This is a genomic window from Rhodococcus sp. OK611 (assembly GCF_003050885.1).
Classification (GTDB): Bacteria; Actinomycetota; Actinomycetes; order Mycobacteriales; family Mycobacteriaceae; genus Rhodococcus_G; species Rhodococcus_G oryzae.
Window position 1 is genome coordinate 55402 of sequence record NZ_QAOZ01000018.1, and the last position, 56360, is coordinate 111761.

Below are 56360 nucleotides of genomic sequence, written 5' to 3' on the forward strand. Positions count from 1 at the left end.
GGCGGAGGTGAGAACCGTTCCGTCGTCATGACTGTCGAAGGTGGGGTGGCTGCCGAGGTCCATCAGCTGAGCTCCAGGGTTCCGGCCCGGTACAGCGTGACCACGCACGCGCCGCCGAGGCCGAGGTTGTGCTGCAGACCCACACGGGCACCGTCGACCTGACGGGCGTCCGCCTTGCCGCGCAGTTGCCAGGTCAGCTCGGCACACTGCGCAAGGCCGGTGGCGCCGAGCGGGTGGCCCTTCGAGATCAGGCCGCCGGAGGGGTTGACCACCCACTGACCGCCATAGGTCGTGGCACCGGACTCGACCAGCTTGCCGCCCTCGCCCGCCTCGCACAGGCCGAGGCCCTCGTACGTGATGATCTCGTTGATCGCGAAGCAGTCGTGCAGTTCGATCACGTCCACGTCCTCGATCGTGAGCCCGGACTCGGCGAACACCTGCGCGGCTGCCGCACGCGTCATCGGGGCACCGACCACGTCGATCATCGACTGGTCGGCGAAGGCCTCCGCGGTGTCCGTGGTGAGCGCCTGCGCGACGATCTCGATCGCCTGGTCCTCGAGTCCGTGCTCGCGGACGAAGCGCTCGCTGACGACGATCGCTGCGCCCGCACCGTCCGAGGTCGGCGAGCACTGCGAGCGGGTGAGCGGCGCGTGGATCATCTTGTCGTCCAACACCTGCTGCAGCGTGTACTCGTCACGGAACTGCGCGTACGGGTTGTTCACCGAGTGCTTGTGGTTCTTCACCGCGACGGATGCGATCTGCTCGGCGGTGGTGCCGTAGCGCTCCATGTGCTCGAGCGCGGCGTTGCCGAACAGCTGCGCCGTCATGGGGCCGCGACCCCAGTCGTGCTTCGCCTTCATGACCTTCAGGTGATCGTCGAGCGTGGAGACCTTGGGCATCTCCCCGGTGCCGGAGAGGGCGGTCTTGGTCATCTTCTCGAAGCCCACTGCCAGCGCGACGTCGACGATGCCGCCCTGCACCCACTCGCGGGCCATCATCAGCGCCGACGAACCGGTGGCGCAGTTGTTGTTGACGTTGACGATCGGGATGCCGGTCAGGCCCGTCTCGTAGAGCGCGCGCTGGCCTGCGGCCGACGGCTGGAACACGTAGCCAACCGCTGCGCGCTGCACCTGGTCGTACGAGATGCCTGCGTCCGCGAGCGCGGCGCCGACCGCCTCGGACACCATGTCCGGGTACTCCCAGTCGCGGCTCTCGATCTTCTCGAACTTGGTCATGCCGACGCCGACAACGAAGGTGCGATTCATAACAGTTGCTACTTTCCGGGCTGGGGGTCTCGGGGAGACCCGGGATGCGCTCGCCGATGGTGTTCAGCTGCACATTGGTGGTATCACCCGCAACGGACACGCACTGCGAGTTCACGAACATCAGGGAGGGTTACCGGCACCCGGGGGTGGCAGGACCACTTTTTGGAATGTATTCCATTTCCTCGGGCCTGGCAACGGCATGCCCGGCTACGGCCGCGACGTACGTTCCCACCCGCGCCGGACGGTCGCCAGTCGCCGCCACCCGAGGTCCTCGAGGTACTCCATCTGCTCGACGTCCCCCCGCCCGAGAGCGATGAAGAGGTTCGCGACGCCGCCAGTTCGGAGCCAGTCCGCGACGATCCCCATGAGCGCACCCCTTGCCCCGGGATCCGGGGGCAGCTTCAGGTCTGCCAGCTCCGCCCATCCGGCGAGCCGCAACAGTGTTCCGCCCCTGGTGCAGTCGTCGATCGTCTCGACGCGACCCTGCCCCGTCCCGCCGTCGCCGAGCGTGAATCGAACCCCGCGTTCCCCCACCGATCGCCGAATCTGTTCGGACGCAGAATCATCCGACACCGGGAGGGTCTCGATCCCGCCCGCGAGGAGTATCTCGACGGCGCCCTCGGCGGGCAGGAACCCCGCGCCGAGCAGCAACTCCTCGAGGTGCGGCCAGCAGTCCGGGATTCCGAAGGTGACGGGCGTCGGAAGGTCGCCGTCAGCGAATATTCGTCGTGCGCCCCATGACTCGAACACGCGCAGCGCGGCGCCCAACAGCTCGGCTGCGGCGTCGGCCTGATTCGGCCAGCAGACCATCCAGGCGACCTCGCCCGAGCCGCGGTGGTCGGGCGCCACGTGCGGGGAATCCCGATAGCACCGCAGGTGCGCCGCGCCGACCACCCGGGAGTCGACCACGGCCACCAGGGTTTCGCGGGTCCGCACCAAGGGGTCGGTCACGCATTGACCGGGATCGGCCTCGAGCTGGGAGATCAGGGTGTCGGTCGAGATGGCCCATCCCGGCACGACGGCCGAGATGTGGGCGTTCACCACGTCGGTGACCTGCCGGCGGTCGGAGCGGCGGAACGGACGTATGTGCGGCATGCGGAGTGGTCCGCTAGTGGACGGTGCCGGTGAGGTCCGCGAGCAGCAGGTCGCACGCGATCCGCAGGTCGGATTCGATCTCGGGGATCGACGCCCGTCCGTTGAGGCTGGACTGGATCAGCCCGAACCACAGGGACACGATCAACCGGATCACCGTGGTGTCGCGGACGGAGGGGTTCGCGATGCCCGCGGCGTCGAGCAGCTGCGCGTCGAAATGCTGGTCGATCTTGGCGACGTCGGGAATCGTGGCCGCGTTGGAGGTGGCCGCGGACTGGATCATCGCCGTCGCCAGCATGGGCCTGCGCAGCAGCGCCCTGGTCGCGCGCAGCAGGATCTCGTAGACCGCGTCCGCGGGCGAGCCGGTGCCCTTCGGGCGCTTGGTCAGGCCGACGCCCATCTGGTCGATCTGGTCGACCATCACCGCGACGAACAGGTGGGTCTTCGACGGGAAGTAGCGGTAGAGGGTGCCGATGGCCACGCCTGCCGACTTGGCGACCTCGTGCATCTGGACGCGCTCGAGCTCCTTCTCGGAGGCCAGCACGGCGGCCGCGTCCAGGATGCGGCCGTACCGCGCCCGCTGTTCGACCGAACTGGGCTCGGCCGCGTCGCGCGCCTCCGCAAGCCTGGGCATGTCTCCCCGCCTTCTGTCCGCATTCCGTCCCCGCAGGATAGATCCTGACATCAAGCGCGGACCACCGTCCGGGCGACTCCGCTCAGTGGGACAAGTAGGCGGCTGCGCCGCCTGTGCGCGGTTGACGAGGGCAGGGACTCGTCAACCGCGCACAGGCGCGGAGCGCCTCCTAGGGTGTGCCCATGCCGACACGCCGGGAGCCTGTGCAGTTCGATTCGCTCGATGACGCCACGGAATGGCTGCTGACCCGCACCGACGGCCCGCTGCACGTGGCGGGTCCGCTCGGGCTCGGCAAGCCGCACCGCCTGCTGAACGCACTGTACGAGCGGGTCGAAGCCGACCCGTCGCAACGCCTGCACCTCTACACCGCGCTTTCGCTGGACCCGCCCGCCGCGGGCGAGGGCCTGCAGGCACGCTTCCTCGGACCGTTCCTGCAGCGGCACTTCGGCGACGACTTCCCGCGGCTGGCGTACGTGCGGGCACTCAAGCGCAACGCGCTGCCTGCGCACATCGAGGTCGAGGAGTTCTACCTGCAATCGGGCGCGCTGCTGGCCTCGCCCCAGGCGCAGCAGCGCTACGCGAGCCTCAACTACACGCACGTCGCACGGGCACTCGCCGACCGCGGCGTGAACGCGGTGCTGCAGAAGGTCGCCCGCGAGCCGGGCGGGACCCGACTCTCGCTGTCCTGCAACACCGACCTGACCTTCGACACCCTCGACGAGATCGCGGCGCGCGGCCTGCCGCGGCCGGTGCTGATCGCCGAGGTGGACCCCGAACTGCCGTGGCTCGGCGGCACCGCGGCCGTCGATCCCGACTTCTTCGACGCAGTGCTGACCCCGCCGGGCCCGCACCCGAAGCTGTTCGGCCTGCCCCGCGAACCGGTCACCGACGCCGACTACGCGATCGGCTTCCACGCCAGCACCCTGGTGCTGGACGGCGGCACCCTGCAGATCGGCATCGGCGCCCTGGCCGATGCGCTGTGCCACGCGCTCGCGTTGCGGCACACCGACAATGCCACCTACCGGAGGGTGCTGCACGCCCTCGGGTCACCCCACGCGGACGACACCGCGCTGGCACCGTTCACCGACGGCCTGTACGGGTGCACCGAGATGATCAACGAGGGCTTCAAGCGACTGGTCGAGGTCGGTGTCGTCAAGCGCAGGGTGGTCGACGACGCCGAGGTGATGTCCCGCATCAACGCGGGCACCGCCACCGAGGACGACCACACGATCGTGGCGCGTGACGGCGAATTCCTCCACGGCGCTTTCTATCTCGGCTCACCGGAGTTCTACGGCTGGCTGCGCGATCTCCCGTACCCGGACCGCGACGGCATCGGCATGAAGCGCGTCAGCGAGGTCAACGAGCTGTACGGCGGCAACGAAACGCTCGAACGGCTGCAGCGCCGCCACGCGCGGTTCTTCAACACCTGCATGATGGCCACCGCGCTCGGAGCCGCCGTGTCCGACGCGCTGGACGACGGCCGGCTGGTATCGGGCGTCGGCGGCCAGTACAACTTCGTCGCGATGGCGCACGCGCTGCCGCAGGCGCACTCGGTACTGATGCTGCGCTCGACCCGAGGGGCGGGAGACAAGGCCGGCTCGAACGTGCTCTGGAACTACGGCCACACCACCGTCCCCCGGCACCTGCGCGACGTGTACGTCACCGAGTACGGGGTCGCCGACGTGCGTGGCCGCACCGACGAGGACTGCATCGCGGCGATGACCGCGATCACCGACACCCGGTTCCAGGCAGCGCTGATCGAGGCGGCCACCCGCGCAGGCAAACTGCCGCGGGACTTCGCCCTGCCCGCAGTCACCGCGGGGAACACCCCCGCGCGACTGCGATCCGCGCTGGCGCCCCTGCGCCGGGAGGGCACCCTGCCGGAGTACCCGCTCGGCAGCGACTTCACCCCCGTCGAGCAGCGCCTGGCGCGGGCCCTCGGCTGGCTCAAGGGCAGGACCGCCGACCGATCCGTACGGCTACGAACGGTGCTACGCGCATTGCCCGGCGGGGCCACGAACGACCACGAGGCGGCCGAGCGGATGTCGCTGCAGAACCCGAGCGGCCCGGGCGAGATCATCGAGTCGCGCCTGCTCGCATTGGCTTTGCGCGAGACACGGGGTTGACCGCACTCGTGATTCTCGCCCGGTCGTAGGGTTCCCAAACCGGCGTCGCCGGAGGATACTCGCCAGTAACAACTGGCACGTCCTTCCAGGAGGCGGATCATGGTTGCACCGGCCGAGGTCACCGAGGAACAGGCGAGAGCGGTCGCCGAGGAAGCCAGGGAGAGCGGGTGGGACAAGCCCTCGTTCGCGAAGGAGCTCTTCCTCGGGCGGCTGCGGCTCGACCTCGTGCACCCCTTCCCCCAGCCGCCGCCCGCGGAGGCCGCCAAGACCGACCGGTTCCTCGCCGAGCTCGAGAAGTACTGCGCCACCCTGGACGGGGCGGTGATCGAGCGCGAATCCCGGATCCCCGACGACTACGTCAAGGGATTCGCCGAGCTCGGCTGCTTCGGCCTCAAGGTCTCCGAGGAGTACGGCGGGCTCGGTCTGTCGCAGGTCGCCTACAACCGGGCCTTGATGCTCGTCGCGACGGTGCACCCGAGCATCGCAGCGCTCCTGTCGGCGCATCAGTCCATCGGCGTGCCCGAGCCGCTCAAGCTCGCGGGCACCCCGGAGCAGAAGCGGGAGTTCCTGCCCCGCTGCGCGAAGGGCGCGGTGTCCGCGTTCCTGCTGACCGAGCCCGACGTCGGATCGGACCCGGCCCGGATGGCCTCCACCGCGACCCCGACCGAGGACGGCTCCGCCTATCTCCTCGACGGCGTGAAGCTGTGGACCACCAACGGCGTGGTCGCCGAGCTGCTCGTGGTGATGGCGCGAGTGCCCCGCAGCGAGGGGCACCCCGGCGAGCCGGGCAGTGAGCACCGCGGCGGGATCACGGCGTTCGTGGTCGAAGCGGATTCACCCGGCATCACCGTCGAGCGACGCAACTCGTTCATGGGCCTGCGCGGGATCGAGAACGGTGTCACCCGTCTGCACCAGGTGCGGGTGCCGACCGCGAATCTGATCGGGCGCGAGGGCGACGGGCTCAAGATCGCGCTGACCACCCTCAATGCCGGTCGGCTCGCCCTCCCAGCGATGTGCGCGGGCGCGGGCAAGTGGTCGCTGCTCATCGCGCGCAAGTGGTCCGCGGAACGGGTGCAGTGGGGCAGGCAGGTCGGCAAGCACGGGGCGGTCGCCGCCAAGCTGTCGTTCATCGCCGCCACCACGTTCGCGCTGGAGGCGGTGCTGGAGCTGTCCGGACAGATGGCCGACGAGGGCCGCAACGACATCCGGATCGAGGCCGCGCTCGCCAAGCTGTGGTCGAGCGAGATGGCCTGCCTGATCGCCGACGACCTGATCCAGATCCGCGGTGGTCGTGGCTACGAGACCGCCGAGTCGCTGGCCGCGCGGGGTGAGCGGGCGGTGCCCGCCGAGCAGCAGCTTCGCGACCTGCGGATCAACCGGATCTTCGAGGGGTCCAGCGAGATCATGCGGCTGCTGGTGGCCCGCGAGGCCGTCGACGCCCACCTGGCCGCGGCGGGGGACCTCGCGGACCCCAAGGCGGACCTGCAGCACAAGGCCAAGGCTGCGCTCGGCGCCAGCGGCTTCTATGCCAAGTGGCTGCCGCACCTGGTCTCCGGCAAGGGCCAGCTCCCGACGTCGTACGGCGAATTCGGTGGGAACGCAACGCATCTGCGCTTCGTGGAGCGCAACGCACGCAAATTGGCCCGCTCCACCTTCTACGGCATGGCCCGCTGGCAGGCCGGGATGGAGAAGCACCAGGCGTTCCTCGGCCGGGTCGTGGACATCGGCGCCGAACTGTTCGCGATGTCGGCGAGCTGCGTGCGAGCCGAGATGCTGCGCGGGCAGGACCCCGGCCAGGGCGACGCCGCCTACGAGCTGGCAGACGCGTTCTGCCAGCAGTCCCGGATCCGGATCGATCGGCTGTTCGCGGCCCTGTGGGACAACAGCGACGAGGTGGACCACCGGCTCGCCGACGGCATCCTCGACGGCCGGTACACCTGGCTGGAGGCCGGGGTGCTCGACCCGAGCGAGGGCACCGGCCCCTGGATCTCGCAGTGGTCGCCGGGCGCGTCCACCGAGGAGAACGTCGCGCGCAGGTTCCTGCCGCCGACCCGAAGCGGTGGCTCTCCGACGACGAGCGGCTGAGAAGCCCGATCCTCTGGCCGGTGGCGGCCACACCCCGCGATCGGGGGTGCCGCCACCACCGTGTCAGCGAACCTTATCTACCCGAACCATATGGCCGGGTGATGATCTCGAGAAAGTGCCCGGCAGGGTCGAGGAAGTAGGTCCCACGACCGCCGTCATTCGTGTTGATTCCCGTGGCCGATTGCCGGGGATCGGCCCAGTGCTCCATTTTCCGCTCGAGGATTCGACCGTAGATGCTGTCGAAGTCGTCCTCCGAGACCAGGAACGCGTAGTGCTGTGGGGTCACGTCGAGGTGGGGCGGTGGTTCGGCGAAGTCCAGGGTGACTCCGTTGTCGAGCTGAACCGCGAGAAAGAAGCCGGCCGGAACCGGATCCGGGAGGCCGAACAGCGTGGTGAAGAAGTACGCCGAGAGCTGCTTGTCTTTCGCGGCGACGATGGTGTGGTTGAACGAGATGGTCAAGGAAACCCCTTGCGGTCCGACGCCTCCATGCCTGACGCAGTCCGTCATCGACACGCGACGCTGTATCCAGAAATACCTCGACCGCGGCGCCCGCGCAAGTCCGCCACCGCTGCCACACCGAATGCGTGGACGGTCTGCTACAGCGAGTGTTGCTCCGGTGTAGTCGGTTTCCGCGAGATGATCGCCACCACAACCACCAACACGACGATCGCGACGGCATAGCAACCCCAGAGCATCAGAAAGGGCCGCAGCCAGCCCTCATCGATCGTCTGACCGCGATCGCCGATGCAGTAGAGCGTGAAGTCCGTCGAGGTGCCATCCCCCGAGGCGTAGGTGTCCGAGACGATGACGGCCTCAGCGATGGGTTGTTCGCAGAACAACGGGGCCAGGTAGAGCGCCTGCCCCGGCCAGATCACCGAGGAGGTCAACGTGAGGAAGCCTGCGCCGAAGACGATCACCATTCCCCAGATCAACGCCCGCGCGACAACCGGTCGCCGCGCGCGCTCGGCGTTCACGCCGAGTTCCACGGGTTCGGTCACGGCGGATGTACCCCCGAGATCGCCCCGTCGGCATCGAACACGACAAGTGCCCGGGACCGCGGCGACTCGACCATGACCGTCGGCCGTATCGCCTCGGTTCTGTTGACCGAGATGCCGGTGACCTGGCCGTCGTCAAAGGCGGTGTCCGCAAGGGCGTCGTCGACCAGGCTCTCGACGCGGTCGAGCGCGGGAACCTCTCCGAGACTGAAGGATTGCGCGTCGAGATCGTCGTGGGCACTGACCGGTACCGGGGTCGGTTCACTCAGATATCGGCCGTCGAAGGTGAAACTGTCCAGCTGATCGGGACGCGCAGGGTTCCGTACGGTCACCTCGACCGTCTCGACCGGTCCGATGTTCACCGAGGTGACCTGCAACTCGGTGACGCCGTACTCGAGCGCGAGGGCGGCCATCGCGTCCCGGACCACGGCCGTGGTCATCCCGCCGCCGCGCGCTCGCATCGCCGCATCGAAGTCGGCCCGGTCCACGGCTCCGATACAGGCCGTGGCGCCGAAGGTCATCGCGATGGCCATAGCGGTCCACGCGGCCGATCGCCCCACCGAGGCCGCTGACGCCATGGCGAGAGGTTATCCCAGCGACACCCCCGCCGCAGCGGACGCTGTCAGCGGTAGTCGGGGTTCGCGAAGTCCGGCCGGCAACCGGCGTCCCACTCGGACCGCTGGTTCCCGTAGGCGGGGAACCCGCCGGCCTCCTTCAGCATCGCCGCCGCGTGCATCAGGTTGTAGGTCATGAAGGTGGTGTTGCGGTTGGTGAAGTCGTTCTCCGGCCCGCCAGACCCCTCGTCCAGGTAGGACGGACCCGGGCCCGCCTCGCCGATCCAGCCGGCGTCCGCCTGCGGCGGGATCACATAGCCCAGGTGCTGAAGGCTGTAGAGGATGTTCATCGCGCAGTGCTTGACGCCGTCCTCGTTGCCGGTGATCAGGCAGCCGCCGACCCGCCCGTAGAAGGCGTACTGCCCCCGGTCGTTGAGGATCGACGAGCAGCCGTACAGGCGCTCGATGACCTTCTTCATCACCGAGCTGTTGTCGCCGAGCCAGATCGGGCCCGCCAGCACCAGGATGTCCGCTGCGATGATCCGCCCGTACAGCTGCGGCCACTCGTCGCTCGGCCAGCCGTGTTCGGTCATGTCGGGGTACACGCCGGTGGCGATGTCGTGATCGACCGCGCGGATCTCGTCGACCGCGACGCCCGCGTCGCGCATCAGCCCGACGCTCCGGTCGATCAGCCCCTGAGTGTTACTGACCTCCGGCGACCGCTTCAGCGTGCAGTTGACGACGGCGGCCAGCAGGCCGTCGAACCTGGGCGCGATGCCCTGTGCCGATGGAATTGTCATCCCGGACTCCTCCGCGAGTGGCCCCCGGCAATCCACGATATGCGTCCGCCCGGCCCCCGGGGCGCCGAACGCTACGACTCGGGAGTGAACGCCGCGAGGGGCTCCGAGCCGGACCAGTCGTGACCCCAGTAGCTGTCCGCGGTGATCTCCTCCGCGGTGTAGTGGGTCTCGTCCACCAGCATGCCCTCGGTGCCGAACTCGAGGTCCCAGCCGCCGGGCGCGCGAACGTAGAAGGAGACCATCTTGTCGTTGGTGTGCCGACCGAGGGTGGACGAGATCGAGAACCCGAGCTTGCCGACCCGGTCCAGCGCCTGGCCCACCGCGTCGAGGGTGTCGACCTCCATCATCAGGTGCACCATCCCGGGGGCCTCCGACGGCGGCGCCGGACAGATCGCCAGGCTGTGGTGCCGCTGGTTGATGCCCAGGAACCGCACCCGCAGGGCCGGGCCGGGTGCGCCCGGCCCACCGAGGCGCATGGCACCGCGGGGCAGGAAGCCGAGGACCTCCGTATAGAAGTCGTAGGTCTCCTGGAAGTGCGGCGTCGGCAGCACGACGTGGCCGAGGCCCGCGGGCCCGGTCACGAACCGGCCGCCGTGCGGGGTAACCACCGGGCTGTGGTCGAGCACCGGACCGAAGAACACCTCGACGGTGGTTCCTGCCGGATCGGCAAAGGTGATCACGCGCTCCACGTCGCGCTGGTCCGCCTCCCCCTGCGACAGCTCGCGGACCTCCACGCCCGCCTTCTCCAACTCATCGTGCACGGCTCGCAGCGCGAACTGGTCACGCACCTCCCAGCCGACCGCGAGCACCTTGTCCACCTCGCCCGGCAACACCTGCAGCCGTGACCGGCGCTCGTCGATCCGCAGGTACAGCCCGTCCTCGTCGGGGCCGGAACCGACGGCCATGCCGAGGCCGTCGACCACGAGTCCGCGCCAACGATCGACGTCCTGCGTCTGCACCTTGAGATAGCCGAGCGAACGGATGTCAGACATGTTCTCCACCAATCCCTCTGCTGCGCGGGTGAGTGTGGTCTCGATCATCGTCCGATCGCCGCGATTGGGGAACACATGCCGCTGGGACTACTTGTCGGCCTCCGAGGCGATGCAGACCGAGTTCAGGACGTGGTGGTACGTCACCAGCCCATAGACGTTCGGCGCATTGATCAGAGGGAACGGCGAGGGAATCCACTCGAAGGGGTTGACGAGCGCGCCGACACCGCCGGAGGCACCGGTCCAGGCGGCAGACATCGCGTTCATGGATTCGTCGAAGACGAGTTCCATCACCTGGCTGGTCAGTGCGTACGAGAAGTAGGCGGCGGTCAGCGAATCCCCGACCGTGAGAGTGCCGAGCGGCACCAGCTTGCTGAAGTCCTTCCCGGCAAAGACATTGTGGCCCAACCCGATCAGTGCATCCGTCGCCGCGCCGCCGACCTTCGGGACCAATCCGAGGCCCATGGACAGGAACTTCTCGATCGACGAGAAGTCGTCCGGGTGCGCGGGGATGAGGCTCGCAGGCACCATCGCGTTGGCCATGATCCACTCCAGCCGCGAGCGCTGATCCTCGATCTGCGCACGACGGGCGGGATCGGCTTCGACGGAGGTCAGGTGGCTCGTGGTCCGCGACAGCACCCGAGACAGCGGCATGCCGGACACCGCCAGGCAGTCGGGACCGGCGATGTCCAGCTCGCTCGCCAGTGCCTCGACGAAGGCGGGGGCCCGGAACCCGTAGTCGAGTGCCGGGTCCGGCTCGCCTGCCCGGTCGGCGACGGCCTTGGTCGTCCAGACCACGCAGCTCGTCTCGAGCTGCTCGCGGGCCGCCTCGTAGATGGCGGTGAAGCCCTTGGTCCCCAGCTTCAGCGGGAGGCTGATGAGCGTCCCGGCGCTGACCGGCCCGACCGCGAACATCGACGGGATCATGCCGGCGACGATGTTCGCCGGGATGACGGCGGTGGTGTAGATGACGGCGTAGGCCGTCTCGATCGCCTGACCGAGGGTGAGGTTCTCGGCGCGGATGACCGCGCCTTCGCGCCCGGCCTTCACGTTCATGAGCTGCGTGACGATGTACTGGGTGATCGGATCGCCGTACTTGTTGATCCCCGCCTCGTCGTCGGTCGAGTAAACGGAAGCGGGATTCGACACGCTGAGGGTGCTGATGCCAACCGATTTGAGCCGCGCCTGCCCCTCCGCGCGGATGCCCTCGTAGTTGTCGAGGTACGGCTGGGGCAGGATCGGCTTCGACGCCTGCAGGACCGCGTCGAAGACCGCGCTCATCGTGGCCTGCTTGGATCCCACGCAGACCGGCTCGTCCTGGCGAACGGTCTCGGCGGCCTGCGCGGGCGAGGCGAGGGCGAGCTGCGAGAGCGGTCCACCGACCAGCGCCACCGCGACAACCCCCGCGGCCACCGCGGACCGAAACCCTCTATGACGTGAAACCCGGCTCATGCTCGTTCCCGACTGATCGAAGTGGAGGACTGCGGGCGATTGCGTCGGCAGCCTGCTGCCAGCGACGATGCCGCTCGGCCGGGGTAATCACACCCCTTCATGAACGATCGTTCAACTCAAGGACGGGGTGCTTCGCAACATTAACGAAGGGTTCACTCACCGGACATTCGACGCCGCCCCAAGCGATGCCGGACCCGCTAGCTCCAGCCGCGACCGAGCTCGGGTAACAGCGTTCGGGTGATCTCTCGGGCGGCCTCGGCCACCAGCGGCGCGACCCGCTCCAGCGGCGCCATGCGCGCATCCCCACACAGCGAGAGCCCGGCCACGGGGCCATCGTGACCGCGGATGCCGACGCCGACGCAGGCCATCCCCCGCGCGGACTCGCCTCGTTCGAACGCCAGCCCCCTGCGCTGCCTGATCCGGCTGAGCTCCTGATGCAGGACCCCGAGATCCGAGATGGTCTGGTCGGTGCACCCGGTCATCCCGCTTCCGAACAGCGCATCGACCCGTTCGGGTGCGAGCCAGGCGAGCATCGCCTTCCCGCCCGCGGTGGAGTGCGCAGGCACCCGTCCGCCCACCCGGGAGGGAACGGACGAGGCGAGCGGGCCGCCGATCTTGTCGAGGTACACGGCCTCGTGCCCGTCCAGGACAGACAGGTGCACCACCATCCTGGTCTGCAGGTGCAGCTCGTGCAGCAGCGGCGCTGCCGCCTCCCGGACCTCCGCCTGCCCGCCGTCCCCGCCGCCGATCGCGAGCGCGCGGCGACCCAACCGGTACCCGAACGACGCGTGCTCCACCCAGTTCAGCTTCACCAGCGAATCGAGAATCCGATGCACCGTCGATCGGGGCAGCCGAGCCCGGCTGGCCACCTCCGCCAACGTCAACCGCGCCGACCGCCCGTCGAACGCATCGAGGATCAGGGTCATGCGTTCGATCATCGAGGGCGGCGCCTCACCGGCGTCGTTGCGCACCGCGTACTCGGTGACGACCGTCATGGGGATTCTCCTCCGGCCCTGATCGGGGGGCCGCCCGATCGCCACAACTGAAATCAATTCTGACTCTAGCAACCGACCTCCATCGTGAGGAAGGATTCATCCATGACCGATACCGAAACCCTGCTCATCGCCCTCGCCGCCCGGGTCCAGCTCCTCGAGGACCAGCTCGACCTGATGCGCATCATCAGCGCGTACGGGCCCGCGGTGGACAGCGGCGAGAGCGCGGCCGTCGCCGGGATGTGGACCGAGGACGGCGTCTACGACGTGGACACCGGTTCCCTGCGAGGACACGTCGAGATCGAGGCCATGGTGTTGTCCAAGCCTCACCAGTCCTACATCCAGGCGGGCAGCGGCCACCTGATCGGCCCGCCGCACATCGAGATCGACGGCGACATCGCGGTCGCCACCTGCCACTCACAACTGGTCCTGCACGAGCCGGAAACCGGGACCTACCGGGTCGCCCGGATCACCGCGAACCGCTGGGAGTTCGCCCGCGTCGACGGGCAGTGGAAGGTCACGCTGCGCACCAGCCGGCTCCTCGACGGGCGGGCGGAGGCGCGGGAGATCCTGGCCGCGGGCGTCAAGAACTGAAATCCGCTCTACCCTCGTGTTCGCCGGACCGGCGACCGCGGGGCCTCGCGGCGGTACCGCGGACGTGGGGTCGGGCCTAGGCTGAACCCACTCCAGCAACGTTGCTCAGTGCGTCGTCACGCGATCGACCGACGGAGGCCCGACATGCCCGGATCCACACCCCCGTTCACCCCAAGGCGGGCGGCACATCGGCGGGCTGGACTCGCCGCGCTCGCCATCGCGGCCGGGCTCGCGGCCGCGTGTTCCTCCGACGACGGATCCGAGCATCACCCGTACACCACGGCCGTCGCGCCCGACTCCGGGGCGCCGGTGATCGCCATCGAGAACTCCACCTTCACACCCCCGCCGTCGGTCCGTCCTGGCGAGGAGATCGTGGTGAGGAACGGTGCCGGACCGGAGCACTCGGTCACCTCCGACACCGAGGGCTTGTTCGACGTCCACGTCGACGGCAACGAGTCCGCCACCTTCACGGCCCCCACCACCGCAGGCGGGTACACCTTCCACTGCGTCTATCACCCCGAGATGCACAGCATCCTGATCGTCGAGTGAAGGCGCTGCGCGCCCGTGCGCGGTTGAGGAGTCCTGGGACTCGTCAACCACGCACGGGCGGCGGAGCCGCCTAGATCATCGCGCGGTGGATCCCCTGCGGCTCGCCGCCGAGCTGGGTGAGCGCCGACGAATGGAAGATCGAGCCCGGCACGTGAATCGCGTGGGCGATGCCCGCGTGCGCGTCCCGGAAGAAGCGCTGCATCGGGAACTTGTAGTGCAGGGCGCCTCCGCCCGAGCGCGCGAAGATCTCGTCCACCGCGCGCACCGCGCGCCAGGCCGCCGCGGTCTGGGTGCGACGCCCGATGGCACGCGCCTCGAAGTCGACCTCCTTGCCCGCCTCGGTCATGTCCCAGAACCGGTCGACGGTCTCGAGCAGCGCGGCGCGCGACGCGGCGATCTCGGCCGCGGCCTCGCCGATCGCGTAGAGGACGTAGGGATCCTCCTTGATCCTGGTGCCGGTGATCGCGACGCGATCCTTCTGCGCGGCGATGTGGCAGGCCAGCGCGCCCTCGGCGATGCCGACGACCGCCGAGGTGATGCCGAGCGGGAACATGCAGGAGAACGGCATGTTGTACAGCGTCTCCGTGCGGCCCGCCTTCTTCACCGCGGTGCCGTCCATCACCTCCGAGGCCAGCATCGTGCGGTAGCTCGGGATGAACGCGTCCTTGACGATCAGGTCCTTGGACCCGGTGCCGCGGAGTCCTATGACATCCCACGAGTCGGCGACGATCTGGTAGTCCGACCGCGGCAGGATCACGTGCAGCGGGACCGGCGGCATCACCGGCGCGCCGTTCTCGTCGCCGAGCAGGGCGCCGAGGAAAGCCCACTGACAGTGATCGGTGCCCGAGGAGAACGACCAGCGACCGTTGAGGACGTAGCCCCCGTCGACCGCCTTGGCGACGCCCATCGGCGCGTACGGCGACGCCACCCAGGTGTCCTGATCCGCGCCCCAGATCTCTTCCTGCACCTTCGGGTCGGCGAACGCCAGCTCCCACGGATGGACGCCGACGATGCCGGTGACCCATCCGGCGGCGCCGTCCATCGCGGCGATGCTCATGACCGTCTCGGCGAACTCGCGCGGGTGGACCTCGAGCCCACCGTGCTGCTTCGGCTGCAGCATGCGGATCGCGCCCGATTCACGCAGCCGCTTCGCGGAGGTGTCGGTGAGCCGCATGAGCCGGTCGCCCTCCACACCCTCGGCGCGGATCTCCTCCGCGAACTGCTCGATGCGTTCCTGGACCTGACCCATTGATTGCCTCCCACTGCCGTGGCGTCGGTAGCGCGCCGTCGTCAATCGAACACCATCGTGCACCCGGCCGTGCCGGTTCGGCGAGACGAAACCGCCCCATGGGAAAGAATCTCCCCGCTCCGCGAACTCAGCGCCCGCGGTGATCGGTGATCGGGGTGCGCGGCCCGAACTTGGGCTTGACCGCCTGGCCGCTCACCTGGAGCAGCCGGACCACCCGATGCCGGTGTGGCCGCACCGATTCGAGGTACTCGACCATCCCCGCGTCGTCCAGCGGGCGCCCGAGCAGCGACCACCCGACGATCGCGGACAGATGGAAGTCCCCCACCGAGAGCGCGTCGGCGTCGCCGAGGGCCCGCTGGGCGACCTCCGCCGCCGTCCACTCCCCGATCCCCTGGACCACCCGGAGCCGGGCCGCGGCGTCCGGTGCCGACATCGCTGCGGTCTCCTCCAGCCGGTTCGCCACGGCCGCCGCCGTGACGATCGCGCGGGAGCGGCGCGGATCCACCCCAGCCCGATGGAACTCCCAGGACGGGATCCGGCGCCACACCTCGGCCGGGGGCGGCACCCGCATTCCCTCCGGCGCGGGGCCAGGCGCGGGCGCGCCGTAGTGGGCGACCAGCCGCCGCCAGGACGCGCGGGCCGCGACGGTGTGCACCCGCTGTTCCAGGATCGCGGGCACCAAGGCCTCGAAGACCCGGCCGGTTCGGGGGATCCGGAGCCCGGGGAAGCGCCGATGGGCCTCGGCCACCTTGGGGTGCTCGGGCGCGAAGTCGGCGGTGTCGTCCGACTCCCCCAGCAGGCCGGCCAGGGTGGTCTCGAACTCCGCCGCACCCGGGCCCCAGGCGCGGCACGACACCGACGTCGCGCCTGCCTGGATCAGCCGATAGGTCACCGCGCCGGTCGGCATCAGCGAGGTCCGCCAGAGCGCGCCGTCGGCGGTGGTCCGGTGACAGGGGTCGTACCGGCCGCGGCCGAGCGGGGCGAGAGTGCCGGCCAGCGCCAGCGGTCGAGCGCTGACCAGCGTCGTCTCCACCACATCGGGATGCGCGGCGGGGATGGTCATCCTCTGACCATAGGTCGCCGTCAGCCGGCTGACGCGCGTGACCTCACGACCCGAGCCCGCTAGCGGGAACCGAACACCTTCTCGTACTTGACCGTGTCGCCCGCGGTCTGGATCTTGACGGCCTTCCCGTCCCTGAACGTGAGGGCATCGGCGGCGTCCCAGCTCTCCCCGCCCGCGGTCACCTGGGTCAGCACCACGACCCTCTCGTCATCGCCGAAGAAGTGCTGGGGCTTGGTCGCCAGGGCCTTCTCGGCCAATTTCATCCACAGTCCGCCGACCTCGGCCTTGCCGTGGTAGGTGCCACTGACCGCGCTGTCACCGGGCACTATCCACTCGATGTCGTCCGCGAGGGCTTCCATCGCCGCCTCAGCGTCCCCGGCCGAAAAGGCCGCGTATCCCTTCTTCGTGATCTCGATGTTCTGTTCAGCTGACATGAGACACCTCCCGTGTCCTGTCGTCCTCATATGAGACCGACAGGTCCAGTCAAACAACGGGCATCCAGCATGTACATGTCATCCACCGATTGGTCGTATCCGTCAGCCGTCGCCTCGGTACGACGCAGCCGACCGACCGTGGCCCGCCTCGCGGGTGATGTGATCGACCAGCGGCTGCGTCCGGTATTTCACCGGCGTCGTCAGCGCGAGCGTGGTGGTGGTGTGCGCGACGCCGTCGAGGCCGAGGATGCTCTCGAGCACGTGCAGCAACTCCTCGTGCGAGGGCGCCGCGATCCGGATCAGCAGGTCTTCTCGACCCGTCGTGGTGTGCACCTCCAGCACCTCCGGGACCCCGCGCAGGTCCTCGATGACGTCCTTGATGCGGCCCTGTTCCAGCTCGGCACCGACGAAGGCCTGCACCGGCAGCCCGAGGGTGGGCAGGTCGACGTCCGGGCGGTACCCGGTGACCACTCCGGTCTCCTCAAGGCGCCGCATCCGAGAGGCGATGGTGTTCCTGGCGACGCCGAGGCGGGCGGCCAGCTCCATCACCCCGGCGCGCGGATCGTCGGTGAGCAGTTTGAGCAGCGACGCGTCGAGTCGATCGATGCTGATCACAATGTCGACCTCATTCCAGTGTTGTGGGTCACAACTGATCATATCTTTCAGCTCAATTAGCGGGTGTTGACGGTCACACCACCTGGGCAAATCATTGCTACACCTGATGCCCGATTTATGCGCGCAACGTGATCCGATGCGGCGAAGAAACGGTGGACCGCGATGACTGAACTGGCCGATCGTCCCGTCACCCCGACGGCGGCGCTGCCCGCTCCCTACGACCTCGACGACCGTTACCGGTCCGGGTCGGGCCCGGTGCTGCTGACCGGCGTCCAGGCGATTGCGCGCCAGTTCGTCGAGCAGCACGTCCACGACATCCGCGCGGGCCGACGGGTCGCGACCTTCGTCTCCGGCTACCAGGGCAGCCCGCTCGGCGGCGTCGACAAGATGCTGCACGGGATGCCTCAGGTGCTCGCCGAGCACGACATCACCTTTGTGCCCGGCTTCAACGAGGAGCTCGCCGCCACCGCCGTCTGGGGCAGCCAGGCTGACCTTCCCGCTGGGCAGGCGACGCACGACGGCGTCATCGGTGTCTGGTACGGCAAGGGCCCCGGCGTCGATCGCGCGACCGATGCCCTGCGGCACGCGAACATGTACGGGGTCAACCCCAAGGGCGGCGTGCTGCTGCTCGTCGGCGACGACCCCGCCTCCAAGTCGTCCACCGTCCCCGCGGTCAGCGAACGGACCCTCGCCGCGCTTGGGATTCCGGTGTTGTTCCCCCGCAACGCCGAAGAGATGATCACGATGGGCATGCACGGCGTCGCGCTGTCGCGCGCCTCCGGCTGCCTTGTCGCCCTCAAGGTCGTCGCGGACGTCGCGGACGGCGCCTGGACGGTCGACGGCCGGGTGTCGAACATCGACATCACCGTCCCCGAGATCGAATGGGACGGTAAGCCGTTCGTCTACAAGCAGCGCCCGATGGCGGTGCCGACGGACAGTGTCATCGCCGAGGCCGACCTGTACGGGCCCCGCTGGGAGGTGGTGCGCGCGTACGGCGAGGCCAACGATCTCGATGTGATCGAGGTCGACCCCACCGGCGCGACGATCGGCTTCGCGGCCACCGGCACCACCTTCGACTCGCTGCGCCAGGGCCTGCTCGACCTCGGCGTCGACGAGGCCGCGCTGCACCACGCCGGGATCCGGCTGCTGCGCATCGGCATGCCAACCCCGCTCGGCGCGAAGAAGGTCCGCGAGTTCGCCGCGGGACTCGAGCAGCTGATCGTGGTCGAGGACAAGACGGCCTTCATCGAGACGCAGATCCGCGAGATCCTCTACGGCAGCGAGCACACCCCGCAGATCCTCGGAAAGCGCGATGCCGCGGGCAGGCCGCTGATGCCCGTCGACGGCGAGCTGACCGCCGGTCGGCTGCTCGGCCCCCTCCGCCGGGTGCTCAAGAACCGGGTGGAACTGAAGAAGGCTCTGCCCCCGCAACTCTCGCTCGAGGTGCTCTCCGCCACCCGCACCCCCTACTTCTGCAGCGGGTGCCCACACAACCGATCCACGGCTCTGCCCGAGGGATCGATCGGCGGCGGCGGCATCGGCTGCCACACCATGGTCACCATCTCCAATCGCGAGGACAGCGCCGTCACCGGGCTGACCCAGATGGGCGGCGAGGGCAGCCAGTGGATCGGCCAGGCGCCGTTCACCGACGTCAAGCACCTGTTCCAGAACGTCGGCGACGGCACCTTCTTCCACTCCGGCCAGCTCGCCGTGCAGGCCTGCGTCGCGGCCGGGGTGAACATCACCTACAAGCTGCTCTACAACGACGTCGTCGCGATGACCGGCGCCCAGGACGCCGAGGGCGCGCTGTCCGTCGCGAAGCTCACCCACAAGCTCACCACCGAGGGCGTCAAGCGGATCATCATCTGTGCCGACGACCCCAAGCGGCACACCAAGAGACAGCTCGCCAAGGGCGTCAAGCTGTGGCACCGGGATCGCCTCGACGAGGCGCAGAAGGAGCTTCGCGAGGTCGAGGGCGTCACCGTGCTGATCTACGACCAGCATTGCGCCGCCGACGCACGCCGTCAGCGCAAGCGCGGCACCCTGCCGACCCGCAACACCCGCGTGATCATCAACGAGGCCGTCTGCGAGGGCTGCGGCGACTGCGGGACCAAGAGCAACTGCCTGTCCGTGCAGCCGGTGGACACCGAGTTCGGCCGTAAGACCCGAATCGACCAGACCTCGTGCAACACAGACTATTCCTGCCTGGACGGCGACTGCCCGTCGTTCGTCACGGTCGAGGTGGTGCCGGGCAAGAAGAAGTCCGCCCGGGTCGAGCGCCCCGTGCCGCCGCTCGTGGCCGAGCCGGATCTCGCCGAGCTGACCTCGACCCAGAACGTCTTCCTCGCCGGCATCGGCGGCACCGGCATCGTCACCGTCAACCAGGTGCTCGCCACCGCCGCCCTGCGCGCCGGCTACGAGGTGGAGTCCCTGGACCAGATCGGTCTCAGTCAGAAGGCCGGACCGGTGGTCTCGCACCTGCGATTCTCCCCGGGTGCGCTCGAGCCCTCGAACCGACTGACGCCGGGCAGCGCCGACTGCATCGTCGCCTTCGACCTCCTCACCGCCACCGACAACAAGAACCTGGGCTACGGCAGCGCGGACACCACGGTCGCGGTCGCGTCGACCAGCCAGACCCCCACCGGCGACATGGTCTACGACAAGTCCGTCCGGTACCCGGACGAGCAGGGTTTGCTCGACCGTCTCGGCTCGGCATCCAAGTCGCTCAGTGCTTTCGATGCGTTGGCTGCCGCGCAGGAGTTGTTCGGCAACACCGCCGCCGCGAACTTCCTGCTGATCGGCGCGGCCTTCCAGAGCGGTGGCCTGCGGCTGCCCGCCGAGGCCATCGAGGAGGCCATCGGCATCAACGGCATCGCGGTCTCCGCGAACATCGACGCCTTCCGCTGGGGTCGAGTCGCGCTCGCCGATCCGGATGCGTTCGCCGCGGTCACCTCGCGGGTCGCCCGCACCCCCGCCGTCGCACCGGCACACCTGCTCGCCGACTCCACCTTCGACGGTGAGGTCCGCAGGCTCGTGGAGCTTCGCGCAGGCGAGCTGGTCGAGTTCCAGAACGCGAAGGTCGCGCGCCGGTACATCGATGCGGTGCAGTCCATCTGGACCGCAGAGCGTACGGTCACCGACCGGACGGAGTTCAGCGAGGCCGTCGCCCGCGGACTGTTCAAGTTCACCGCGTACAAGGACGAGTACGAGGTCGCACGGATGCTTGTCGATCCCGCCTTCCTCGAGGACGTCGCGTCCCAGGTCCCCGGCGGCGAGAACCTCACCTACAAGCTGCACCCGCCCGCCCTGCGGGCACTGGGCCGCAAGAAGAAGATCGGTCTCCGCCCGAAGTCGCATGTGGCACTGAAGATGCTGGCCAAGGGCAAGGTGCTCCGCGGGACCAAGCTCGACCCGTTCGGCTACGCCCACGTCCGCAAGGTCGAGCGCGAACTGCTGACGCACTACACCGCAATGGTGCTGCGGCTCGCGGACGAACTGGACTCGGCCAACTATGACAGGGCCACCACGATCGCCGCACTGCCCGACGTCGTCCGCGGCTATGAGGACGTCAAGCTCGGCAACGTGGAGCTCTACTGGGAGCAGCTGCGAGAGCTGGGAATCGAGCGGTAAACAACGGAGTTCCGCTCCAACAGAGGGCATCCGGTGGTCGACTTCCCCGACCGACCACCGGATGCCCTCTTTTGCGGTCCGGGTAGCAATCGGTGCGAACAACAACGAAGATGGTCCGAGCTGCCGATCGACATGCAGCACGGAATGAAACTCTGCGATATGCTGACCCCGGGCAGCAGCCCTCCTGACAGGCCTGAGCCACGGCGTTGACGCCGGCCCTGCCTCCTCTCCACGCTCCGCGCGCAATTCTCGCGACGAGCGGATCGATTGCCCACCTTCTTCCCGGCCGTTTCCTGACACCGGACGCTTCGTGACTCTCCCGACACCAATCGGCGCTGCACCACCTTGTGTCATTCAGCCCGACCGACACCCACCGCGACCTCAACCCACAACTAGATGGAGTGAAAACTATGACCACCAACCAGATTACCGACGACACCGAGCGAGCGATCATCGAGAACATGCTCGACAGCAACCGCGAAGCACTCATCGAGACCGCACGCGGCCTGTCTGACGCCGATGCCCGCCGACGACTCGTCACGTCGCTGACGACGCCGATCTCATTGATCAAGCATGCCGCTGCCGCGGAACGGATCTGGTTCCAACGGTTCTGGGCGGGACTCGAAGAATCCGAATGCGATGGATACTCGCGCCGCGACGAGGGCACCTTTGCCGTCGCCGACGACGAGTCGCTGGCAGACGTCATCGCCGAGTTCGAGCGCGCAAGCCAACGATCACGTGCAATCGTGTCCCGCTTCGACCTCGACGACACCAAGGACAATCCCCGCGAGGGAAAGGTCAGCATGCGATGGACGCTGCTCGCAATGATCCAAGAGTTCGCCAGGCACGCAGGTCACGGCGACATCCTCCGCGAACAGATCGACAAGCCCGTACTGCGTCAGCCGAACTCGTGACATTCGGCAGGATCCTTCGCCGGCAATCCCTGGATTCCGTAGGCAACCTTCGCTAGACTCGTACATATGTTCGATAGCGGGTCGGCATCGGGACTACTCGACGGCGTGCCGGATCATGAGCAACCGGCAACGCTGCAGGAACACCACGCCCACATCGCCCGCGAACAGTTCCGCGAGATCCATGCCCTCACCGCCCTCTACCTCACCCGCTGCGAGGAAGACGCCCGCCGCGGCAAGAACGAGGCCCACCATGGCGAGTTCGCCCACGTCGAGATCGCCGCGATCCTGCACGTCACCGAAGGCGCCGCCGCCCGAATGATCGACCTCGGCTGCGAGCTTCGCTTGCGCCTGCACCGGGTCTCGGCCGCGTTCGCCGCGGGCACGATCGACCTCACCCAGACCCGCGCCATCGTCGACGCCCTGGCGAACGTCTCCGACGACAAACTCGACGACATCGAGAACCGACTGCTGTCCGACGGCGATCACCTGACCTCGACCAAGCTCAAGCAACGCGCACGGCGGTTGATCGCCCGATACGACCCCGACGGGGTCCACCGACGCCGCGAACGCGCCGAAGAGGATCGCGACGTCCGCACGCACGCCTCCGACGACGGCATGTCCACCTTGGAAGGACTGCTCCCCACCGTCGGTGCCCAACGCCTGTCCATGCGGCTACGCGAGATGTCGCTGCAGGTGTGCGCCGACGACCCCCGCACCCACGCCCAGCGCCGCGCCGACGCACTCATCTCCCTCACCGACGGCGCAGACCACCTGCCCTGCCACTGCCGACGCGAGCACTGCACCGCCACGAAGGTGACGGGACGACTAGGGACCGAGGACGTCACCACACGCGCACCACGGGAGAAGGCCACGATCATGGTCGGTGTCTCCGCCACCACCCTGCTCGGCCTCGACGACCTCCCGGGATACCTCCACGGCTACGGCGCCATCGACGCAGACCTCGCCCGCGACATCGCCGCCGACGGCACCTGGAAGCAGGTCCTGACGCTGGCCGACAAGGATCGCGCGCGCCTCATCGAGAATCTCCTCGATGAACTCCGTGCTGCCGCACCCGAACTGTTCGACGGCACAACAGAAACCGACGGACCATGCGTCTCCGGGCGCAGGGTCGCCACCGCCCCACACGGACCGATCCTCGGGGTCGGCAAAGCTCTCATGGCCGCAGGCATCACCCCGTCCAGCATCCGCAACCGGAGCAAGATCTCCCGCGAGGCCCGCACCTACCAACCCAGCAAACGCCTCGCCGAGATCATCCGCACCCGCGACGGCACCTGCCGCTTCCCGAACTGCACCGCCCGTGCGCAGGACTGCGACCTCGACCACACAATCCCCTTCGACCACACCAACCCGGCGAACGGCGGGCTGACCGTCGAACAAAACCTGGCCTGCCTCTGCCGAAAACACCACCGCCTCAAGACCGAGGGCTATTGGACCGTCACACAACTCGGATCCGGCCTACTCCGGTGGACCGACCCATACGGCTCCATCACCGTCACCGAACCGAACGGCCCCTTCACCGACCCGGACGACGAGCACAACCACGACCATCACGACACTGCGGACGACTTCACGCTCCGCGACCTCGCCTATAGCAACAGCGGCCGCACCGTCGAGAACGACCTCGCCTACTTACTCGACAGCCACGTGCCACCAGGCACACGGCACCCCGAACCCCGCAACCCGGCAGGACCGATCCTCGTCATCGACCTGGACGAACCACCGCCGTTCTGAACGCGAATCCCGTTGCACTACAGAGAATTCAGGCAGGTACCGCCAATATTGTTGTGCCCGTCGCGACGAGCTTGCTCGCTCCGTCGCGCTCCGCATACAACTCGGCCGTGGTGAACACCTGCCGCTTGCCTGCTTTCACCACCACAGCGCGCGCGACGAACTCGTCGCCGACGGCCGGGGACAGAAAGTTCACCGAACACTGCGCGGCGAGCACCTGCCCGACTACTGTCGCCGCCGCGAAACCACAAGCGGTGTCGATCATCCCGCGGTCTCGTTGACGCCGCGCAGCAGCGTCAACGAGTCGATCGATTCGGGGTCACCGTCGGCCATCAGTCGTTCCTTCCGATTCAGGGCTGGAACACGATCCGTCCCACGGTGGTGCCATCGCCGAGCCTGCCGATGCCGTCCGCCACCTCGGTGAGCGAGAGCCGCTCGCTGATCAGCGGCTTGATCACCCCCTCCTCGGCGAGCCGGGTCAGCTCGATGTGGCAGTCGTCGATCGCCTGCTGGTTGTACGCCTTGTACAGGCCCCAGTGCAGCCCGATGATCGAGTAGTTCTTGATCAGCGCATGATTGAGGGCCGGCTGTGGGATGGTGCCGCCCGCGAACCCGATCACGATGATCCGGCCCTCGAAGGCGATGCACTTCGTGGACTTCGTGTACGCATCGCCGCCGACCGGGTCGAACACCACGTCCGCGCCGCGGCCGCCGGTGAAGTCCTTGACCGCCGCCACGATGTCCTCGGTGTGTCGGTCGATCACCAGATCCGCCCCGAGTCGACGACAGTACTCGGCCTTGTCGGGCCCGCCGACCACACCGATCACCTTCGCGCCTGCGGCCTTCCCCAACTGCACGGCCGCACTTCCCACCCCGCCCGCGGCGGCGTGGACCAGCAGGGTCTCGCCCGGCAGCAGCTGGGTGCGGCGGTGCAGCGCGAACCAGCCCGTCTGGTAGCCGATGCTCAGCGCGGACGCCTCGGCATCATCCAGAGCGGCGGGTGCGGGGAAGGTGTTCGACTCCTCCATGACCGCCAGCTCCGCGAACCCGCCACCCGGCAGGCTCGGGTTGCCGATCACCCGGTCCCCGACCGCGAACCGGGTGACACCCTCACCCACCGCGACCACCTCACCGCACAACTCGACGCCGGGGGTGAACGGCAGCGGCGGCTTGATCTGGTACTCGCCGCGGCACAGCAGCACGTCGGGGAAGTTCGCGGGCGCAGCCAACACCCGGACCATGAGCTGGCCGGGGCCGGGCGCGAGGTCGGCGACCTCCTCGAGCCTCAGTACGTCGCGGGGTTCGCCGAGTTCGTTGACGCGCCAAGCCTTCATGATGCCTCTCCTGAGAACTACGTCGATGGATGGTGGGTGAGAATCGATCAGATCCCGGCGTCCGTCGCGACGTCGCGGGCCTTGCGGACGAGCGCTTCGATCTGTTCGGCGGTGGGTGTGCCCGCGGCCGCCCTGTTCTGTGGGTTCTCCATGGCCCGGCGCATGACACCCTCGGCGATGACGGCGATCTTCCACAGGCCCAGCACATGCCAGAACTTCAACGCCTCGGCGTCTCGGCCGGTCTCCTCCAGGTAGAGCCCGGCGAGCTCCGCTCGGGTGGGGAAACCCGTCACCGTGGATGCCGGGAAGTCGCCGATCGCGTCCTCCCCGGGCTCCGGCCAGTAGGCGAGCATGCTGCCCATGTCGGCAAGGGGCTCGCCGAGCGTGGACAGCTCCCAGTCCAGTGCCCCGATCACCTCGCCGGTCTCGTGCGAGACGATCACGTTGCGCAGGTGGAAGTCTCCGTGCACCAGCGCGACCTCGCGCTGTTCCGGGACTGCCGCGGCCAGCCGTCTGGTCAGGTCGTCGAGCTCGGGCAGTTCGCGGGTCTTGGTGACCTCCCACTGGCCGGCCCACCGCTTGAGCTGGCGCTGGGCGTACGGCTTGTGGCTGGCGAGGTCGGTCAGGCCGGTCGCCTCGAGGTCCACGGCGTGGATCTTGGCCAGGGCCCGCGGCAGCGAGACCCCGATGTCCCTGCGACGCTGCGGGGCAAGCGATTCCACGATCGGCATGGTGTCGACGACCTGGCCGTCGAGGAACTCCATCAACACCAGCGGCACCTCGGATATCGATGGGTCCTGGGCGACCCCGAAGATCCGGGGCGTGGGCACCTCGGTCTCGGCGAGCGCGGCCATGATCCGCGCCTCCCGTGCCACGTCGTGTGCCGAGGCGAGCAGGTGCCCCAGCGGCGGGCGCCGCAGGACCCACCTGCGGTCCTCGGCATCCCGGACCAGGAAGGTCAGGTTCGACTGGCCCAGCCCGATCCGGTCGAAGCGCAGCGGGGCGGTGAATCCCACCCCGAGCGAGCCGAACCACCGCGTCACCGCGGCCGGGTCGAGTCCGACGGTCTCGCCCACCTCAGGCCCCGGCGGGCCGGTTGGCCCGGTACTTGCGCAGTTCCTGCTTCGCGATGGCCCGCTTGTGCACCTCGTCGGGCCCGTCGGCGAGGCGCAGGGTCCGCAGGTGCGCGTACGCCATCGCCAGCGGGAAGTCGTCGGTGACGCCCGCCCCGCCGTGCACCTGGATGGCCCGGTCGACGATCTTCAGGGCCATCTGCGGGGCGGCGACCTTGATCGCGGCGATCTCGGTGCGCGCCTCCTTGTTGCCCACCGTGTCCATCAGGTACGCGGCCTTGAGCGTGAGCAGGCGGGTCATCTCGATCTCGATGCGCGCCTCCGCAATCCAGTCCTGGATGTTGGAGCGGTCCGCGATCGGACGGCCGAAGGTGACCCGGGACTGCGCGCGCTTGCACATCAGTTCCAGCGCCCGTTCGGCCATCCCGATCGCCCGCATGCAGTGATGGATGCGGCCGGGGCCGAGGCGGGCCTGGCTGATCGCGAAGCCCTCGCCCTCACCCTTGAGCACGTCCTTGACCGGGGCCCGCACGTTCTCGAAGGTGATCTCCGCGTGGCCCTCCCGATCGTGGTAGCCGAAAACCGGCAGGTTGCGCACGACGGTGACACCGGGTGCATCGATCGGCACCACGAGCATCGACTGCTGGCGGTGGATCTCGGCCGTCGGATCGGTCTTGCCCATCACGATCAGCACCCGGCAGTTCTGGTGCATTGCGTTGGAAGCGAACCACTTACGGCCATTGAGGACGAACTCGTCGCCGTCGCGCTCCATCCGCATCTCGACGTTGGTGGCATCGGAGCTGGCGACGTCGGGCTCGGTCATCGCGAAGGCGGAGCGGATCTTCCCGTCCAGCAGCGGCTTCAGATACTTCTCGCGGTGCTCATCGCTACCGAAGATCTCGAAGACCTCCATATTGCCGGTGTCGGGTGCGTTGCAGTTGCATGCCTCGGAGGCGAGGTGACTGCGACCCATGATCTCGGCCAGCGGCGCGTACTCCAGGTTTGTCAGGCCGGCCCCGGTCCCGGGATGCGGATGGAAGAGATTCCACAGTCCCCGCTTTCGCGCCTCGACCTTCAACTCCTCGATGATCGGCGGCTGGAAGTGGGGGTCTCCCACGGCCCGCATCTGCTCCTCGTAGACGGCTTCCGCCGGGTAGATATGCGAGTCCATGAACTCGAGCAGGTCGGCCCGGATCTTCTCGGCGCGGTCCGAGACATCGAACAGGGACATGTGAACTCCTGACAGGTGGGGAGGAAGGAATCGTGGAGGGGCGATCAGGCGCCCGGCAGCAGTCCGGCCTGGAAGCGCCGCATCCCACGCAACCACCGGTCGTAGTCGGCCCCCTTGCGGCGGTACATCTCGAGCACCTCCGCGTGCGGGAGGATCAGGAAGCGCTCCTCGTCCATCGCGGCGAGCACGTCGTCGGCGACCTGCGCCGGTTCGAGCACGTCGCCCGCGGAGGTCACGGCCCGCGTCGCCGCGACGCCTCGGGCGTCCCCGGATTCCTCCCCCTCGTAGAGCAGCTTCGTGTTCACGCCCATCGGGCACAGGCAGCTGACCCGGATCCCGCGATCGCCGTAGGTCACGTTGAGCCACTCCGCGAAGCCGACCGCGGCGTGCTTGGTCACCGAGTAGGTGGCGGAACCGATCTGGGTCAGCAGGCCTGCCGCCGACGCGGTGCTGACGAAGTAGCCCCCGCCCCGTTCGAGCCACTGCGGGACCAACAACTGCGCGGCCCGGATGTGGGCCCGCAAATTGACGTCGATCGACAGGTCCCAGTCACTCTCGGTCGCCTCCAGCCCAGGCGCGCCGCTGATCCCTGCGTTCGCGAAATACAGGTCCACCGGCCCGAATTCGGACTCGGCGAGCGAGATCAGTCGCTGGATGGCGGACGTGTCGGAGACGTCCGCGCCCGAGCCGACCGCGGAACCTGGGTGCTCGGCGTTGACACTCGCGGCGACGGCGAGCGCGGCGGCCTCGTCGAGGTCCGCGACGACGACCCTCGCACCCTCGGCGGCGAGCCGTGCGGCGAGCGCGCCACCGATACCGCCCCCGCCGCCCGTCACGATGGCGACCCTCTGCGCAACCTTCACAACGATTCCTCTTCCTCGCGGTGAGACCTGATCCGAGCGTTGTCGAACTGTATAGTTGAATTCGGACTCAGATTCAACTATGCGGCCCGTTTCACCCCTTGACCAGCAGAGAAGCGTGGTGCGGCGTCAGCCGCGGGGGGCGATGCGGAGCGCGTTCACCCACAGGCGGTTGGCGGTGTCGACTATGTCATCGAGGGACGCCACCTCGCCGCCGGTCACGAAATACCCGAACGCGAGGCGGCTGATCATGCCCGAGAGCGCCGACGACGCCAGCAACGGATCGAGATCCCGGTCCGCGAGTCCGCGTTGCTGCAGATTCGCGATGCTGCGGGCGTTGCGGCGGATGAACGCGTCGGCCCGCTGCTGCCGCAGCACCCGGAACTCTGGATCGATGCTGGCGACCTGTTCGAGCAGGCCCATCAGCTTCGCGTTGCGTTTGTAGGCCTCGAAGTACGCCCGATTGCTGGCCGCGATGATCGCGGCGGGATCGTCCTCGGCCGCCACGTGCGGCATGCCAGGGTGCATCATGTCCTCTTGCGCCAGCTCGAGAACCGCGGCGAAGATCTCTTCCTTGCTCGCAAAGTAGGTGTAGAACGTCCCGGCCGAGCACTTGGCCGCCTTGGTGATGTCTATCAGGCGGGTGTCGAGGTAGCCCGAGCGCTCGAACACCCTTCTTGCGGCCGCGATCAACGCCGCCCGGGTCCGCAGCCCGCGCTCGGTGACGGGTAGCTCACGAAGCAGACCCGACCGCGCCATCGACGGTGGCGCATCGTCGCGATCATCCCCGGAAACCGATCCTGACATGCCGTATTTATACGGCAACGCGGGTCGTCGCCGTGCGTGGCCTGCTCCCCTCCGGCGGCCCATACTGAGAGGAAGGCGTGATGCCACGCGGAGCATGGGAGCGACAGACATGACGAACTCGAGCGTCGACCCGGTCCGGCCGAGCACCCTCGCCCAGCTCACCGCGCTGATCGGGACCGTGCTCGGCCCCACCGACTGGCACGAGGTGACGCAGCAGCGAATCGACGCCTTCGCCGACGCCACCGGAGACCACCAGTGGATCCACGTCGACCCCGAGCGGGCCGCCGACGGCCCCTTCGGCACCACCATCGCGCACGGGAACTACAGCCTCTCGCTCGGCCCGTTCTTCACCGGGCAGCTGATCGCCTTCGACGGCTTCGCGCACGCGCTCAACTACGGCTACAACAAGGTCAGGTTCACCGCGCCGCTACCGGTCGGGTCCCGAATTCGCATGCGCGCCACCATCACCGCGGTACACGAGATCGCCGGGGGCGCGCAGGTCCTGAACAAGCTGACCTTCGAGCGGGAGGGCGCGGCAAAACCGGTCCTGGTCGTCGAGGCGGTGGGATTCCTCGCGGAGCGCAAGGAGAAGCCTGGCCCCGTGGTGGCGGACGCCCTAGGCTCGGAACGGTGACGACGACGTTCTCGGCCTACATCGCACGCGACCAGGACGGGGAGATCACGCTCGCCCCCGGCACCCTCGACACCGGTGCGCTGCCGCCCGGCGAGGTCACCATCAAGGTGCACTTCTCGAGCGTGAACTACAAGGATGCCCTCGCCGTGACGCCGCGGGGCGGGGTGGTGCGCGAGTACCCGATCGTCCCCGGCATCGACCTCGCAGGCGAGGTCGTCGCCTCCGACGACGACTCGTTCACACCCGGCGACCTGGTCCTCGCGCACGGATACGAGATCGGTACCGGGCGTCACGGTGGATATGCCGAGTTCGCCCGGGTCCCCGCCGACTGGGTGGTCCGGCTCTCGGACCTCTCCCCCCGCGATGCGGCGACCATCGGCACCGCGGGCTTCACCGCGGCGATGAGCGTGCAGGCCGTCCTCGACCGCGGCATCACCCCGGCCGACGGGCCCGTCCTGGTCACCGGCGCAAGCGGCGGCGTCGGCACCGTGAGCGTCGACCTGCTCGCCGCTGCCGGGTTCGAGGTGGTCGCGTCGACCGGCAAGCCCACGGCCGCGGACCTGCTGTCCTCGCTCGGCGCGGCGTCCGTCATCGGTCGGCTGCCCGAGGACCCGGACGCGAAGCCCCGCCCGCTCGGCAAGGCGGAATGGGCGGCCGCAGTCGACTGCGTTGGTGGCACGACGCTCGCGCACGTGCTCAGCACCGTCCGCTACGGCGGCGTGGTCGCGGCGAGCGGGCTGACCGGCGGATCTGCACTGCCGACCACCGTGCTGCCGTTCATCCTGCGCGGCGTCTCCCTGCTGGGCATCGACTCCGTGCAGCTGCCGATCGACAAGCGCCGTGCGCTGTGGGCTCGCCTCGCGAGCGATCTGCGTCCACGGCATCTGACCTCGATCGCGCACGAGGTGCCGATCCGGGACGTCTCCCAGGTGCTGGACCGGGTACGTGCCGGGACCTACACCGGCCGTGCCGTGGTCCGGGTCGACGGCGGATTCTGAGTGCCGAACCGGGCATGACAGGGTGGGTCACGTGATCGACGAACCCGAATCCCGGCAGGCCGACATCGACGCGGTGACCGCGTTCCGCGAGCAGTGGAACCTGCCCGGAATCGTCGACGTGCACACGCATTTCATGCCCAAGAACGTGATGGACAAGGTGTGGAGGTACTTCGACTCGGCCGGACCGTTGACCGGCATGGAATGGCCCATCGCCTACCGGCACGAGGAGGACGTCCGGCTCGACCGGCTGCGCTCCTACGGGGTCAGGGCGTTCACGTCGATGATCTATCCGCACAAGCCGCACATGGCGGCGTGGCTCAACGAATGGGCGGTCGAGTTCGCGGCCCGCAACCCCGACTGTCTGCACACCTCCACCTTCTATCCCGAGCCCGGTGCCGCCGAGTACGTCACCGCGGCGCTCGAGAACGGCACCCGGGTGTTCAAGTCGCACATCCAGGTTGGCGACTACGCCCCGAACGATCCGCTGCTCGATGGCGTGTGGGGCGTCCTCGAGGACGCAGGCACCCCCATCGTGATCCACTGCGGGTCAGGGCCCGCGCCCGGACGCTTCACGGGCCCTGGACCGATCGCGGAGCTGCTGACCCGATATCCCCGGCTGCGTCTGGTCATCGCGCACATGGGCATGCCCGAGTACGCGGAGTTCCTCGAACTCGCCGAGCGCCACGACCGGGTGCTGCTCGACACCACGATGGCGTTCACCGACTTCATCAACGATGCCGCGCCGCTGCTGCCTGCCGACCTTCCGCGACTGCTCGACCTGCAGGAGCGGATCCTGTTCGGCAGCGATTTCCCGAACATCCCCTACCCGTATGCCCATGCCCTGGAGGCGGTTTCTCGGCTCGACCTGGGTGCGGCGTGGGTCAGCGCCGTGTGCCACGGCAACGGTGCGCGGCTGTTCGACCTCTGATCAGAAGAGGGTGAGCGACTCGTCCGATTCGGAGACCTCGAACAGCGTCGGCTCCTTCTCGTTCGGGACGACGGTGTGCGCCGCCACCGACTTGGCTCGCGAGACCTTCTTCGCCGGCGACACCGGCGCGGAGTGCGTCGTGGCCTTCGCCCGCGGGGCGGGCGCAGGGGCGGAAGCGACGGTGGCCGCGACGGCACGAGCGGCCTCCCCGGCCAGCTTGTCCGCCTCCTCGTTGTAGTGGTTGCCGACGTGACCGCGGACCCAACGGAAGCGCACCGGGCCGGTCCGCTCGGCGATCGCCTCGTCGATGGAGCGCACGAGGTCCAGGTTCTTCACCGGTTCGCCGGAGGCGGTACGCCAGCCCTTGCGCTTCCAACCGGACACCCACTCCGAGGCACACTTGATCGCGTACTGGGAATCGGACTCGATCAGCATCGGCTCGTCACCCGGATGGGCCCGGATGGCCTCCAAAAGCGCACGCAGCTCGGCAATTTGGTTGGTGCCCGACCGTTCGCCGCCGGAGCGGCTCGGCCCCATGTGGTTGACCCACGCCCAGCCGATCGCGCCGCCGGGGTTGCGAAGGCAGGAGCCGTCCGTGCTGACGATGATCACGTCCGACACCTTACGGTGGCCCCCCGACATTGCGAAGGGCCCGCGCCGGGTCCGCGGCGGGCACCCGGCCCCTGGCCCGGCTACGCCCCGGTGAACCGCGGCGGCCTGCGCTCGAGCATCGCGGCCACCGCTTCCTGATGATCGTGCGTGTGGTGCGCCAGCGCCTGCATCGAGGCGGACAGCTCGAGCAGGCTCTCCAGGCTCTGGTGCTGCCCCTCGCGGAGCAGCTTCTTGGTCATCCGCAGGGCCTGCGGCGGGTTCGCCGCGACCCGTTCTGCCAGCGCACGGGCGGTCGACAGCAGCTCATGCGGCTCCACCACCCGGGAGACCAGGCCCCACTCGAGGGCGGTCGCGGCGTCGATCGCGTCGCCGGTGAAGGCCATCTCGGCGGCCCGCGCCTGCCCGACCGCGCGCGGCAGGAACCAGGCACCGCCGTCGCCCGGGATGATGCCGAGCTTGACGAAGCTCTCCGCGAAGGTGGCCGTGGTCGCCGCGATCCGCATGTCGCACATGAGTGCAAGGTCACAGCCCGCCCCGATGGCCGGGCCGTTCACCGCGGCGATCACCGGCGCCTCGCAGTGATAGAGCGCCCGGGGGATCCGCTGGATGCCGTGCCGGTAGCCGCCGCGCAGTTCCACGGGTGAGCCGCCGAACATGCCCTCGCGGTCGCGCATGTGCTTGACGTTGCCCCCAGAGGAGAACGACGGCCCGGCCGCGGTCAACACCACCGCGCGCACTGTCACGTCCCGATTGACGTCCGCGATCGCCGCCTCGAAGGCCTCGATCATGTCGGGCTCGGAGATGACGTTGCGGGTCTCCGGACGGTTCAGCGTCCACGTGACGATGTCCCCGTCCCGCGCCACCACGATTGCCTCGGTCACTGCGCACTCCTTCCGGTCGCGGCCAAGGGTAGGCGGTGCGCGACCGTGCGCGTGTCCTACCCCAGGTCGGGTGTGACCCGCGCGCCGTTGGCGAAGCCGCGATAGCCGTGCGCGTCCGCCACCGCGGTGGAGAGCACCTCGCCGTCGTGGGTACTCAGCCCGGCGGCCAGCGCCCGGTCGGCGGCGGTTGCCCGGCGCCAGCCCAGTTCCGCGATCTCGAGGACGTACGGGAGGGTGGCATTGGTCAGCCCGAAGGTGGAGGTACGGGGCACCGCGCCCGGCATGTTCGCGACGCAGTAGAAGACGGAGTTGTGTACCCGGTAGGTGGGGTCGGCGTGGGTGGTCGGACGCGAGTCCTCGAAGCACCCGCCCTGGTCGATCGCGACGTCGACCAGCACCGAACCCGGCTTCATCCGGGACACCAGTTCGTTGGACACCAGCTTCGGCGCCCTCGCCCCCGGCACCAGCACCGCGCCGATCACCAGGTCCGCGCCGAGCACCGCCTGCTCCACCTCGAAGGCGTTGGACACCACGGTCCGCAGCCGTCCGTTGTACCGGTCGTCGAGCTCGCGCAGCCGCGCGACGTTCAGGTCCAGGACGGTGACATCGGCGTGCATCCCGACGGCCATCGCCGCCGCGTTCTGGCCGGCCACCCCGCCACCCAGGATCACCACGTTGGCCGGGCGCACCCCGGGCACGCCGCCCATCAGGACGCCGCGGCCGCCGGAGCTGGCCATCAGGTGGTAGGCGCCTGCCTGGGGCGCGAGCCGCCCGGCGACCTCGCTCATCGGCGCGAGCAGGGGCAGGGAACCGTCGGGGGCCTGCACGGTCTCGTAGGCGATCGCGGTCGTCTTCGCCGCGATCAGCGCGTCCGTGCACTCCCTCGAGGCCGCCAGATGCAGGTAGGTGAACAGCACCAGGTCAGGACGCAACCGCGAATACTCTTCCGCGATGGGCTCTTTCACCTTCAAGAGCAGCTCCGCGGACGCCCAGACATCGTCGGCGTCGGCCAAGATCTGCGCGCCGGCCGCGCGGTAATCGGCGTCGGCGAAGGAAGAACCGGCACCGGCCTCCTGCTCGACGAACACCTGGTGGCCGCGGGAGACGAGTTCGTGGACGCCTGCGGGTGTGATGGCGACCCGGTACTCGTGGTTCTTGACCTCGCGGGGGATTCCGATCCTCATGACACTTCCTCGGGTTTCGGGGGCGGTTCGGTGTGGGTGAGCGTGATCGACGCTGGGTCAAGTATGAATTTTCCTCGATTCCATGCACAGATTTGTGCTGATAATTCTTTAGAATCGGCACATGGTTGCGGAATCTTCGACTCAAGGCACCTCACGGGGTGCCCGCCCGAACGATGTTCGGGCGGTCAGGCTCGACGAGATCGATCACGTCCTGCTCGCCCAGCTCACCCGCGATGCCCGCACCCCGAACAACGCGCTCGCCGACCTGGCCGGGATCGCGCCCTCCACCTGCCTGGCCCGGGTGCGCGCGCTGGTCGAGAAGGGCGTCATCCGGGGCTTCCACGCCGACATCGACCCGGCGGCCCTCGGACGGGACCTCGAGGCGATGATCTCCGTCCGGCTGCGCGCCGACGCACGCCCACACATGGCGCAGTTCGCGGAACGGATGTCCGCGACGCCCGAGGTGCTCGACGTCTACTTCATCGCGGGAGCCGACGACTACCTGCTCCACGTCGCGATGCGCGACACCGGCGCGTTGCGCGACTTCGTGCTCGACCACCTGTCCGCGCGCCCGGAGGTCGCGGCGACCGAGACGATCCTGATCTTCGAGCACATCCGGCCCAGGTCGGGCCGGTAGCTCATGGCAGCAGTCTGTCCAGGAAGCCGTTGCTGAAGATCCGGTGCGGGTCATGCGCGTTGTATGCGGCGCGTGCCGTGTCCCAGTTGTCGCCGGAGGGCACCCCGTCCCGGTAGGTGTCGGGGATGACGGAGTCGATGGACGGCCCGTCGGAGTGCCCGGCCCGGTCGGTGAACGCCCAGCCCTTGGCCCATTCCGGCCGGAACGTGGCGTAGTCGCCGCTGTAGTTCTCCCTCATGAACAGTTCCATCTCGCGGAAGTACGCGGCCTGGCCCGGCGTGCCGGGCACGCCGACCACGTTCATCCAGATGGCGGTGTCCCACTCGGGGTGGTCGGGTCGGGGACGCAGCGCCGAGATGGTCGGCGCACCAGCGCTTTCCACCGTCACCTCGCCTTGGTCGTCGAGCCCACACAGTCGCACCTCGAAGGGCCCGTTGATCGGATACCGGCCTTCGGCCCGCAGTTCCTGCTGACGCCGGTGATGCCAGCCGGTGAACTCGTTGATCACCCGGGCGATGTTGGACCTGCGGGTGATCACCACACCGCCGCCCGCGTTCATCCGCAGGGTCGTCGCGCGGAGGTAGAACAGCACGTCCTTGGACCAGCCCCACAGGTCGGCGGTCCCGGTGGTGCCGAGACCGGACGCGATGGTCGCGAACTGCGCCTGCCCGAACAACGGTGTGGCGCTGCCGATCCCCCTGGTGATCAGCCCGAGTGGATCGGTGACCGCCTGTGGGAGGTTGTCCGAGTACCAGTAGTTGTAGGGCCCCGTGACCTCCCGGGACTGCGGCGGCTTGACCGGGGTTGGCGTCCACACCTTGAGCCACGGCGTCTCGGTGAAGGGGAACCAGATCGCCTCGACACGACCCGAGCGGGCCACGTAGCTCTCGAAGGTCCGGCCCGGTGACCCTGCCGGGGCGAACAGTTCGCGCCACGGGATGTCGGTGACGGACTCGCAGCGGAGCCGGTAATTGGGTCCGGCCTGCAGCGTCACCGAGGTGACGAAGGACCGGCCGAGGTGGGTGAGCAGCGGCCGGATGGCCGCGTCGGCCCTGCTGAACTCCCGCAGCTCGTACCGACCGGCAGCCTCGTCCCAGACCACCGCGGTCATCGCGGTCACCAGGTTGCTCAGCGACCCGAACGATGCCCCCGGGAGCGCGGATTCGCCGTCCGCGGGCAGCGTGGCCCCGTGCGCGTCGATCGCGAGCACCCCCGCGATGGTGAGCCCACCGATCGCGGGTGCGTTGGCCCAGCCGAGTCCGTGCGCCTGCAGCTCGGTGAGGATCGTCTCGACGGTGGCGCCCGCGCCCGCGGTGACCGTGGCACGACCCTCGGCGGCGCCGACGGCGTCGACCGCGATGGCGTTCAGTCTCGCCATGGTGTCCACCAGCAGCACCCGGTCGACGTTCTGGCCGGCCTCCAGGGTCAGCGGGCTCCACCCGTGCATGGTCCCTCGCGGCCGCAGTCGGTAGCCGTTGGCGTGTGCCCAGTTCGCGAGCCGGACCACGTCCTGCGCGTCCCGGGGCGTACAGGTCCAGACCTGGTCGAAGCGGATCTCCTGTGCCCAGTTCTCGTAGCCCTGCTGAACGAGGGCGATGCCGTCGGGGAAGTCGGGCGGTGTGGGCAGCGTCGCCCTGGCGTCGCCGAACGGGATCGCCTGCGCGGGCGTCCAGCCGAGTCCGGCGAGGGCGGCTGACCCCGCCACGGCGGTCAAGAAGCCTCTGCGCGAGACGCCCCCCGTCTGTTGATCCGAACGACCTGCGGTCATCGACTCTGTCCCCTCTCTCTGTGGTGGCGCGGTCGGCGCGCCGGAGCGAGGACCAAGTTAGAACATGTTCCCGTCACTGTGTCGGGAAACGTGAATCGGTCCGGGGAATCCCGGATCCCCCGACCCACCCCGTGGTCTACTTGAACCCGTTGGAGACCTGCGATGACGGGCATTCTCGAGGAGAACCGATGGCCGAACTCGACATCAGCGACGAGCCTTCGACGGTGACGCCCCGGAAGCCCCGGCGCGGCTGGCCGGTGTTCACCGTCATCGCGATCGCGCTCATCGCCTTCCTGGCCGGCGGCGTCGGCGGCTCATTCCAGGGCAAGCTCGCCGAGGTCCAGAAGAACGACAACGCCAGCTATCTGTCCGCCTCCGCCGAATCGACCATCGTCGCCGACGAATCCGCGAAGTTCGTCACGGTCGAGACCATCCCGGGATTCGTCGTGTTCCACCGCGACGGGCCGTTGACCGAGCAGGACAAGGAGTCGATCGCCGACGCCGCGACGGCGGTGACGCAGGTTCCTGGTGTCGACAAGACTGGCATGGCCCCGGTCCAGTACTCCGAGGACGGCACCACCGCGGCCCTGTTCGTGCCGCTGGTGGCCAAGTCCGACGGCACGCAGGTCCAGGGCGATGTCCTCGCCGAGACCGAACAGCATGTGATGGACGCGGCCCGCTCGGCCGCCGCCGCCGAACTCGAGGTGCTGCCAGCGGGCCCAGGCGGGCTACTCGTGGCGTTCATCGACGCCTTCCAGGGACTCGACGGCGCGCTGCTCGGCGCGGCCCTCCTCGTGGTGATCCTGATCCTGCTGGTCGTCTACCGCTCCCCGGTCCTCTGGATCTTCCCGCTGCTGTCCGCGATGCTGGCGCTCGGCCTCTCCTCGATGGTCATCTACTTCCTCGCCAAGCAGGACATCCTGACGCTGACCGGCCAGAGCCAAGGCATCCTGATGGTCCTCGTGCTGGGCGCTGGTACCGACTACGCGCTGCTGCTGATCGCGCGGTACCGGGAAGAACTTCACGCGTACCCCAACCGGTTCGACGCGATGATCCGGGCCTGGCGCGAATCGGCTCCCGCGATCACCGCTTCCGCGGTGACCGTCATCCTCGGACTGCTGTGCCTGACCTTCTCCGAACTGAACTCGAACAAGAGCCTCGGTCCGGTCACCGCCATCGGCATCGCCTGCACCTACCTGGTGATGATGACGTTCCTCCCCGTGGCGCTGGCGACCGCCGGCCGGTGGGTGTTCTGGCCGCGCGTGCCGCACGTCGACCACGCCGCCGATCTCACCGCGCACGGCATGTGGGGCCGGATTTCCACCGCTGTCGGCAACCGGGCCCGGCCCGCGTGGATCGGCACCACCGTGCTGTTGATCGCGCTGTGCGCCATCGGGATCGGCAGCCTACAGACGGATGGGCTCACCTCAACCGAGAACTTCACCAACAACCCCGAGGCCGCCCAGGGTCAGGCGATCTACGATGCCAAGTTCCCTCAGGGCACCGGCGCGCCGGCCGTCATCATGACCGACGCCGACGCCGCCGAGCAGGTGATCGCCGTCGCGGGCGGGGTCGAAGGTGTCGCGACGGCCCCGGGTTCGGTGTGCCTGCAGATCGACTACGCCAAGGTTGCGGGGCTGAACCTGGGCACCGGCGCCCCCGCGGCCGCGCCGACCGGCTGCCCGCCGCCACAGCTGACCGTGCAGCCGATCGACGGCCGCACCGTTGTCACCGCCACGCTCGCGGACTCCTACGACTCACCGGAGGCGTTGGAGACCATCGAGCGGCTGCGCACCGCGGTGCACGCCGTCCCCGGCGCCGACGCCCTGGTGGGCGGGAACTCCGCGGCCACCCTGGACGTGCAGACCGCCTCGGTGCACGACAGGAACCTGATCATCCCGATCGTGCTCGTGGTGATCTTCCTGGTGCTCGCCATCCTGCTCCGGGCGCTGCTCGCGCCGCTGATCCTGATCGCCACCGTGGTGCTCTCGTTCGCAGCCACACTCGGCGTGTGCGGGTTCTTCTTCACCCACGTGTTCCATTTCGCAGGCGCCGACCAGGCCTTCCCGCTGTTCGCCTTCGTGTTCCTTGTCGCGCTCGGCATCGACTACAACATCTTCCTGATGACCAGGGTGCGGGAGGAGTCGCTCACCCATGGAACCCGCTCCGGGGTGCTACGCGGGCTGGCCGTCACCGGTGGCGTGATCACCTCCGCTGGTGTGGTTCTCGCCGCGACGTTCGCGGTGCTGGGTGTGCTGCCGCTGGTGTTCCTCGCGGAGATCGGGTTCGCGGTGGCCTTCGGCGTTCTGCTCGACACCATCATCGTGCGCAGCGTCCTGGTTCCCGCCCTCTCCTATGACATCGGCAAACGAATCTGGTGGCCGTCGGCGCTGGCGAAGGCCGAGGACTGAAACGCCGAGGACGTCCTAACCGACATCTTGCGGTATCGCGTGTTTGAATGGCGGTCGGAGAGTGCAGATTTCCGAAAGCCCCAACACGGATACGGGTCCTAGTCCAGACTGAACCCCGTTCGTCACCTCCTGCGGGGGAGGAGCCGTTCGTCCAAAAGGAGTGTCATGTCGTTTCGTTCGCCGTCTCTGCTCGCCCGCAGGATCCTCGCCGCCACCGCCATCGCCGCGGCGGCGGGCGCCGTCCTGCCCGCCACGGCGAATGCCGACGTGACACCGACCACGCTGGTGAACGGCGTGCTCTCGACCGTCGGCGGCTGCCAGACACCCTCTCGCGATGCGATCCTCGCCTGCACCCGGTTCGAGACCCTGACCACCCAGTTCCCGGTGGTCCTCGACCTGAATCCGTTCGGCACCAACATCGTGGCGCTCGGCGCGGGACTGTTCCCCAACGGCACGATGCGGCCGGTGCTCGAGTCCCGGATGCAGGCGACCCTGCAGGTCGCCCACCGCTACCCGCTGTCCCCGATCATCGTCAGCGGCGGCGTACCGCAGAACGGGATCACCGAGTCCCGCGCGATGCGCGACTGGCTGATCGGGCACGGCATCCCCGCATTCCGGATCACCGAGGAATACACCTCGCGCTCCACGGTCGAGAACGCGCGGAACACCAACGCGATCCTCGCTCAGCGCGGCGCCACCAGCGCCGTCGTGGTCACCTCGCCGGACCATCTGCAGCGCGCCATGGTCGACTTCCGAGTCGCAGTCGGCGGACGCATCCCGATCGCGGGCGTCGTCGCTCCCTGACCGTCAAACGAGTTTCCAGGATTCCGCACCGCGCCCTCGGCGCGGGTGGGAACCTGAATCGATGATCGCAATTGTCGATGGCGGACTGGGTGATCGGTGATGGCGCGGCCGGTACGGGTGGTGGTGCTGGGGGCCGGCTCGTGGGGAACCACTGTCGCCGGCCTCGCCGCGCGGAACACCCCGACGCTGCTGTGGGCCCGCGATCCGAACACCGCCGATGAGGTCAATTCCGAGCATCGCAATTCCCGCTACCTCGGCGACCGGGCCCTTTCGCCTGACCTGCGCGCGACCTCCGATATCGCCGAGGCCGCCGACGAGGCCGACGTCCTGGTGGTCGGGGTGCCCTCGCACGCGGTGCGCTCGACGCTGAGCGAGATCTCCAACGGGGTTCGCGCATGGGTGCCGGTGCTGTCGCTGGCCAAGGGGCTCGAGCCCGGGACCAGGCAGCGGCCCACCGAGGTGATCGCCGAGTGTCTGCCCGGTCATCCGGTCGGGCTGCTGGCCGGACCGAACATCGCAAGGGAGATCGTCGACGGCCTGGCCGCAGCCTCGGTGGTCGCGACCCAGGACGACCGGGTGGCCACCGCGCTGCAGCCGCTGTTCGCCTCGCCGGTGTTCCGCGTCTACCGCAACACCGACGTGCTCGGCTGCGAGCTCGGCGGCATCCTCAAGAACATCGTGGCGATCGCCGCGGGCATGGCCGACGGCCTCGGGGTCGGGGACAACACCCGGGCGATGGTGCTCGCCCGCGGGCTCGCCGAGATGACCCGGCTCGGCGAGGCGATGGGGGCCAACCCGCGCACGTTCGCCGGACTCACCGGCGTCGGCGACCTGATCGCGACCTGCATCAGCCCGGCCTCCCGCAACCGCCGCGTCGGCGAGGCGCTCGCCCGCGGGCTCACGATCGAGCAGACCCTCGCCGAGCTCGGTCAGGTCGCCGAGGGCGTCAAGACGGCCCCGACCGTGATGGAGCTGGCCCGCGACTACGACGTCGAGATGCCGATCGCCGCTGAGGTCGAGGCGGTGGTCGCAGGCCGCCGCACCCCCGCGGAGGCCTACCGCGGGTTGCGGCGGGTGACCCCCGGCGACGAGGACGACATGGCCTGAGCGGCAATGGCTCCGGATGGACCCATTGCCGACCGGCCGCGATCGGCTAGGAGCCGCTCGGTCCGAGCAGCCCGATCTTCACACCCATATCGGGCCATTCCTGGGCAGCCTGGCCACTGACCTCGATCGCGGTGCCGCTGTCGAAGACGTCGATGTCGAACGAGATGTCGGTGCGCACGCGGTAGGTCACCTCGAAGGTGACGGTCTTGTTGCCCGTCGCCGAGACGACCCAGCCGACATCCTTGGATACGGCGAGGCGCCCGTTGGCCTCGGCGGGGACGACACCCTCGGTCTTCATCTGGCCGTCCTGCCACGAGGTGACGGTGGCGCTCCCCGACACGTAGCTGAGGGCGAACGGGAAGATGTCGGCGATCTTGTTGATGAGCCGGTCCGGTCCGCCGGTGGCCGCGATGGTGGTCCGATAGGTGACCTGACCGGTGGTCGCGATCTTGTTGCTGCCGACGACGGCCTTGGTCACCGCGAGATTATCGGTGGTCACCGTGGCGGAGGCGGGCAGCTCCTGACCGTTCGAGCTGGAGCCCAGATCCAGCTGAGCCGGTCCCCCCGCCGTGGAGCCGAAGTCGAACAGGTTCGGTGCGGCCGAGGCGGCGCCCGCGCCGAGGGCCAGGGCGCCGCTTGCGAGGAGGGCGGAGGCGGCGACTGCGGATACGAGGCGGCTCATCGTGGGACGGGACATGCGGGATCTCCATTCGTCGGGGACAGACTCACGACACCTCGGTACCGCTGAGACCCAGGACCCGAACGTGCGTCGCGCCATCGTATGGACCGACACCCACGTTCGCGCAGGATTTCGAAAACTACTGTCGCACTTGATAAATCGTTAGACAAAACAAGGGCCGTCCGGAGTATCCGGACGGCCCTTTGCTCAGGCGCGTGCGACTAGCTGCCGACGACCCCGCGCAGCACATCCACGACGAAGCCCGTCGGGTTCTCGACGATCGCGGATCCCGCGGAGCCGCTGGTGCCGCCCTCGCCGTCGGACGATCCGAGCCCGAGCTCCGAAGAACCGGTGGCGACCGCCTCACCCGGGTTGAGAGCACGGATGGTGGCGCTCACACCCATCGGGTTGAAGGTCTGGGTGGTCGCGAAGCCCGACACGTCGAAGGACACGCCACTGTCGGGCGCGGTGCCGATCTGCGCATTCTCCGGCACCAGGTAGGTCACCTCGAAAGTGACGGTCTTGCTGTCGGTCTGGGAGATCGCCATCCCGGTGCTGGGCACCGAGACCGTGTTGTTGTTGACGTCGACCTCGGGCGTCACGTTTTCGGTCTTCACGCCGCCGACGAGGTGCCAGGCGGTGAGCTTCGCGCTCCCGTTGACGTACTTGAAGCCGGCCGGGTGGAAGTCGGTGACCCGGTTGATGAACCGATCGGGATGGGCGGTGGTAGCGATGGTGGTCCGGTAGGTCACCTTCTGCCCCGGCGCGACCGTGCCGTCACCGACGACGCTCTTGGTCACCTTGATGTTGCTCGTGGTCTTGGTGGCCGAGTAGGGCGCCTGGGCAGCCGCAGCGGTACCCGCGCCGATCGCGAGACCACCGGCGATCAGTGCCGTGGCGGCAACCACAGACGCGATGCGACGCATCATGGGACGGGACATTGAGATCCTCCGATCGAGTGAAACAGGGGACACGAGGGGCGACGCCGAAGGGCTGTCGCCCGGGCCCGGCACAGGGCCGGTTCGCGCGTAGATACTTATATGAACAAACGTCCAACTATTTAACTACATATGGACAAGCGTTCAATTTCGCGGGGCGATTCTCTGCCACAGTTGCGTCATCGCGGTTTCGCCTCTACATTCGGACCCCATGAAGCGCATCAAGCTCGTATTCCGCCCGTAGCGGGGTCTGATTCGGACCGACCCCTCGCTGCGGGTCGTCGAGCTATCTGTTGGTCCTTCCTCTCCATCCAGGAAGACCGCTTCAATGAACTCTCTTCAGGCATTCGCCTCGCACGCCGCCACCACCCCTGCGTCTGACCCGTTCGCGCTGCGTTTCGGTCTCCCGCTCCCCCGCGCCCTGCGCACCGAGGCCGCCGGCATGAGCTGGCGCACCTTCCTCGCCACCTACTCGCCGACCGGCGGTCCGATCCGCTTCGGCCGATGGTCCGCACATGCCCTCGGCGCCGGCCGCTCCGAGTTCCGGGCCACCCTCGCCCTCGGCGACACCATCCACCAGGCAGAGGCCACCGCGGCCGGGCCGATCGCGGCGCTCACCTCGATGCTCTACGACGCAGGCCTGCCGATGGAGATCCTGTCCTTCCACCAGCTGAAGGTCGGAGGCGGCCGCACCGCGACCTTCCTGCTGTGCGAGCACGACGGGCGCAGGCATTGGGCGGCAGGCCTCGCGGACACCGCGACGGAGTCGTCCGTCGAGACGATGATCGCGGCCGCGAACATCCTGCACGGCTAGCGGTTCAGGGCATCTCCACGGTCTGCGCGCGGGCGACCTCGCCGATCGCCCGCCGGATGTAGCCCGACCCCGGCGCGTCCGCGGCCGCGAGCAGGTCCGCGATCACCAGGGTCGCGTACCGGGGCAGGTCCGCGCGGGCGAGCGGGCGCGGGTCCTCGTCTGGGTCGGTCAGTCCCAGCGCACCGGTCAGCACCACGACGAGCACCGACACGTCCAGATCGGTCACCCACGACGCGGCGGACCGGGCGCAGCGCTCGAGCACGGCCTGCACGTCGTCACCGGTCAGACCGTCGGGATGCAACTCCTCGAGCAACTCGCGCACGATCGACGCGTGCACCACGGTGACCTGCTCCTGATCGAGGGCGGCGAGCCGGGCGGATGCCTCCGCGAACGGCTCGGGTTCGGCGGTGCGGGCCGCGGCGACGGCAACGTCGGTCGCATCGGCGATCTCACGGGCGGCGGACGGCCATTCGGTGGGCCACATCGGGTGGTTCTGCTCCTTCGAATTCGTTGTGGCGGCACCATGTTCCGGTACCGCCACACTCCTGGAGTCCAGAGTGATCCGACTCAGTTCAGCTCGGCGCGCATGAGGAAGACGTTGTAGTCGGACCACGTCGAGATGGTGAAGTACAGGTCGTCACCTGTCGACCAGGGGTGGATGAAGCCACCGTACAGCTCGGGGTACTCGGTGACGCTGACCAGCGGCGCCGGCTCCGACCACTCCCCCTGCGGCGAGTCGGATTCACGCAGCACGATCGCGGTCCTGGCGGTGTCCAGATAGACCATCTGCCAGACCCGCCGGACCTCGTCGTACCGGACCGACACCTCGGCCACCGGGCCGCGCACCACCGGCGTCGCGGCCGCCTGTCCACCGACCGGCGTCCAGACCCCGTTCTGCCAGTACTGGTACGCCGACGTGTTGAGCACCTCCCCGACCGGCACCCGGGCCAGCCCCAGGTCGCCGAGCCGGGTGTTGGGGGTGCCGAACATGTAGACGTACTCGCCCTGCGGGACCATCGCACTCACCTGGAAGTTGGAGAGCCCGAATATGTTGTCCCACCGCGCATACGGATCCTTGGCCCAGGTCTGGCCGTGGTCGTCGGAGTAGGCGATGCCGCCGTGATTGGTGAACCAGGTGCCGGGGATGCTGTTCCACGTGCGGATGGACATATAGCTCATGTACTGCCGCTCACCGATCGCGAAGCCCGAGGTGGGAATGGTGGTGATCTCCACGTTGTCCAGCTTCCTGCTGCTGAGCAGCTCCGCCGCGTGACAGCGATCGTCCTGCACCATGGAGTCGAAACTCATACCGTCAGAAAGGTTCTCGTCGCTGCTGAAGGCAAGCACATTGCTGCGCCAGTCGCCGCCCTGGCCGCCAGGCGGGTGGAAGCCCCGGCCGACGGTGTCGCCGAACGCGACGGCGACCTCGCCGGGCGCGCTCTCCCACATGATGCCCAGATCGGTTCCGTTCACCTGCCAGCGCTTGTCCGTGCGGTTGATCGAGCCGGCACCCGTCAACTTCGCGACCCGGGTGACCGCGCCGACCTCTGGGATGGGGCGCGGGGCCGCGTGCGTCGCCGCCTCCGTCGGCGGGAACACCGGAACCGGCGCGACCGCCTGCTGCCCTTGATCCGGCCCGGGGACCGGAATGCCCAGGTGAAAAGGCTGGAACTTGAAACCGATCTCGGGGATCCGCAGCGCCTTCAGCAGCGTGTCCGGGCCGGCGGGCGCCTCGTCGGTCAGGTCCGGGCAGGGATCCGCACAGGGGTCCGACGGCAGCGCCTGCGCGGGAATCCGGGTCGGGGTGGTCGTCGGCGCCGGAAACGGCACCGCGGTGACCACCGGCAACGGCACCGGGATCTCGAGCTTATCCGGCAGCAGCGCCGCCGTGGTGGTCACCAGGTCGGCGGCACAGGATCCGCTGCCCTTCGCCCCCGCTCGGTCCGAACCCAGCGGAGCCGCGACGGCATCCGGTTTCTCCGCATAGACCACCGCACAGGAACCGATCACCACGGCCGCGACCAGAACGGCAAGCCTGCGTGTCAAAGGCACCTCCGCGTTGAGCTCTGCTCGGGCCCGCAGACCCGCCACCCGGGCTGACCACGTTGTGGTCGGAATCTAACATCGACGTGCGGGAACTCCGTGTCTCCCGGGCCGGGTGTCGACGGAATAGGCCGCCACCCCTACGCTGGCTGGACCCGAATCGAGGTGAACGGTGTCACAGTCCAACCATTCGAGTCCCGTCGGTCCCTACGCGTCGGGACCGCCCCCGGCCGCGCTGTCGGTCCACATGCCCGACCTCAACAAGTTCGGCCCCGCCCAGCTGTGGCGCGCCCTTGTGGTCGGGGTGGTGATCATCGCCTGCGCGGGGTACGCGGTGCTCACCAAGCCGTTCCTGCGGCGCGGCGAGACCTGGGCCGACGCCGCGTCGGAGGGTGTGGTCAACGCCTTCGAGGCGCTGGGCCCGACCTTCGTCAAACTCGGGCAGCTGATGGCTTCCTCCTCCGGGGTGTTCCCTGCCCCACTCGCCAACGCCTGCCTGCGCTGTCTCGACGACGTGCCGCCGGTGTCCGCGCAGAAGGCGAGGGAGGTCATCGAGGGCGACCTCGGCGGGCGCGTCGACGAGATCTTCGCGAGCTTCGACGACGAGCCCCTGGCCGCGGCGTCCGTCGCGCAGGTGCATGCCTGTGTACTCCACGACGGCCGCGAGGCCGTGATCAAGGTGCAGAGGCCTGGCATCTATCACCGCATGCTCGTCGACCTGCGCACCGCGTACGGCGGCGCCAAACTGCTCGAGCGACTCTTCGAGTTCTTCCGGATCGCGAACGCGACCGCCATCATCAGGGACCTGCACGCCGCCACCATGACGGAACTCAACAGCGCCGTCGAGGCCGACCGGCAGACCCGGTTTCGTGACGCCATCTGGTCATTCGGCGACAACAAGGGAGTGACGGCGCCGGAGGTGTACTGGGACTACTGCGGCCCGCACGTGATCTGCATGGAACGGCTGCACGGCGTCCCCCTCGACCGGTTCGTCCCCGACGCCGATCACGACACCACGATGCTGATCCGGCGCGGCGTCAAGGCGTGGATCGAGTCGATCACCGTCCACGGCCCTTTCCACGGCGATGTGCACGCGGGGAACCTCTGGGCGCTCGACGACGGCCGCATCGCCTTCCTCGACTTCGGCATCGTCGGCGAGCTGCCCGAGGTCTGGCGGTCGATCCTGCGGGACATGTTCTACGCCAACCTCATCGACGGCGATTTCGCACGGGTGGCGCGCGGCATCCGCGACCTCGGCTACACCGCGGACATCGAGGCAGGCGACGCCGAGATCGGCATGCAGGTGGCCGCCGTCCTGGCCCCGGTGTTCACCAATGACCTGGCCGAACTGAACCTCGGCACGCTCATCATGGCGCTGGTCCAGCTCGGCAAGCAGTGGGGAGTCGCCAGCCCGGAGGAGCTGGTCCTGTTCGGCAAGCAGCTCGGCTACTTCGAGCGGTACGCCACCAGGCTCGCCCCCGGATGGGTGATCGGCAAGGACCCCTACCTGTTCCGGAACGTCTTCCCCGAGGCGGTGGCCGAGCGGGCCGCGGCACTGGGCGTCGAGCTGCCCGAGGAATGAGCCACCGGGCCGCGAGGAACCCGTCGCCGGCCCGTCAGACCCCACCGAGGCGCCGCCGGAGCGCGATCGCGTCGAACGGTGCGCGACCGCGCGCGTCGTTGTCGAGATAGACGTACACGTCGAGCCCGTCGGCGCACCAACCCCCGATCCGCGTCGCCCATGTGTCGAGGACGTGGTCGCCGTAGCCGCTCGCATAGAGCTCGGTGTCACCGTGCAGCCGTACATACATGAAATCGCTTGTGCACCTGTCGAATATCGGGTACCGGCCCGCTGAGTCCGCGACCACCAGGGCCACCCCGTTCTGCTCGATCAGCGCTACCGCCTCCGGGTCACCGAAGCTGCTGTGGCGCGCCTCGAGGGCATGCCGGACCGGCCTCGGCGCATCGGCGACGGTGAGCACACCCCCCTCGGGCACCTTGTCGTCGTGGCGCCCGGCGAGCTCCGCTGCCGCCATCGTGGTCCGCGGCAGCGCGGCGAGGAACGGGGCGAGGCGGTCGGCGTCGAATGCGAGCGTGGGCGGAAGCTGCCACAGGATCGGGCCGAGCTTGGCGTGCAGCGCGAGCGGGCCGGACGCGAAGAAGTTGGCCAATGCGGTGTCGACGTCGCGCAGGCGCTTCATGTGCGTGATGTAGCGGCCGCCCTTGACCGCGAACACGAATCCGTCGGGCGTCGCGTCCCGCCACCGGGCGAAGGAATCGGGCGTTTGCAGCGCGTAGAAGGATCCGTTGATCTCGATCGACGCCATTCGGGACGCGGCGTACGCCAGCTCCCGCCGGTGCTCCAGGCCGGCGGGATAGAAATCGCCGCGCCAGCCGGGATACGCCCATCCGGAGATCCCGATGCGGACTTCCGCCATGAGCCGAGCGTAGATCCGTCGTCGTTTCCGCGATACCGCACCGGTCCCCGGCCGGGAGGAGGACGATGGATACGCCCCAGAAACCGAGCCGAGGGACATCATCATGCCCAAGTACCTGTGGCAGGTCGGCTACACGCACGATGGCGCACAAGGCCTACTCACCGAAGGCGGATCGCGACGCCGCGACGCGATCGTGCAGGCGGTCGAGAGCGTCGGCGGGACCGTCGAGAGCTGCCACTTCGCGTTCGGCGGCCACGACCTCTACGTCATCGGCGAGGTGCCCGACGAGGTTGCCGCGGCGGCGCTGAGCATCCGCACCGCCGCGAGCGGCGCGGCCCGCACCGTGACCGTCGCCCTGCTCACCCCCGAGCAGATCGACGACGCGGCCAAGCGCCCCGCGACCTACCGACCCCCCGGGAGCTGACCTCCGTGCCGCGTGCCGTGTGGGCCTACATCCGGCGCGCACCGGGCACGTTCATCTGGCTGGCAATCCTGCTCGCGACGACCGTGGTGAGCCGCCACCTGGCGCCGGACCTCCTGACCGACGTGCTCGGCAATCGGTCGACCAACCTGCACCACCTGGCCGAGGACCCGATACGGGTGCTGATCACCAGCGCGTTCTGGCTCGCGGGCGGCGGCTGGATCACCTACTTCGTCGTCTACAACGTCTTCCATGTGCCGGCCGAACGCTGGCTCGGCACGCTTCGGTGGCTCGTCGTCGTGGTGATCGCGCACGTCGGCGCCACCTACATCAGCGAGGGCGTCCTGTACTGGGCGATCCAGCACGGTCGCGCCCCGGAGTCCGCGGTCGATACCCTCGACTACGGAGTCAGCTATGCCCTCGCGGGCGTGGTCGCTGTACTGACGTATCGGATCGCCCCGCCATGGCGGTACGTCTACCTGGCCGGCGTGCTCGTCTTCTATGCGGTGCCGCTGCTCGGCGGCGTCACCTTCACCGACGTCGGCCACCTCACCGCCGCACTCCTCGGACTCGCTTGCTACCCCCTCGTACGGGCCCGCCAAGAGGTATGGGACCCGATCGCGACCGCGCGGGCGGTCGACCGGCGGATCCGCCGGCGAGGGTGACGCCCCCGCGTGGTCGTCAGCTCACCGCGTCCAGTAGCACGCGTGCGGCATCGCGGGCCTGCCGGGCGGGCAGCGGTGAGCGGGCGATCGCGGCGGTCGCCATCGCGCCGTTCGCGAGGATCGCGAGCTGGTCGGCCAGCGGCGCCGGTAGGCCCGCGGCGGAGACCAGCTCGCGCAGGCACTCGAGCAGTGCGGCCTTGTTCGCCTTGGCGATGTCGGCGACGGCCTGGTTCCCCCCGCCCAGCTCGCCGAAGGTGTTGATGAAGGTGCAGCCCCGGAAGTCCTCCCGCCGAAACCAGTCGTCCAGGTAGTCGAAAACGCCGAGGACCCGGTCACGGGGATCGTCGATCGGCTCCAGGAACCGGGCCAGCTCCTCCCGCACGACGAGGTCGCGCCTGCGCAGCACCGCCTCGACCAGCCGGTCCTTCGCCGGATACAGCCGGTAGAGGCGCTTGAGGGAGACCCCGGACCTCGTGCGGATCTCGTCCATCCCGACGGCCTGCACGCCGCGCTCGTTGAACAGTGCCTCGGCTGCGTCGAGCAGCTGGGTGTCAGCGGTATCCGGATCCATCTCTCACCTCGACACTTGCGCGGAGAACCATCGTTCTCTACTGTACACGCCATGAGGGAGAACGCTCGTTCTCCCTAGAGAGTCAGGAGCCACCATGTCCAGCTTCGACACCCGCCACCGCACCGCGACCATCGACGGACTCGAGGTCTTCTATCGGGAGTCCGGCCACCCGGACAACCCGACCCTCGTTCTCCTGCACGGGTTTCCGAGCAGCTCACACATGTTCCGGAACCTGATCTCCGAACTCGCGGACGAGTTCCACGTTGTCGCGCCCGACCACATCGGCTTCGGGCGCTCCTCGATGCCCGCGGTCGACGAGTTCGACTACAGCTTCGACCGCCTCGCCGAGATCACCGATCAGCTGCTCGGCCGCCTCGGCATCGACCGCTTCGCGCTCTACATCCAGGACTACGGCGCACCGATCGGGCTGCGGATCGCCGCCAAGCACCCGGAGCGTGTCACCGCGCTGATCACTCAGAGCGGCAATGCCTACCGGGAGGGATTCACCCCGTTCTGGGACGTGCTGTTCGCGCACGCGCAGAACCGCGCGGAGCACGAGCCCGCGGTCCGCGAACTCCTCGAGCTCGACGCGACGCGATGGCAGTACACCCACGGCGTCCCCGCCGACCGGCTGGACCGGATCGCGCCCGAGACCTGGTTGACGGACCAGGCGGGCCTGGACCGGCCGGGCAACAAGGAGATTCAGCTCCAGTTGTTCTTGGACTACCAGTTCAACCTCGACGGGTACCCCGCCTTCCAGGAGTACTTCCGGACCCATCGGCCGCCCACGCTGGTCGCATGGGGCCGCGGCGACGAGATCTTCGGCCCCGCAGGCGCCGAGGCGTTCGCGACCGATCTCCCCGACGCGGAGATCCACCTGCTCGACGCGGGCCACTTCGCGCTGGAGACCCACGGACAGGAGATCGCCGAGCTGATCCGGGACTTCCTCCGTCGAAACCTCTGATCCCGCAACGCCTGCAAGAAGGAGCCCCATGTCCGTCCTCACCAACGCCTCCGCCACGATCGCCCGCCGCGGCACCACCGCCTCGGCCCTCAGCGCGGCCGCGGCGGCACTGACCATCATCGCGTCCCTGGCCACGGCCGAACACCTGCTCGGCCTCGCGGTCTTCGCGCTGCCGTTCGTGGCATCGGCAGCCCTGATCGCGCTCGCCCCCTCCGGACCGCCCGCGAGGCCGGGAGCGATCCTGCGGGCCTACCCGGCCGCTGCGGCGACGGCGCTCCCCACCACCGCGATCCTCGGACCGTCGGAGGCCGCCGTCGCGGCCTCGGTGGTCGCCGCGGTCGCGCTGATGGCCATCCTGCGCGCGCCGCACATCCCCGCGGCGCTGTGCGCGGGCAGCATCGGGCTCACCGGCCCCGGCCTGGGCTACCTCCCGCACACCCTGATACCCGCGGTGGCGATCGTGCTGGTGGCCGCCTGGGTCGCCGGGCGGCTCGTTCCTGGCTTCGAGTACCCGTTGCGCGGGTGATACTGGTCGACACACGATGGAGGTGAGGCCGTGAGCGTGGTGCGCAGGATCGTGGACCTCTCACACCCGATCGACACCGGCATGCCGGTGTACCCCGGCGACCCGGCAGCGAGGCTGACACCGCACTGCACCGTGGCCCGCGACGGCTACAACGTCCTGCGTGTGGAGATGGGATCGCAGTCCGGCACCCACGTGGACGCGCCGGTACACCTGCGGGACGGCGACACCCCGATCGACCGAATGGACCTGTCGCTCTTCGTCGGTCGCGGTGTCGTCTTCGACCTGCGCGGACTGGCCCCTCGGCAGCCGATCACCGCGGCGATGATCGCCGGGCCCGCCGAATCGGTGCGGACCGGCGACATCGCGCTCGTCCACACCGGGTGGGACCGGCACTACGGCACCGACGTCTACTACGACCACCCGTTCCTCGGCGCCGACGCCTGCGCGCTGCTGCTCGAGCGCGGGGTGCGGGCGTTCTGCCTCGACGCGCCGAGCGTCGACCCGTCCGGCGATGAGGACACGGACTATCCGGCGCACCACCTGATCGCGAAAGCGGGCGGCGTGATCGCCGAGAACCTCTGCAACCTCGAACTCGTCGACTTCCCGGACCCGCTGATCAGCATCCTGCCGCTGAAGCTGGCTGGCGGCGACGGTGCGCCGGTGCGGGCGGTCGCGATGGAGCTCGACCGGCCCTGACCATCACCGGCTGCGGCCGACCAGACCCACCGCCGCCGCCTCGATCTGCTCCTCGGAGACCAGCACCAGGCGCGCGGCCTCGCCGAGCGGGACGAAGCTGTCCTCGCTCGTGACCCGCGCGATCGCGCCCTCGAAACCCGAGTCGACGAGCGCCGCGATCACCCCCTCCGAGACACCGCCCGACCGGCGGGTCTCGTCGACCACCAGCACCCGCCCGGTGACCCGCGCCTCGCGGAGCAGGTCCGCCACGGGCAGCGGTGCCAGCCAGCGCAGGTCGAACACGCGCGCGTCGAGGCCGCGCGTGCGCAGCCGCCGGGCGACCCGCAGGCTCATCCGGAGTCCGTTGCCGAACGTCACGATGGTCAGGTCCGCTCCGTCCCCGTGGGTGCGTCCACTCCCGATCGGTACGTGCGCCGCAGCCCAACCGCCCGGCCCCTCGTACGGCGCCAGCCAGCCCTCGTCCCCGGGCTCGTGCAGGTCCCGCTCGTGGTACAGCGCGATCGGTTCGAGGAAAACGCACACCGCGCCTTCGGTTTTCGCGGCCGCGACACAGGTGCGGAGCATCGGGGCGGCGTCCTCGGGCCGGGCGGGGGAGGCCAGCACCAAGCCCGGGATGTCACGCAGCACGGCGACCGCGTCGTCGTTGTGGAAGTGACCCCCGAAGCCCTTCTGGTATCCGTAGCCTGCGACCCGCACCACCATCGGGTTTCGGTAGCGGCCGGACGAGAAGAAGCCCAATGTCGCTGCCTCGCCCCGGATCTGATCCTCCGCGTTGTGCAGATAGGCGAGATATTGGATCTCCGGGATGGGCAGCAGCCCGGAGACACCCGCGCCGAGCGCGAGCCCGAGCACGGTCTGTTCGTCGAGCGGGGTGTCGAATACCCGAGCCGTACCCGCCCGGTTCGCGAGCCCCCTTGTGACGCCGTAGACGCCACCCTTGCGGGCAACGTCCTCACCGAAGACCATCGCCTCTTGGTACGCAGCGAGGGTGTCGAGCAGGGCACGGTTGATCGACTGCGCCAGGGTGAGACGACCCGCATACTCCGGCAGTGCACCGTCGAAAACCTGTGCTCGAGAACGTGTCTCGGCCGGTTTGTCGACCCCGGCGGACACCGAACCGGGGTCCGGTCCGCGCAGCGGCGACATCACAGCGTCCGCGGTCGTCAGCCGGGGGAGCAGGGCGACCTCGCGAGCGAGCGCCAGCACGTCGTCGCGCTTGCGCCGGTACCGGGCAAGCACCTCGGCAGGCGCAAGGGCCCCCGACTCGACGAGCAGCCGGGCGGTGCCGAGCAGCGGGTCACGGCGCTGTTCGGCGGCGATCACCGCGGGAGATCGGTAGGCCGATTCCACGTCCGAGCCCGCGTGCCCCATCAGCCGGACCGTGCGCAGGTGCAGGAACGCCGGGCGCCGGTGCTCGCGCACCCAGTGTGCGGCGCGCGTTGCCGCGTCGACGGCGGCGGCGAGGTCGCAGCCGTCCGCAGCGAAGTACTCGAGCCCCACCCGGCCCGAGTAGGCGGACTCGATCCAGCCCCCGGGGGTGGGCACGCTGACGCCGATGCCGTTGTCCTCGCACACCAACAGCAAGGGCAGCGGTAGACCCTCGTACGCACCCAGCGCCGCCGCGTTGATCGCGCCGACCGCCGTCGAGTGATTGGCGGAGGCGTCCCCGAAGCTGCACACGGCCACCGCATCCGCGGGCCAGGGCGTATCGACACCCAGCCTGCGGGCCCTGCCGATCGCGAACGCGACGCCCACCGCGCGCGGCAGGTGTGAGGCGATCGTGGAGGTCTGCGGGATCACCGCGAGGTCGTGGCGGCCGAACACCTTGTGCCGCCCGCCGGAGATCGGGTCGGCGGCGGCCGCGACCACCCCGAGCAGCACGTCCCGCAGCGGATCGCCGCCGCCCACCTGGCGCGCGCGTTCGAGGAAGAAGCCGCCGGACCGGTAGTGCAACAGCGCCGGGTCGGTCGGCCGCAGCGCGCCCGCCACCGCCGCGTTGCCCTCGTGACCCGACGAACCGATCGTGTAGAAGCCCGCGCCACCGGCCTGCAGCACGCGGGCGGCGAGATCGAGGTGTCTGCTCCCGAGCTGGGCATCGAAGAGCTCCAGGCAGCGGGCCACGGTGAGCACCGAACCCTCGCGGACGGGTTCCGTCGGGGCGGGCGAGCGCCAGGGGGTCGGGCTCGCCATCGCCCCGACGGACTCGATGAACTGCTCGTCGATCGGTTCGGCCATGCGGACCGTCCTGCCCGTGCGGGGTCTACGCGCAGTTCGACAATATCCGGTCAGCCGATGGCGGCGGGGTCCATCCACATGACCTCCCAGACGTGCCCGTCCAGGTCACGGAACGCGCGGCCGTACATGAAGCCCTGGTCCTGCGCCTCCATCCAGGCCGAGCCGCCCGCGCCGATGGCGGTGTCGACCAGCGAGTCGACCTCCTCCCGGCTGTCCGCGGAAATGCACAGCAGGGCCTCACGAGACTTCGAGGTGTCGCAGATGTCGTCGGAGATGAAGTCGCGGAACCGCGCCTCCTGCAGCAGCATCACCGTGGTCACGTCGTTGATCACCATCGAGGCACAGTTCTCGTCGCTGAAGGTCTCGTTGAACCCGAATCCGAGTCCGTCGAAGAACTTCCGGGTCGCCTCGATGTTCTTCACTGCCAGGTTCACGAAAAGCATGCGGGACATTGTCTGCTCCTGTCATCGGTTGCGTCGCTGCGTCCTCGGCTTCCGAGGTCGTCGAACGGTTAGACCGCCGCCGATCGGAAAACTCATCGGTCCACGCAAACTATCTCCGTTGGACGCGGTCCGGGCACTGCGGACGCCGGTTGGACTACCGTCGAACCCGGCGCTCGTACCGCCATGAATCCACACGAGTTCGAAGGAGACAACGCCATGTCGCAGCAGGTTCGGGGTGTCATCGCCCGCTCCAAGGGAGCGCCGGTCGAGATCGCGACGATCATCATCCCCGACCCCGGGCCCGGTGAGGTCGTCGTCGCCGTCTCGACCTGCGGGGTCTGCCACACGGACCTCACCTACCGCGACGGGGGCATCAACGACGAGTACCCGTTCCTGCTCGGACACGAGGCGGCCGGCATCGTCGAGAGCATCGGCGCGGGTGTCGATTCGGTCGAGGTGGGCGATTTCGTGGTGCTGAACTGGCGGGCGGTCTGCGGTCAGTGCCGCGCCTGCAAGCGCGGACGCCCCCAGTACTGTTTCGACACCTTCAACGCGACGCAGAAGATGACCCTCCAGGACGGCACCGAGCTCAGTCCCGCCCTCGGCATCGGCGCGTTCGCAGACAAGACCCTGGTACACGCCGGTCAGTGCACGAAGGTGGACCCGTCCGCGGATCCCGCGGTGGTGGGTCTGCTCGGCTGCGGCGTCATGGCGGGCATGGGTGCGGCCATGAACACCGGCAACGTCGGCCGCGGCGACTCCGTCGCGGTCATCGGCTGCGGCGGCGTCGGTGACGCCGCGATCATGGGGTCCCGGCTGGCGGGCGCGGGCACGATCATCGCGATCGACCGCGACCCCCGCAAGCTCGAGTGGGCTACCGAACTCGGCGCCACCCACACGATCAACGCCGCCGAGGTCGACGACGTGGTCGAGGCCGTACAGGAACTGACCGGTGGCTTCGGCGCCGACGTGGTGGTGGACGCAGTCGGGCGGCCGGAGACCTGGAAGCAGGCGTTCTACGCGCGCGACCTGGCCGGCACGGTGGTCCTGGTCGGCGTGCCCACCCCGGACATGACGCTGGAGATGCCGCTCATCGACTTCTTCTCCCGTGGCGGGGCACTGAAGTCGTCCTGGTACGGCGACTGCCTGCCCGAGCGCGACTTCCCGATGCTCGTGGACCTGTACCAGCAGGGTCGGCTGCCGCTGGAGAAGTTCGTCACCGAGCGGATCGCGCTCGACGAGGTGGAGCAGGCCTTCGAGTCCATGCACCGCGGCGAGGTGCTGCGTTCGGTGGTCGTGCTGTGAGCGGCGCGCTGAGGGTCGACCGGGTCGTCACGTCGGGGACGTTCAGCCTCGACGGTGGCACCTGGGACGTCGACAACAACATCTGGCTGATCGGCGACGACTCCGAGGTGGTGATCGTCGACGCCGCACACACCGCGCAGCCGATCATCGATGCGGTCGCAGGCAGGCGGGTGAAGGCGATCGTGCTCACCCACGGGCACAACGACCACGTGACTGTCGCGCCGGAGCTGTCGGAACGTCTGGATGCCCCGATCCTGCTGCACCCCGCCGACGACGTGCTGTGGCGGATGACCCACCCCGAGGTCGCGCACCTGCCGCTCGAGGACGGTCAGCGTATCGCGGTGGCGGGCACGGAGATCCAGGCCATCCACACGCCCGGCCACTCTCCGGGCTCGACCTGCCTGTACCTGCCCGAGGCGGGCGAGCTGTTCAGCGGCGACACCCTGTTCTCCGGTGGACCGGGGGCGACCGGGCGCTCGTTCTCCGATTTCCCGACGATCATCGGGTCGATCCGCGACCGACTGTTCGCGCTACCGGCGGAGACCCGGGTGCACACCGGGCACGGCGACGG

The 56360-nt window shown here is 68.9% G+C and carries 56 protein-coding genes (2 of these 56 only partly in view); 23 read left to right on the forward strand and 33 right to left on the reverse strand.

All coding sequences use genetic code 11. From position 1 onward, the window contains the following. The 4 genes from C8K38_RS21645 to C8K38_RS21660 all read right to left on the reverse strand — a co-directional run. A protein-coding gene (locus C8K38_RS21645) for a PaaI family thioesterase (RefSeq protein WP_097213463.1) crosses the window boundary here: on the reverse strand, nucleotides 1–63 show its beginning. It extends 588 nt beyond the left edge of the window; only the first 63 of its 651 coding nucleotides appear in the window; it begins with the start codon at nucleotides 61–63; its stop codon lies off the left edge, out of view. Further along, nucleotides 63–1265, reverse strand: coding sequence for a lipid-transfer protein (locus C8K38_RS21650; protein ID WP_097213464.1), 1203 nt, complete (start codon nucleotides 1263–1265; stop codon nucleotides 63–65). Before C8K38_RS21650 ends, C8K38_RS21645 begins: the two co-directional genes overlap by 1 nt. A gap of 207 nt (nucleotides 1266–1472) precedes the next feature. Then, nucleotides 1473–2360 (reverse strand): GNAT family N-acetyltransferase, encoded by an 888-nt coding sequence (locus tag C8K38_RS21655; protein ID WP_097213465.1) that lies wholly within the window; start codon nucleotides 2358–2360, stop codon nucleotides 1473–1475. Between the two features lie 13 nt (nucleotides 2361–2373). Then, nucleotides 2374–2991, reverse strand: a complete 618-nt coding sequence (locus C8K38_RS21660; protein ID WP_097213466.1) for a TetR family transcriptional regulator — start codon at nucleotides 2989–2991, stop codon at nucleotides 2374–2376. Nucleotides 2992–3173: 182 nt separating this feature from the next. On the opposite strand from C8K38_RS21660, the gene C8K38_RS21665 reads away from it, so the two are divergent. Beyond that, nucleotides 3174–5117: an acetyl-CoA hydrolase/transferase C-terminal domain-containing protein gene (locus C8K38_RS21665; RefSeq protein ID WP_097213536.1), complete on the forward strand. Its 1944-nt coding sequence runs from the start codon at nucleotides 3174–3176 to the stop codon at nucleotides 5115–5117. Between the two features lie 99 nt (nucleotides 5118–5216). Next, a complete protein-coding gene (locus C8K38_RS21670; protein WP_097213467.1) occupies nucleotides 5217–7202 on the forward strand; it encodes an acyl-CoA dehydrogenase family protein in 1986 nt (661 codons plus the stop codon). Between the two features lie 73 nt (nucleotides 7203–7275). On the opposite strand, the gene C8K38_RS21675 is transcribed toward C8K38_RS21670, so the two are convergent. From C8K38_RS21675 to C8K38_RS21705, 7 genes are all read right to left on the reverse strand, one after another. Beyond that, the gene (locus C8K38_RS21675; RefSeq protein ID WP_077040077.1) at nucleotides 7276–7662 is read right to left on the reverse strand and encodes a VOC family protein; all 387 of its coding nucleotides are present in this window, start codon (nucleotides 7660–7662) and stop codon (nucleotides 7276–7278) included. A gap of 137 nt (nucleotides 7663–7799) precedes the next feature. Continuing rightward, nucleotides 7800–8201: a hypothetical protein gene (locus C8K38_RS21680; RefSeq protein WP_257017707.1), complete on the reverse strand. Its 402-nt coding sequence runs from the start codon at nucleotides 8199–8201 to the stop codon at nucleotides 7800–7802. Continuing rightward, nucleotides 8198–8776, reverse strand: a complete 579-nt coding sequence (locus C8K38_RS21685) for a hypothetical protein (RefSeq protein WP_097213468.1) — start codon at nucleotides 8774–8776, stop codon at nucleotides 8198–8200. Before C8K38_RS21685 ends, C8K38_RS21680 begins: the two co-directional genes overlap by 4 nt. Before the next feature lie 44 nt (nucleotides 8777–8820). Next, the gene (locus tag C8K38_RS21690) at nucleotides 8821–9552 is read right to left on the reverse strand and encodes a flavodoxin family protein (RefSeq protein WP_097213469.1); all 732 of its coding nucleotides are present in this window, start codon (nucleotides 9550–9552) and stop codon (nucleotides 8821–8823) included. A gap of 71 nt (nucleotides 9553–9623) precedes the next feature. Then, the gene (bphC, locus tag C8K38_RS21695; protein WP_097213538.1) at nucleotides 9624–10544 is read right to left on the reverse strand and encodes a biphenyl-2,3-diol 1,2-dioxygenase; all 921 of its coding nucleotides are present in this window, start codon (nucleotides 10542–10544) and stop codon (nucleotides 9624–9626) included. Nucleotides 10545–10631: 87 nt separating this feature from the next. Further along, entirely contained in the window at nucleotides 10632–11954 is a 1323-nt protein-coding gene (locus C8K38_RS21700) for a hypothetical protein (RefSeq protein WP_097213470.1), read from the reverse strand. A 236-nt stretch (nucleotides 11955–12190) separates the two neighbouring features. Beyond that, nucleotides 12191–12988 (reverse strand): IclR family transcriptional regulator, encoded by a 798-nt coding sequence (locus tag C8K38_RS21705; protein WP_097213471.1) that lies wholly within the window; start codon nucleotides 12986–12988, stop codon nucleotides 12191–12193. A gap of 102 nt (nucleotides 12989–13090) precedes the next feature. Between C8K38_RS21705 and C8K38_RS21710 the strand changes: the two genes are divergently transcribed. Both C8K38_RS21710 and C8K38_RS21715 read left to right on the forward strand, forming a co-directional pair. Continuing rightward, the gene (locus C8K38_RS21710) at nucleotides 13091–13579 is read left to right on the forward strand and encodes a nuclear transport factor 2 family protein (RefSeq protein ID WP_097213472.1); all 489 of its coding nucleotides are present in this window, start codon (nucleotides 13091–13093) and stop codon (nucleotides 13577–13579) included. A 144-nt stretch (nucleotides 13580–13723) separates the two neighbouring features. Beyond that, nucleotides 13724–14128, forward strand: coding sequence for a plastocyanin (locus C8K38_RS21715; protein ID WP_257017708.1), 405 nt, complete (start codon nucleotides 13724–13726; stop codon nucleotides 14126–14128). A gap of 70 nt (nucleotides 14129–14198) precedes the next feature. Here the strand turns inward: C8K38_RS21715 and C8K38_RS21720 are convergent, their stop codons facing one another. The 4 genes from C8K38_RS21720 to C8K38_RS21735 all read right to left on the reverse strand — a co-directional run bounded on the left by C8K38_RS21720 (nucleotide 14199) and on the right by C8K38_RS21735 (nucleotide 17489). After that, complete coding sequence (locus C8K38_RS21720; protein WP_097213473.1) at nucleotides 14199–15377, reverse strand: hydroxylase; 1179 nt, start codon at nucleotides 15375–15377, stop codon at nucleotides 14199–14201. Nucleotides 15378–15504: 127 nt separating this feature from the next. Next, entirely contained in the window at nucleotides 15505–16440 is a 936-nt protein-coding gene (locus C8K38_RS21725) for a DNA-3-methyladenine glycosylase family protein (RefSeq protein WP_097213474.1), read from the reverse strand. 59 nt (nucleotides 16441–16499) lie between these two features. After that, nucleotides 16500–16874 (reverse strand): nuclear transport factor 2 family protein, encoded by a 375-nt coding sequence (locus C8K38_RS21730; RefSeq protein ID WP_097213475.1) that lies wholly within the window; start codon nucleotides 16872–16874, stop codon nucleotides 16500–16502. A 102-nt stretch (nucleotides 16875–16976) separates the two neighbouring features. Beyond that, nucleotides 16977–17489 (reverse strand): Lrp/AsnC family transcriptional regulator, encoded by a 513-nt coding sequence (locus tag C8K38_RS21735; RefSeq protein WP_077040068.1) that lies wholly within the window; start codon nucleotides 17487–17489, stop codon nucleotides 16977–16979. 162 nt (nucleotides 17490–17651) lie between these two features. Here C8K38_RS21735 and C8K38_RS21740 point away from each other — a divergent pair, with 162 nt between their 5' ends. The 3 genes from C8K38_RS21740 to C8K38_RS21750 all read left to right on the forward strand — a co-directional run bounded on the left by C8K38_RS21740 (nucleotide 17652) and on the right by C8K38_RS21750 (nucleotide 23785). Then, a complete protein-coding gene (locus tag C8K38_RS21740) occupies nucleotides 17652–21119 on the forward strand; it encodes an indolepyruvate ferredoxin oxidoreductase family protein (protein ID WP_097213476.1) in 3468 nt (1155 codons plus the stop codon). Nucleotides 21120–21529: 410 nt separating this feature from the next. Then, nucleotides 21530–22033, forward strand: a complete 504-nt coding sequence (locus tag C8K38_RS21745; protein WP_097213477.1) for a DinB family protein — start codon at nucleotides 21530–21532, stop codon at nucleotides 22031–22033. Nucleotides 22034–22099: 66 nt separating this feature from the next. Further along, nucleotides 22100–23785, forward strand: a complete 1686-nt coding sequence (locus C8K38_RS21750) for an HNH endonuclease signature motif containing protein (RefSeq protein ID WP_097213478.1) — start codon at nucleotides 22100–22102, stop codon at nucleotides 23783–23785. A 28-nt stretch (nucleotides 23786–23813) separates the two neighbouring features. Here C8K38_RS21750 and C8K38_RS21755 read toward each other — a convergent pair whose 3' ends face one another. The 6 genes from C8K38_RS21755 to C8K38_RS21780 form a co-directional block, all read right to left on the reverse strand. Further along, complete coding sequence (locus C8K38_RS21755; RefSeq protein WP_097213479.1) at nucleotides 23814–24047, reverse strand: PaaI family thioesterase; 234 nt, start codon at nucleotides 24045–24047, stop codon at nucleotides 23814–23816. 85 nt (nucleotides 24048–24132) lie between these two features. Continuing rightward, the gene (locus tag C8K38_RS21760; RefSeq protein ID WP_097213480.1) at nucleotides 24133–25116 is read right to left on the reverse strand and encodes an NADPH:quinone oxidoreductase family protein; all 984 of its coding nucleotides are present in this window, start codon (nucleotides 25114–25116) and stop codon (nucleotides 24133–24135) included. A gap of 47 nt (nucleotides 25117–25163) precedes the next feature. Beyond that, entirely contained in the window at nucleotides 25164–26192 is a 1029-nt protein-coding gene (locus C8K38_RS21765) for a phosphotransferase family protein (protein ID WP_257017709.1), read from the reverse strand. Between the two features lies 1 nt (nucleotide 26193). Beyond that, the gene (locus tag C8K38_RS21770) at nucleotides 26194–27420 is read right to left on the reverse strand and encodes an acyl-CoA dehydrogenase family protein (protein WP_097213481.1); all 1227 of its coding nucleotides are present in this window, start codon (nucleotides 27418–27420) and stop codon (nucleotides 26194–26196) included. Between the two features lie 44 nt (nucleotides 27421–27464). Then, a complete protein-coding gene (locus tag C8K38_RS21775) occupies nucleotides 27465–28283 on the reverse strand; it encodes an SDR family oxidoreductase (RefSeq protein WP_097213482.1) in 819 nt (272 codons plus the stop codon). Nucleotides 28284–28409: 126 nt separating this feature from the next. Beyond that, nucleotides 28410–29087, reverse strand: a complete 678-nt coding sequence (locus C8K38_RS21780) for a TetR/AcrR family transcriptional regulator (protein ID WP_245221111.1) — start codon at nucleotides 29085–29087, stop codon at nucleotides 28410–28412. Between the two features lie 109 nt (nucleotides 29088–29196). Here C8K38_RS21780 and C8K38_RS21785 point away from each other — a divergent pair, with 109 nt between their 5' ends. The 3 genes from C8K38_RS21785 (at nucleotide 29197) to C8K38_RS21795 (ending at nucleotide 31647) form a co-directional block, all read left to right on the forward strand. Beyond that, on the forward strand, nucleotides 29197–29721 hold the full coding sequence (locus C8K38_RS21785; RefSeq protein ID WP_097213484.1) for a MaoC family dehydratase: 525 nt from the start codon (nucleotides 29197–29199) through the stop codon (nucleotides 29719–29721). Then, nucleotides 29718–30719: an oxidoreductase gene (locus C8K38_RS21790; protein WP_097213485.1), complete on the forward strand. Its 1002-nt coding sequence runs from the start codon at nucleotides 29718–29720 to the stop codon at nucleotides 30717–30719. Before C8K38_RS21785 ends, C8K38_RS21790 begins: the two co-directional genes overlap by 4 nt. Before the next feature lie 64 nt (nucleotides 30720–30783). Further along, nucleotides 30784–31647: an amidohydrolase family protein gene (locus tag C8K38_RS21795; RefSeq protein WP_257017714.1), complete on the forward strand. Its 864-nt coding sequence runs from the start codon at nucleotides 30784–30786 to the stop codon at nucleotides 31645–31647. On the opposite strand, the gene C8K38_RS21800 is transcribed toward C8K38_RS21795, so the two are convergent. The 3 genes from C8K38_RS21800 to ald all read right to left on the reverse strand — a co-directional run bounded on the left by C8K38_RS21800 (nucleotide 31648) and on the right by ald (nucleotide 34324). Then, nucleotides 31648–32259, reverse strand: a complete 612-nt coding sequence (locus C8K38_RS21800; protein ID WP_097213542.1) for a ribonuclease H family protein — start codon at nucleotides 32257–32259, stop codon at nucleotides 31648–31650. 80 nt (nucleotides 32260–32339) lie between these two features. After that, nucleotides 32340–33140, reverse strand: coding sequence for a crotonase/enoyl-CoA hydratase family protein (locus tag C8K38_RS21805; RefSeq protein WP_097213486.1), 801 nt, complete (start codon nucleotides 33138–33140; stop codon nucleotides 32340–32342). A 56-nt stretch (nucleotides 33141–33196) separates the two neighbouring features. Beyond that, nucleotides 33197–34324, reverse strand: a complete 1128-nt coding sequence (gene ald, locus C8K38_RS21810) for an alanine dehydrogenase (RefSeq protein WP_097213487.1) — start codon at nucleotides 34322–34324, stop codon at nucleotides 33197–33199. 121 nt (nucleotides 34325–34445) lie between these two features. Between ald and C8K38_RS21815 the strand changes: the two genes are divergently transcribed. Further along, nucleotides 34446–34961: an Lrp/AsnC family transcriptional regulator gene (locus C8K38_RS21815; protein ID WP_097213488.1), complete on the forward strand. Its 516-nt coding sequence runs from the start codon at nucleotides 34446–34448 to the stop codon at nucleotides 34959–34961. Nucleotide 34962: 1 nt separating this feature from the next. Here the strand turns inward: C8K38_RS21815 and C8K38_RS21820 are convergent, their stop codons facing one another. Beyond that, on the reverse strand, nucleotides 34963–36729 hold the full coding sequence (locus tag C8K38_RS21820; RefSeq protein ID WP_097213489.1) for a cholesterol oxidase substrate-binding domain-containing protein: 1767 nt from the start codon (nucleotides 36727–36729) through the stop codon (nucleotides 34963–34965). 188 nt (nucleotides 36730–36917) lie between these two features. Here C8K38_RS21820 and C8K38_RS21825 point away from each other — a divergent pair, with 188 nt between their 5' ends. The 3 genes from C8K38_RS21825 to C8K38_RS21835 all read left to right on the forward strand — a co-directional run bounded on the left by C8K38_RS21825 (nucleotide 36918) and on the right by C8K38_RS21835 (nucleotide 41051). Further along, entirely contained in the window at nucleotides 36918–39140 is a 2223-nt protein-coding gene (locus C8K38_RS21825) for an MMPL family transporter (protein WP_097213490.1), read from the forward strand. 165 nt (nucleotides 39141–39305) lie between these two features. After that, nucleotides 39306–39944 (forward strand): YdcF family protein, encoded by a 639-nt coding sequence (locus tag C8K38_RS21830; protein WP_077040051.1) that lies wholly within the window; start codon nucleotides 39306–39308, stop codon nucleotides 39942–39944. 99 nt (nucleotides 39945–40043) lie between these two features. Further along, nucleotides 40044–41051: an NAD(P)H-dependent glycerol-3-phosphate dehydrogenase gene (locus C8K38_RS21835; RefSeq protein ID WP_097213491.1), complete on the forward strand. Its 1008-nt coding sequence runs from the start codon at nucleotides 40044–40046 to the stop codon at nucleotides 41049–41051. Between the two features lie 46 nt (nucleotides 41052–41097). Here the strand turns inward: C8K38_RS21835 and C8K38_RS21840 are convergent, their stop codons facing one another. Beyond that, nucleotides 41098–41748, reverse strand: coding sequence for a hypothetical protein (locus tag C8K38_RS21840; protein ID WP_219912804.1), 651 nt, complete (start codon nucleotides 41746–41748; stop codon nucleotides 41098–41100). 203 nt (nucleotides 41749–41951) lie between these two features. Further along, nucleotides 41952–42671, reverse strand: coding sequence for a hypothetical protein (locus C8K38_RS21845; RefSeq protein ID WP_257017710.1), 720 nt, complete (start codon nucleotides 42669–42671; stop codon nucleotides 41952–41954). A 325-nt stretch (nucleotides 42672–42996) separates the two neighbouring features. On the opposite strand from C8K38_RS21845, the gene C8K38_RS21850 reads away from it, so the two are divergent. Further along, nucleotides 42997–43482, forward strand: a complete 486-nt coding sequence (locus C8K38_RS21850) for an alpha-isopropylmalate synthase regulatory domain-containing protein (protein WP_097213493.1) — start codon at nucleotides 42997–42999, stop codon at nucleotides 43480–43482. Between the two features lie 4 nt (nucleotides 43483–43486). Here C8K38_RS21850 and C8K38_RS21855 read toward each other — a convergent pair whose 3' ends face one another. Further along, nucleotides 43487–43966: a hypothetical protein gene (locus tag C8K38_RS21855; RefSeq protein ID WP_097213494.1), complete on the reverse strand. Its 480-nt coding sequence runs from the start codon at nucleotides 43964–43966 to the stop codon at nucleotides 43487–43489. Nucleotides 43967–44049: 83 nt separating this feature from the next. Further along, on the reverse strand, nucleotides 44050–45528 hold the full coding sequence (locus C8K38_RS21860) for a DUF4185 domain-containing protein (RefSeq protein WP_097213544.1): 1479 nt from the start codon (nucleotides 45526–45528) through the stop codon (nucleotides 44050–44052). A gap of 244 nt (nucleotides 45529–45772) precedes the next feature. On the opposite strand from C8K38_RS21860, the gene C8K38_RS21865 reads away from it, so the two are divergent. Beyond that, on the forward strand, nucleotides 45773–47107 hold the full coding sequence (locus tag C8K38_RS21865; protein ID WP_097213545.1) for an ABC1 kinase family protein: 1335 nt from the start codon (nucleotides 45773–45775) through the stop codon (nucleotides 47105–47107). A gap of 34 nt (nucleotides 47108–47141) precedes the next feature. Here C8K38_RS21865 and C8K38_RS21870 read toward each other — a convergent pair whose 3' ends face one another. Continuing rightward, nucleotides 47142–47963: a DUF72 domain-containing protein gene (locus tag C8K38_RS21870; protein ID WP_097213495.1), complete on the reverse strand. Its 822-nt coding sequence runs from the start codon at nucleotides 47961–47963 to the stop codon at nucleotides 47142–47144. A gap of 103 nt (nucleotides 47964–48066) precedes the next feature. On the opposite strand from C8K38_RS21870, the gene C8K38_RS21875 reads away from it, so the two are divergent. Both C8K38_RS21875 and C8K38_RS21880 read left to right on the forward strand, forming a co-directional pair. Continuing rightward, entirely contained in the window at nucleotides 48067–48387 is a 321-nt protein-coding gene (locus C8K38_RS21875) for a GYD domain-containing protein (RefSeq protein ID WP_097213496.1), read from the forward strand. Continuing rightward, nucleotides 48384–49049 carry a rhomboid-like protein gene (locus C8K38_RS21880; RefSeq protein WP_097213546.1) on the forward strand — a complete coding sequence of 222 codons (666 nt, stop codon included), beginning with the start codon at nucleotides 48384–48386 and terminating at the stop codon, nucleotides 49047–49049. Before C8K38_RS21875 ends, C8K38_RS21880 begins: the two co-directional genes overlap by 4 nt. Before the next feature lie 16 nt (nucleotides 49050–49065). Here C8K38_RS21880 and C8K38_RS21885 read toward each other — a convergent pair whose 3' ends face one another. Beyond that, a complete protein-coding gene (locus tag C8K38_RS21885; RefSeq protein WP_097213497.1) occupies nucleotides 49066–49620 on the reverse strand; it encodes a TetR/AcrR family transcriptional regulator in 555 nt (184 codons plus the stop codon). Between the two features lie 94 nt (nucleotides 49621–49714). Here C8K38_RS21885 and C8K38_RS21890 point away from each other — a divergent pair, with 94 nt between their 5' ends. Genes C8K38_RS21890 through C8K38_RS21900 form a run of 3 tightly spaced genes read left to right on the forward strand, consistent with a single transcriptional unit; the run spans nucleotide 49715 to nucleotide 51806 of the window. Beyond that, nucleotides 49715–50584, forward strand: a complete 870-nt coding sequence (locus C8K38_RS21890; RefSeq protein WP_097213498.1) for an alpha/beta fold hydrolase — start codon at nucleotides 49715–49717, stop codon at nucleotides 50582–50584. 28 nt (nucleotides 50585–50612) lie between these two features. Further along, complete coding sequence (locus C8K38_RS21895; protein ID WP_097213499.1) at nucleotides 50613–51110, forward strand: HPP family protein; 498 nt, start codon at nucleotides 50613–50615, stop codon at nucleotides 51108–51110. Nucleotides 51111–51140: 30 nt separating this feature from the next. Continuing rightward, nucleotides 51141–51806 (forward strand): cyclase family protein, encoded by a 666-nt coding sequence (locus tag C8K38_RS21900; protein ID WP_097213500.1) that lies wholly within the window; start codon nucleotides 51141–51143, stop codon nucleotides 51804–51806. 3 nt (nucleotides 51807–51809) lie between these two features. Here C8K38_RS21900 and C8K38_RS21905 read toward each other — a convergent pair whose 3' ends face one another. Both C8K38_RS21905 and C8K38_RS21910 read right to left on the reverse strand, forming a co-directional pair. After that, a complete protein-coding gene (locus C8K38_RS21905; RefSeq protein WP_097213501.1) occupies nucleotides 51810–54041 on the reverse strand; it encodes a thiamine pyrophosphate-dependent enzyme in 2232 nt (743 codons plus the stop codon). A gap of 50 nt (nucleotides 54042–54091) precedes the next feature. Next, nucleotides 54092–54493 (reverse strand): VOC family protein, encoded by a 402-nt coding sequence (locus tag C8K38_RS21910; RefSeq protein ID WP_097213502.1) that lies wholly within the window; start codon nucleotides 54491–54493, stop codon nucleotides 54092–54094. Between the two features lie 207 nt (nucleotides 54494–54700). Here C8K38_RS21910 and C8K38_RS21915 point away from each other — a divergent pair, with 207 nt between their 5' ends. Both C8K38_RS21915 and C8K38_RS21920 read left to right on the forward strand, forming a co-directional pair. Then, on the forward strand, nucleotides 54701–55789 hold the full coding sequence (locus C8K38_RS21915; protein ID WP_097213547.1) for an S-(hydroxymethyl)mycothiol dehydrogenase: 1089 nt from the start codon (nucleotides 54701–54703) through the stop codon (nucleotides 55787–55789). Then, nucleotides 55786–56360, forward strand: the 5' portion of a protein-coding gene (locus tag C8K38_RS21920; RefSeq protein ID WP_097213503.1) for an MBL fold metallo-hydrolase. It continues 58 nt past the right edge of the window; 575 of the gene's 633 nt are visible here — the first part of the coding sequence; its start codon is at nucleotides 55786–55788; its stop codon lies beyond the right edge, outside the window. Before C8K38_RS21915 ends, C8K38_RS21920 begins: the two co-directional genes overlap by 4 nt.

Coding starts and splice junctions, on each gene's coding strand:
- C8K38_RS21650 (WP_097213464.1), bottom strand. CDS start 1,265: ATGAATCGCACCTTCGTTGTCGGCGTCGGCATGACCAAGTTCGAGAAG.
- C8K38_RS21655 (WP_097213465.1), bottom strand. CDS start 2,360: ATGCCGCACATACGTCCGTTCCGCCGCTCCGACCGCCGGCAGGTCACC.
- C8K38_RS21660 (WP_097213466.1), bottom strand. CDS start 2,991: ATGCCCAGGCTTGCGGAGGCGCGCGACGCGGCCGAGCCCAGTTCGGTC.
- C8K38_RS21665 (WP_097213536.1), top strand. CDS start 3,174: ATGCCGACACGCCGGGAGCCTGTGCAGTTCGATTCGCTCGATGACGCC.
- C8K38_RS21670 (WP_097213467.1), top strand. CDS start 5,217: ATGGTTGCACCGGCCGAGGTCACCGAGGAACAGGCGAGAGCGGTCGCC.
- C8K38_RS21685 (WP_097213468.1), bottom strand. CDS start 8,776: ATGGCGTCAGCGGCCTCGGTGGGGCGATCGGCCGCGTGGACCGCTATG.
- C8K38_RS21690 (WP_097213469.1), bottom strand. CDS start 9,552: ATGACAATTCCATCGGCACAGGGCATCGCGCCCAGGTTCGACGGCCTG.
- bphC (WP_097213538.1), bottom strand. CDS start 10,544: ATGTCTGACATCCGTTCGCTCGGCTATCTCAAGGTGCAGACGCAGGAC.
- C8K38_RS21705 (WP_097213471.1), bottom strand. CDS start 12,988: ATGACGGTCGTCACCGAGTACGCGGTGCGCAACGACGCCGGTGAGGCG.
- C8K38_RS21710 (WP_097213472.1), top strand. CDS start 13,091: ATGACCGATACCGAAACCCTGCTCATCGCCCTCGCCGCCCGGGTCCAG.
- C8K38_RS21715 (WP_257017708.1), top strand. CDS start 13,724: ATGCCCGGATCCACACCCCCGTTCACCCCAAGGCGGGCGGCACATCGG.
- C8K38_RS21720 (WP_097213473.1), bottom strand. CDS start 15,377: ATGGGTCAGGTCCAGGAACGCATCGAGCAGTTCGCGGAGGAGATCCGC.
- C8K38_RS21725 (WP_097213474.1), bottom strand. CDS start 16,440: ATGACCATCCCCGCCGCGCATCCCGATGTGGTGGAGACGACGCTGGTC.
- C8K38_RS21730 (WP_097213475.1), bottom strand. CDS start 16,874: ATGTCAGCTGAACAGAACATCGAGATCACGAAGAAGGGATACGCGGCC.
- C8K38_RS21740 (WP_097213476.1), top strand. CDS start 17,652: ATGACTGAACTGGCCGATCGTCCCGTCACCCCGACGGCGGCGCTGCCC.
- C8K38_RS21745 (WP_097213477.1), top strand. CDS start 21,530: ATGACCACCAACCAGATTACCGACGACACCGAGCGAGCGATCATCGAG.
- C8K38_RS21750 (WP_097213478.1), top strand. CDS start 22,100: ATGTTCGATAGCGGGTCGGCATCGGGACTACTCGACGGCGTGCCGGAT.
- C8K38_RS21755 (WP_097213479.1), bottom strand. CDS start 24,047: ATGATCGACACCGCTTGTGGTTTCGCGGCGGCGACAGTAGTCGGGCAG.
- C8K38_RS21760 (WP_097213480.1), bottom strand. CDS start 25,116: ATGAAGGCTTGGCGCGTCAACGAACTCGGCGAACCCCGCGACGTACTG.
- C8K38_RS21770 (WP_097213481.1), bottom strand. CDS start 27,420: ATGTCCCTGTTCGATGTCTCGGACCGCGCCGAGAAGATCCGGGCCGAC.
- C8K38_RS21780 (WP_245221111.1), bottom strand. CDS start 29,087: ATGTCAGGATCGGTTTCCGGGGATGATCGCGACGATGCGCCACCGTCG.
- C8K38_RS21785 (WP_097213484.1), top strand. CDS start 29,197: ATGACGAACTCGAGCGTCGACCCGGTCCGGCCGAGCACCCTCGCCCAG.
- ald (WP_097213487.1), bottom strand. CDS start 34,324: ATGAGGATCGGAATCCCCCGCGAGGTCAAGAACCACGAGTACCGGGTC.
- C8K38_RS21815 (WP_097213488.1), top strand. CDS start 34,446: ATGGTTGCGGAATCTTCGACTCAAGGCACCTCACGGGGTGCCCGCCCG.
- C8K38_RS21820 (WP_097213489.1), bottom strand. CDS start 36,729: ATGACCGCAGGTCGTTCGGATCAACAGACGGGGGGCGTCTCGCGCAGA.
- C8K38_RS21825 (WP_097213490.1), top strand. CDS start 36,918: ATGGCCGAACTCGACATCAGCGACGAGCCTTCGACGGTGACGCCCCGG.
- C8K38_RS21830 (WP_077040051.1), top strand. CDS start 39,306: ATGTCGTTTCGTTCGCCGTCTCTGCTCGCCCGCAGGATCCTCGCCGCC.
- C8K38_RS21835 (WP_097213491.1), top strand. CDS start 40,044: ATGGCGCGGCCGGTACGGGTGGTGGTGCTGGGGGCCGGCTCGTGGGGA.
- C8K38_RS21840 (WP_219912804.1), bottom strand. CDS start 41,748: ATGTCCCGTCCCACGATGAGCCGCCTCGTATCCGCAGTCGCCGCCTCC.
- C8K38_RS21845 (WP_257017710.1), bottom strand. CDS start 42,671: ATGTCCCGTCCCATGATGCGTCGCATCGCGTCTGTGGTTGCCGCCACG.
- C8K38_RS21850 (WP_097213493.1), top strand. CDS start 42,997: ATGAACTCTCTTCAGGCATTCGCCTCGCACGCCGCCACCACCCCTGCG.
- C8K38_RS21855 (WP_097213494.1), bottom strand. CDS start 43,966: ATGTGGCCCACCGAATGGCCGTCCGCCGCCCGTGAGATCGCCGATGCG.
- C8K38_RS21865 (WP_097213545.1), top strand. CDS start 45,773: ATGCCCGACCTCAACAAGTTCGGCCCCGCCCAGCTGTGGCGCGCCCTT.
- C8K38_RS21870 (WP_097213495.1), bottom strand. CDS start 47,963: ATGGCGGAAGTCCGCATCGGGATCTCCGGATGGGCGTATCCCGGCTGG.
- C8K38_RS21875 (WP_097213496.1), top strand. CDS start 48,067: ATGCCCAAGTACCTGTGGCAGGTCGGCTACACGCACGATGGCGCACAA.
- C8K38_RS21885 (WP_097213497.1), bottom strand. CDS start 49,620: ATGGATCCGGATACCGCTGACACCCAGCTGCTCGACGCAGCCGAGGCA.
- C8K38_RS21890 (WP_097213498.1), top strand. CDS start 49,715: ATGTCCAGCTTCGACACCCGCCACCGCACCGCGACCATCGACGGACTC.
- C8K38_RS21895 (WP_097213499.1), top strand. CDS start 50,613: ATGTCCGTCCTCACCAACGCCTCCGCCACGATCGCCCGCCGCGGCACC.
- C8K38_RS21905 (WP_097213501.1), bottom strand. CDS start 54,041: ATGGCCGAACCGATCGACGAGCAGTTCATCGAGTCCGTCGGGGCGATG.
- C8K38_RS21910 (WP_097213502.1), bottom strand. CDS start 54,493: ATGTCCCGCATGCTTTTCGTGAACCTGGCAGTGAAGAACATCGAGGCG.
- C8K38_RS21915 (WP_097213547.1), top strand. CDS start 54,701: ATGTCGCAGCAGGTTCGGGGTGTCATCGCCCGCTCCAAGGGAGCGCCG.